Source organism: Micromonospora sp. NPDC050795 (genome assembly GCF_044456785.1).
Lineage (GTDB): Bacteria > Actinomycetota > Actinomycetes > Mycobacteriales > Micromonosporaceae > Micromonospora.
In genome coordinates, this window is record NZ_JBITGE010000025.1 from 56,309 (window position 1) to 112,673 (window position 56,365).

Here is a 56,365-nt window from a genome sequence, read left to right on the forward strand (position 1 = left end):
CGACCGGTTCGCCGACATCGAGTGGGCGCTCGGGCTGCTGAGCAGCCGGTTCGCCCGGGTGGTCTGGGCGCCGGGCAACCACGAGCTGTGGACGCCACCTTGCGACCCGGTCACGTTGCGCGGCGAGGAGCGCTACCGCGAGCTGGTGCGGATGTGCCAGCGGTTGGGGGTGATCACCCCGGAGGATCCGTACCCGGTGTGGGACGGTGACGGCGGCCCGGCCACCATCGCCCCGCTCTTCGTGCTCTACGACTACACGTTCCGGGTGCCGCAGGCGCGCACCCAGCAGGAGTCACTGGCCCTGGCGTACCAGGCCGGGGTGGTGTGCACCGACGAGGCGCTGCTGCACCCCGACCCGTACCCGAGCCGGGAGGCGTGGTGCGCAGCGAGGGTCGCCGAGACCGAACGCCGGCTGGCCGAACGCGACCCGGCGCTGCCGACGGTGCTCGTCAACCACTACCCGCTGGTGCGGGACCCCACCGACGTGCTGCGCTTCCCGGTCTTCGCCCAGTGGTGCGGCACCGTCCGCACCAGCGACTGGCACCTGCGCTTCGGCGCGTCCACCGTCGTGTACGGGCACCTGCACATCCCCCGCACCACGTTCCACGACGGGGTGCGTTTCGAGGAGGTCTCCCTCGGCTACCCCCGCGAGTGGCAGCCCCGGGGGTCGGTGCCCGACCCGGTGCGCACCATCAACCCGGCGGACGACGTGCGCCGGCGCTCGTCCGTCAGCGGGTGAGAGGGCGTCAGGATTTCCGCAGTGGCCGGAACGCGACCCGCACCTCGGCGGAGAAGAGTTCCGGCTCCTCCCAGGCGGCGAAGTGCCCGCCGCGTCAGACCCGTGAGATGATCAACCGGTGAGCCAACCGGACGACTTCGACGACAACTGGCTCAACGGTGAGGAGATCACCTGTCCGGAGTGCCACGAACGGCTCTACCGCCTTGACCACTCACCGCTGCTGGACTGCCACTTCCTCTACTGCGACAGCTGCCCGATGCGTGTCGACATCAGCTACTACGACAGCACGTGCATGACTGTCGCGAAGGCGCTGCCGTCCCGGGAGGACGCCTACCTCACGCTGATGGCGGCACTGGAGGCGCGACTACGGCCCTGCGACTGCGGCGGACGGTTCCGGGACTCAGCACCGCGGCGCTGCCACCGGTGCTCCACCGTCTTGACGACCATCAGCGCGCCCTCCGGTGTCGACGTCTGGCCGGGCTGGTGGACAGATGAGACGGACACCGGATCCCTGGAAGAGCAGTTCACCGCCAGGTACTTCCGCACCGAGAACCTCTGGAAGCACTGACACTGCCCCCACTCCCCCTGGCGCACCCTCGCTTCGTTGATCATGAGGTTGACGGGCGGTTCGATCTCCCCGAAGCCCGCCAACTCCATGATCAACCAGCCAGCCAGGGTCGGCCTCGCGACGCCGCAGACCGTGGCGCGACGCTCGGGCAACGACCCGTCCGCGCCGATCTTGCAGTTTCGGATGTTGAATTACGAGGGATGCCCCTTTTGCTGGGACAGAATCTGCAAGATCGCGGGCGATCCCGGTCGATCATGGAGTTGTGGTGCCTGGTTTGGGGCTATAGAAGGACTTTGTGGCCCACCACAACTCCATGATCGACGCGGCAGTGCGGGTTGACGAGCAACGCGCACGGTCAGCTGGCGTAGGCCTCCACTGTCGACAACTGACCGGCGGGCCAGCCGGTGTTGCCGGTGACGGTGATCCGCACGTAGCGCGTCTGCGCGGCGGTGAAAATCAGCGTCACCTGGTTGCCGCTGGCCGGGTCGAAGACCCGCCCCGCTGATCCGACGAGCGTGCCGAAGCTGCTCCCGTCGGTGCTGCCCTGAACGGACAGTGTCTGCGTCCGAGCACCCCACGCCGACGACGGCGGCAGCTTCAGCACCACCCGCCCGACCGTGCGCGTCGCGCCCAGGTCGACCTGCACCCACTGCGGGAACGCGTTGTTGTTGCTCTCCCAGTAGCTGTTGGCGTCACCATCGACCACGTTGCCCGACCCGTAACTCTGGACGTGGCTGCTCTCGCTGGTGGATCGACCCCGGGCTAGGTCCGAGTTGGCCGCGGCGTCCGTGGTGACGGTGACCGCGTTGGACGCGCTGGAGGTGTTGCCGGCGGCGTCGCGGGCGACGACCGTGAAGGTGTACGCGGTGGACGAGCTGAGCCCGCTCACCGTCGCCGTGGTGCCCGTGACGGTGGCGACGACGGTGCCGCCCTGGCGCACCTGGTAACCGGTGACCCCGGTGTCGTCGGTGGAGGCCGTCCAGGCCAGGGACACACTCGACGACGTCTTGCCGGTGACAGTGAGGCCGCCCGGGGCGGTCGGCGGGTTGTCCGGGGTGGTGCTGCCCGCGTACACCTCGACCTTGGCGAGCTGGCCCGCCGGCCAGCCGGTGTTGCCGGCGATGCTCAGCCGGACGTAGCGGGCCGTGGTGGTCGTCAGCGTGCGGGTGACGGTGTTGCCGGTCGCCGGGTCGAAGGCGAACGCGGAGGCCGCGGCGATGGTCGAGAAGGTGCTGCCGTTGACGCTGCCCTGCACGGTGATGGTCTGAGTGCGGGCGCCCCAGCCGGCGGGCAGCCGTACCACGAGCTTGTTGACCTGGTGGCTGGCGCCGAGGTCGACCTGCCACCAGTGTGGGAAAGCCCCGCCGCCGCTCTCCCAGTAGCTGCCGGCGTCGGAGTCCACCGCATTCGATGCCGGGAACGGGCCGTTCTGGCTGCTGGCCGAGGTGGACCGTCCGGCCGCGAGGTCGCCGCTGGTCGGGGGCGGGGTGCCGACCATCGGTGGGGTGGGGCGGACCGCGGTGAGGGCGAGCTGCCCCTTGAGCATCCGGCCGCCGTCGGCGGTGATCCGTAGGTAGTAGTCGGAGGAGCAGGCCACGCCGTCCTCGTCCAGGGCGCGGATGTTCGCGCCGGCCGGGGTGGTGGCCTGGGTCTCGGACGTCTTGGCGATCTGGTTGCCCTCGTTGTACTCGTCGAACATGGACACGTAGAGGCCCTGGGAGCCGAGCCGGACCATGTTGTAGATGTGCCGCCAGTAGAAGTCGCCGTGTTTGCGGTGGCCCCCGGCGAGGTCGCCGGGCATCACGCAGGGCAGGTAGTCGATGCCGCGCGCGGCGCAGTCGGCCATGTCGCCGACGTTGACGTTGTTGTAGTAGGAGTCCAGCTCCTCCACCGTCCTGGCCCGGTAGACCATCCACGGCGAGATCGCGTGGAACGCGTGGTAGACGTCGAGGAAGCCGGGGCGGGAGTCCTCGATGCCCTGCCGCCACCAGGTGGGCACGCCACCGATGACGTAGCAGCCCTGGGCCTTGAACCAGTTGATGACCTCGAGGCAGGGCCCGGGGGTGAAGGGGCGGCTGGGCTCGCTGAAGCCGAAGCCCCAGATGCAGACGACCGGCTTGCCGTTCTGTCGGGCGTACGCCGACGACGCGGTGTACGCGGCCATCTTCGTCGTCCAGTCGGTCTTGATCTCCGATTGGAAGGTCAGCCAGTCGGTGACGTCGTACATGATGTAGAACTTGCGGTTGTAACGTTCGGCGGCGGAGCGCACCTTCTGGGTCATCGCGTCGCGGGTCGGGCCCTCGTCGCCCATCGGGTTGAAGCGTTGCAGCGCTGCGGTGTCGCAGCCGTTCTCCTGCATCCAGCGGAAGTGGGTGTCCACCGTCTGCTGGTCGTAGGAGGAGAAGAGGGTGGCCGGCTGGCCGTTGCCCAGGTTGGGGTACGCGGTGGGGTAGGTGCGGGTGTACTCGCGCATGTCCGGCCAGGACACGATCGTGGTGTTGGCGGGTGAGGGCGGCTGGAACCGGTCGCGGCCCCAGTGCCACCAGCCGCCGATCGGTGCCCCGTCGCCGGGTGCGCTGAACCAGCCCTGGTAGCCGACGGTCACCTTGCCGACCACGTCCCCGGGGGGACTGGCGGCGTGGGCGGGGCTGGACAGGCTGGTGAGCAGCTCGGTGGTGGAGGCGGTGGCGAGGGCGGACCCGGCCAGCACCGATGTGACGAACCTACGGCGGGAGACCGCCATGACGACCACTCCTTCGGGACGGAAGGCATTGACGGCCATCGTGGCAGCAGTGGATGCCGACCCGCAAGAGTCAGACTGATCAATGAAAATATCGATCAGATGACGGGAATTACGCGCTGAGTCTTCAGTGGCTGACGGCGCGCTCCAGCGCCCGGACCGGGGACAGGATCTGGCTGCCAGCCTGGCGGCGACGGGCGTCACGCACTGTCATCCGTACGCCCTCGGTGAAGCCGATCTTCGGGTACCACCCCAGCAGCTCGCGCGCCTTCCTGGTGTCCAGCGCCATGTTGCGCACCTCGCCCGGCCAGGGCAGCGGCTCGTACCGGGCCGCGTTGCCGACGCCGGACGCCTCCCGGACCGTGTCGTAGACCTCGTTGACACTCGTCTGCCGACCCGAGGCGATGTTGACCAGACCTATCCCGGGGTGGTGACAGGCGACGGCGATCGCCTCGGCGACGTCGCTGACATGGATGAAGTCCCGGGTCTGCGTACCGTCGTCATAGATCACCACCTGCCGGCCGCCGAGCAGCGCGTCGGCCATCAGGGACACCACGCCGCAGTCGCTGCCCTCCTGCCGGGGTCCGTAGACATTGCCGAACACCATCGAGGTGTACGGCAGGCCGTGCTGACGCCCGTACCAGTCGAGGTAGTGCACGCCGGCGGCCTTGCTGACGCCGTACGGGCTCACCGGGGCGATCGGATGGTCCTCCCGGACCGGCAGGTCGTGGGCGGCGACGCTGCCGAAGATGGCGCTGCTGGCCGCGTTGATCACCAGCCGTACGCCGCCACGGGCGCAGGCGTCCAGCACGTTGACGGTGCCGAAGACGTTCACGTCGGCGTCGTACAGGGGCGACCGACGGGCCGCGGGAACGCTGGGCTGCGCGGCGAGGTGCACCACCACGTCCGGCTGCCACTGGTGGATGGCCTCGACACCCTCCGGCGTACGGATGTCTCCCGAGACGACGTCGGCCTCGGTCAGTCCGCCGTACGCGGCATCGGCCAGGTTCTCGATCCGACCGGTGGAGAAGTTGTCGAGCACCCGGACCTGACTGCCCATCAGCATCAGCCGGGCGACCACGTGGCTGCCGATGAAGCCGGCGCCTCCGGTCACCAGCACACGTCCGGGGATCAGGTCCTTCGGCGGGTCGACACCGACGGCAACAGCTGGCTGGTCCATGTGGAACTCCTTGGAACGACGGGGTTGTCGGCCCTCAGCGGCAACCGGACGGCCGGCACGACCGTAACCCACCGATTACCCACCAAAGGGATGTTTCGCCCAATGATTTGGGCAGTTATGCGCCACTAAAGACGAGAAGTCCCGTTTTTGCCTATCCGGGACTAATGGGGCATTTGTGACTAGTAGCTTACTTCCGGGGTGCTCGTCCGCATGCCCTCGAACCACCTGACGGAGAAGGAGGTCGGCGCGTTGAGAAAGACCCCGGGACCCGTGACCGCGGACTCAGCTCCGTTGCCGGGCAACGACAGCGCGACCTCCCACGACCTCGCCGGGGCAACAGAGTCCGAGACGCGACAACGCCCGGAGATCCCGCTGCAGCTTCAGGAGCTGTTCACCCGCTACGAGCAGGCCATCCGCTCCGACCAGCACAGACGGCGGGCCCGCGTGGTGGTGCTCGAGGCGAACGACGCGGCCACCACGCCCGACCGCCTCGACGAGGAGTTCGACGTGGCCGTCCGACTCCCGGTGCCGGTCTGCGCCGAGGAACTCGCCAGGGTGCTGGCCGGCGTCCGCCCTCGACTCCTGCTGCTCAAGCACTCCCTGGAGAGCATCGACGACCGCATCATCACCAGTTGCATGAGTGCCGGCGTCGAGATCCTGGTGCTGGCCCGTCCCGTCTACGGTCTGCTGCGGGCACCCGCGATGGCGCGCTTCGGTGGGCTGCCCTGGATCCGGCTGGGATCGGGCGGCGCCGGCCGACCCCGAGGCGAGCGGCTCAAGCGGTTCTTCGACCTCGGCGTGATCCTGCTCAGTGCCGCCGTGGTGATCCCACTGATCGCGGTGATCGCCGCCGTGGTGTCGTTCACCGGCCCACCGTTCTACCTCCAGCAACGCGTCGGCACGGGTGGCCGCCTGTTCCGGGTGGTCAAGTTCCGGACCATGCGGGTCGGTGCCGAGCAGACCACCGGCCCGGTCCTGGCCCTGCCGGACGACGTCCGGATCACCCGGCTGGGCCGCTGGCTACGACGGTCCCGGCTGGACGAGTTACCCCAGCTCTGGAACGTGCTGCGCGGCGAGATGAGCCTCGTCGGGCCTCGCCCGGAACGACCGGAGTTCATCGCCGGCTTCGCCCGGTTGCCCGACTACGACCTGCGGCACCTGATCCGGCCGGGGCTGACCGGCATCGCGCAGCTCACCGGCGGATACGCGGCCACAGTGGAGGAAAAGCTCCGGTGTGACCTGCTCTACCTCAACTGCCGCTCCATGCGGGTCGACCTCACCCTGCTCCTGCTGACAGTGGTCGAGCTGTTCCGGGGGTTCCCCCGTGGCTGACACGACCCACGCCGTCGAGACCCGGGTCACCCGCAACACAGCGAGCATGCTGGCCGCGCGGGTGATCATGGCGGCGTCCGGGCTGGTCTCGGTGCCCGTCATCTATCAGCGGCTCGGGCCGCGGGAGTTCGGGATCTGGGTCGTGCTCGCCGGTCTGCTGGCGATGGCCGCAATGATCGACCTCGGCCTCGGCTCCGCGCTGGTCCGCGAGGTCGCCCGAGCCGAGAGCGCGGCCGACCGGGACCTGGTACGTCGGCTGCTCGGGCTGGGGCTGGGCTGGGCCCTGCTGCTGGGCCTGCTCACCCTCGGGGCGCTCGGTGCCGGCTGGCCGTGGCTCGCCGGGCTGCTGCGCCTCGGTGACCTGGCGGACGAGGCGTGGCAGGCCACCCTCTGGCTGGTCGTCGGCCTGGTGGCCGGCGCCGTGGAGCTGCCGTGGCGGGCCGTCCTCGAAGGCGGCCAACGGTACGGGTCACTCGCCGCGATCAGCGCCGGCACCGCGATCCTCGGGGCAGCCCTCGCCATCCTGGTGGTACGCCTCGGCGGCGGCCTGGTGGCGTTGGCCGCCTCGGCCGCCGCGACCGGGGCGGTCCGTACCGTCCTGCTCGCCGCGACGACCCACCGCCAGTGCCCGGACCTGTCTCCACTGTGGGGGCGAACGGACCTGGCCGACATCCGTCGCGTCGGCGGCTACGGCCTGCGGGTGCAGGTCTCCAGTGGCGCCGGCATGGTCAACGTGGAGCTGGACCGCCTCGTCCTCGGTGGCGCCTTCGGCCCCGCCGTGGCCGGCGGTTTCGACCTGGGCAGTCGCCTGCTCAACCTGCTCCGTCTGCCCCCGGGGTTCGCCCTCATCGTGCTGTTCCCCGCGGCGGTCGCCCGCACGGTGTCCCGGGGCACCGGCTGGCTGGACCGGTTCTACCTGGCCACTACCCGGTACCTCGCGCTGTTCCTGGCCCCGGCCACCGCCGCGCTGATGGTCAGCGCCGATCCGCTGGTCCGGCTCTGGCTGGGCCACCAGGTCCCGTGGGCCGCGGCGAACATCATGATCCTCGCGCCCGCGTACGCCCTCAACCTGATCACCGGGGCGGCGACGATCGCGGCCCGCGCCGAGGGCCGGCCCGGATTGGAGACGCGGTACGTACTGCTCTCCGTCGTCCTCAACCTGGTCCTGACCGTGCCGCTGCTGCTGTTGTGCGGGCCGCTCGGCGTACCGCTGTCGACAGCGCTGGCGGTGGTGCTCAGCACCGGGTACTTCCTGGTCTACTTCCACAGTGCCACGGCCCGGCCGCTGGCCCCGCTGGCGCGGGCGATCTGGCCGCCGCTCGCCGCGGCTGTCGCGGCCGGATTGGTCACGGCGGCGGCCAGCCAGTTCCTGCCGGACGGTCCGGGACGCCTCGACGCCGCCCTCGCCGTGTCGTCCCGGGCGGGTCTGACAGTGCTCGTCGCCGGCGCGCTGCTGATCGCCGGCGGGCACCTGGGCGCGAGCGACCGGATGCGACTGCACCGGCTGCTGCGCGCGCCGACGGCAGTGCTGTCGCCGAGCACGGGCGGTCCGCGATGAGCGTCGACCACCGCACCGCGCGGTGCGTGCTGTGTGGGCCACGGCAGGCCCATTTGCCCCGACTCGGCGGGCTGCTACGCCGCTGCGAAGGCTGCGGCTTCAGCTGGACCGCGCAGGAACAGGCCACCGAGGACGGGCGATACGACGAGGACTACTTCGCCGAGGGTGGTTACGACGACTACTTCCGGGCCGCGCCACGCCGGTTCGAGGCACGGCGGCGGCTGCGCTGGCTGCTCTCCACCGTCCGCCCCACAGTCCTTCTCGAAGCCGGTCCGGCCGGCGGCTACTTCCTCGAAGCCGCCCACCAGGCCGGAATCACCGCCAGCGGCATCGAAGTCAGCCACGCCGCCGCCAGCTTCGCCCGCGACCACCTCCACATGCCCGTACGCCAGGGCTACTTCGAAACCATCGCACCCACCCTCACCGCCGACGTCGTCTGCGCCTTCCACGTCCTCGAACACGTCGAAGACCCCCGCGCCTTCCTGCACGCCGCACACACCGCCCTCACCCCCGGCGGCTGGCTCGCCCTCGAAGTACCCAACATCGCCTCCGCCGCCGCCAACCGACTCGGCACCGACTGGCCGGGCCTGCAACCGCGCTACCACCGCTGGCACTTCACCCCCGACACCCTGGTCCGGCTGGTGACCGACCTCGGCTTCGAAGTGGTCCGGCAGGACACCACCGTCTTCCGCTACTACATGCCGCTCGCCTACCGGCTGCGGCACGCCCGACATCTACTCCCCGCCGACGTGCTCGGGCTCCGCTCACCGCGGTTGACCCACCCACGCCTCGGCGATCTGCTCCGGGTGATCGCCCGGGCGCCACGAACCGGACGGAGCACCTGATGAAACTCGATGGGATCGAGCTGGTCCGCTGCCAGCTCTGCGGCCGCGCCGGTGGGCACTCGCCGACCCTCGGCGAGCTGCTGTGGAGCTGCCCGGACTGCGGCTTCGTGTGGACCGCGGGCAGCGCCCCGGCCCCCGAGGAGCTGTACGACGAGGCCTACTACACGACGGACGGGTACCAGGACTACTTCGCCTCCGCCGGTCAGCGCCGGTTCGAGGCGAGCCGACGGTTGCGCTGGCTGCTCTCCACCGTCCGCCCCACAGTCCTTCTCGAAGCCGGTTGCGCGGGGGGTTACTTCCTCGAAGCCGCCCACCAGGCCGGAATCACCGCCAGCGGCATCGAAGTCAGCCACGCCGCCGCCAGCTTCGCCCGCGACCACCTCCACATGCCCGTACGCCAGGGCTACTTCGAAACCATCGCACCCACCCTCACCGCCGACGTCGTCTGCGCCTTCCACGTCCTCGAACACGTCGAAGACCCCCGCGCCTTCCTGCACGCCGCACACACCGCCCTCACCCCCGGCGGCTGGCTCGCCCTCGAAGTACCCAACATCGCCTCCGCCGCCGCCAACCGACTCGGCACCGACTGGCCCGCCATCGCTCCCGAATACCACCGCTGGCACTTCACCCCGGACACGCTTAGCCGGATGCTCGTGGAGTCCGGGTTCCGGGTGATCTCCCACGACACGGTCTTCTCCCGGTTCTACTGGCAACCGGCGGCACGGCTGCGCAACGCCCGCGATCTGCTGGTCGCCGACGTCGCCGCCAGCAGGTCGCCCCGGGTGACGCACCCACAACTCGGCGACCTGCTACGGATCTTCGCCCGCCGCGACGACCGGGCGGTGTCCTGATGGCCGCCCCGCTGCTGTCGGTGCTCCTGATCAGCTGGAACACCCGCGAGCAGACCCGGCAGTGCCTGGAGTCGCTGGCCTCGACCGTCGACCCCGACCTGGACTACGAGGTGGTGGCCGTCGACAACGGCTCGTCCGACGGCTCCGCCGAGATGCTCACCGACCAACCCCGGGTCCGGCTGATCCGCAACAACCACAACACCGGGTTCGCCGCCGCCGTCAACCAGGCGTACCGCCGGGCGAACGGGCAGTTGATCCTGCTGCTCAACAGCGACATCCGGTTCCACCCCGGCGCGCTGTCGCGGATGGTCGACCACCTGCGGGAGCGGCCGGACGTGGCGGGGGTCAGCCCGCTGTACCTCAACCCGGACGGCACCTTCCAGCAGCACTACGTCCAACAGCCCAGCTTCACCGCCACCATCGCGCTGGTGACCGCGCTGCGCCGGCTGCCCGGGTTCCGCCAGGCGCTGCACCGGTTCCAGATGCGCGGCGAGGACTTCAGCCGTCCCCGGCAGCTCGCGTCGGGCAGCTGCATGCTGCTGCGCCGCTCGGTGCTCGGACAACAGACCATCTTCGACGAGGCGTTCCCCGTCTACTGGAATGACGCGGTCCTCGCGCGGCAGCTCGACCAGGCCGGACACCAGCTGTGGATGCTCCCGGACGCCGTGGTGACGCACAGCCGGGGCGCGTCCTGCCGGCTGCTCGGGCCGACCATCCGCTTCCGACACCTGCTGGGCAGCCTGGTCGGGTATCTGCGGCTGACCCAGCCCCGGTACCGGTTGCCGGTGTTCCGGGCCGTGCTGCTCGCCGACCACCTGGTCAAGCGGCTCTTCGGTCGATCCGTTCAGCTGGGCCTGGGCGACCTGCTCGCCGCGCTGCGCGGCGACGTTGGTCCGCTGCCCGACGGTGACACCCGCGACTGGGTGGTGCTGTTCAGCCGGACCCGATGGTCCGTCGACCGGCATTCCGCGGTGCTGGGGCAGTTGGCGCCCGGACAACGGTTGCTCTTCGTCGACCCGCCGGGACGCCGGCCGCGCTGGCGGTGCGAGGTGACCCCGATCGGTGCGGCGGCCTGGCACGCCGTCGCACCGACAGCGCTGCCGCTGGGTGATTCGGTGCCGCTTCTCAACTGGATCAACCGGCGGATCGCGGCGGGCGCGCTGCGTGGCTGGCTGGACCGGCACGCAGGCGCCCGACTGCTGCGACTCGACGACGAGCGCGCCCGCCCGGTGCTCGGCCGCCTCGGCGAGGACGAGTTGCTGCCCGCCGGGGCGCCACGGCCGATGGAACGGTCGGGCCGTGGCTGAGCACACCAGCACCCTGCAATCGGCGACCGAGGCGGTCGTGCCGCCCGCCGACGGCGACCGCGACTGGGTGGTCATCTTCAGCGGCACGCCGTGGGCGAACGGCGCCCACCGGCAGCACGCGCTGGCCCGCGAGCTGGCCGTCGACCACCGGGTCCTCTTCGTCGACCCGGCCGGGCACCTCCCGCGCTGGCGGGTCCAGGCCCGGGAGGTGGCCGACGGCCTCTGGCAGTGCGCCGGGCCAGCGCTGCTGCCGTTCGGTAGGCACCTGCCTCCGGTCAACCGGGTCAACCGCTGGCTCGCTGCGCGGGTGCTGCGCCGCTGGTTCCGGCGGCGGGAGGCATCCGTACGACTGCTCTGGCTGGACGAGGATCTGGCCGCACCGGTCGCCGCCCGGCTGGACGCGTCCGCCGTCGTCTACGACGCCACCGACCTGGACTGGACGTTCACCCGCCCCTGGAACCGTTGGCATCTGCGCCGCGCGCTGCGCTCCGCCGTCGGCGCCGCCGACCTCGTCCTCGCCTCGTCCACCGCGCTACCCGACCGGATGCCCACCTCCGACCCGGCACCGGTCGTCCTGGCGAACGGATGCGACCCGGACCGCTTCTCGCCGGACGGCCCGGTCGCACCCTGGTTGCTCAGCCTGCGCCGACCACTGATCGGCTACAGCGGGGCCGTCGACACCCGGGCCTTCGACGCGGACCTGGTCGCCTCGGTGGCGCGCGCCCACCCGGAGTGGACGTTCGTGTTGGTCGGCCCGTCCACCCGGGCCGGCCGTGCCCCGCTCGCCGGACTGTCCAACGTGGTGCTTGTCGACGCCGTCCGCTTCGCGGACGTGCCGGGCATCCTGCGGGCCTGCGACGTCACCATGATCCCCTACCGGGTTGGTGGGCTGATCGACTACGTGCACCCGAAGAAGTGCTACGAATACCTGGCCCTCGGCAAGCCCGTCGTCGCGACGCCGCTGCCGGCACTGCGGTCCCTGGGCGACACCATCGCCCTCGCCAGCGACCCGGCGAGCTTCGCCGCGGCGCTGGCCGACGCGCTGGACCGCGCCGGCACGCCCGACGCCGCCGCCCGACGCCGAGAGGTCGCCACCCGCAACAGCTGGTCGGCGCGCGGCGTCCAGCTGCGGTCCCTGTTGGCGGGGTTGCCGCGATGAGAGTGCCGATCGTCGCGCCCGGTGTGGTGCTCGCCGGCGCCGCGCTGGGCGGTGTGGTGACAGTGGTAACCCTGCTGCCCGGGCCGGTCGGCCTGGCCGCCGCCGTCGGAGTGCTGTGTTTCGGCGCGTTCCTGCTCTGGCCCTGGGCCGTGCTGCCGGTCGGCATCATCGGCGGCGCCGTGGTGGGTGCTGTGCTCAGCGGCGGCGACGTGCGCGGCTACATCGCGGTGAAGGTGCTGCTGCTGGCCGCCGGCGGCGCCGCGCTGGCCACCCGCCACTGGCTCGGGGCGGAGCGGGGCATCCGGCGTACCGCCGCCGACGTGGGGATGCTGGTCCTGGTCGGGTTGACCGTGGTGGCGGCCACCTACGGCCTGGCCGTCGGCAACCTCCCGGCGGAGGTGCTGGTCGCCGCGTACCAGGTGGCCACGATCCCGGTGTACTTCTTCGTCGCCACCCACACCCTCACCACTCCCCGTCGGATCCTGGCCGCCGGCATCCTGTACGTGGTGCTGGCGGGGGCCTTCACCGCCATCTCGGTGACGGCACCGGGGCGTCACGGCGGGCTCATCACCCTCATGGCCATCCCCGCGATGATCTGGATCGCCGGTCGGGTGCGGGGTTGGCGTCGGGCGGGAGCCCTCCTGCTCGGCGGGTTCTTCGCCGTCGACGTGCTCCTCGCGTCGTACCGGGGGATCTGGCTCGCCGCGGCACTGACCGGGCTGATCATGCTGGTTCGCGGTGGTCGCACGGTTCGCACCGGCCTGGCCGCCACCGCCGCGGCAGCGGTCGCCGTGGCCGCGATCCTGGCCCTGCAACCAGGGGTACAAGAGCGTGCCACGGAGATCACCAAGGGGTTCGAGCAGTCCGCCGGTTACCGGGGGGTGGAGTCCGAGGTCGGCCTGGGCGTCTTCGCCGACCAGCCGTTGGTCGGTGCCGGCCTCGGACAGACCACGCCGGACATCTACCTGTCCGGCTTCACCTTCACCGACGTCGGTCCGGTGTACCACGCCTTCTACGTCACGGTGCTGGCCAACCTCGGGCTGGTCGGCCTCCTGCTGGTCCTCTGGCCGATCCTGCGCAGCATCCGCGTCGGCCTGCGCAGTCGGGACGGGATCGCGCTGCCGTTCGCGGCGCTGTGCTGCGGTTTCCTGGCCGCCGCCCTGTTCGCGGCGCCGACCGACGGGCACTGGGAGCTGGGCCTGTTGCCGGCGCTGACCCTCCTCACGGCACACCACGAGGGGGCGCGGCTGCGGCGAACCGCCCGACCGCCGCTGCTGCGCGGCGTCCTGAGCCGAACGGGTGTGGCGGCATGAGCGCGGCCGACGCCACCGCGGTGGTGGTCACCCACAACTCGGCGGGACAGATCGTCGCCGCCCTGAGTGCGCTGCGGCAGGCGCAGGTGCCGGTGCGGTTGGTGGACAACGCCTCCACCGACGGCACTGTCGACCTTGTCCGACGCCGCTTCCCCGAGGTGACGGTCCTCGCCAGCCCCACCAACACCGGGTTCGCCACCGCCGTGAACCGGGCCGCCGCCGGGGTCGAGACCGACGTCGTACTCCTGGTCAACCCGGACTGCGTGGTCACCCCCGGCGCGGTGGCGGAACTGGTCCGGGTGCTGCGCGACCGACCGTCGGTGGGCATCGCGGGGCCACGGCTCACCGACGCGCACGGCCGGGTCGCGATCAGCGCCCACCGGTTCGAATCCCTCGGCACGGTGCTGGCCAGCCGGTTCGGTGGGTCGCTGGTGCCGGTCTCCCTGCGCCGGTTGCTCAGCGGTCGGCAGCGCCGGGCCGCGTACGACGCCTGTGTACGCGGGGCGCAGCCGGTGGCCGTTGACTGGCTCTCCGGTGCCTGCCTGGCGGTGCGTCGCGACCTGTTCGTGGCGATCGGCGGCCTCGACGAGGGCTACTTCCTGTACTACGAGGACGAGGAGTTGTGCCTCCAGGCGGCCCGGCACGGCGTCCAGGTGCTGTACGTGCCCTCGGTGACCGCCGTGCACACCGGCGGAGCGAGCAGCTCCGACCCGGCCTGGATCTGGCCCCACCTGTACCGCAGCATGCTGCGGTTCTTCGCCCGCCACCGCGCCGGCACCCTGCGCGCGGTACGCGGCGTGGTGCTGCTGCGCGCGCTGATCGGCATCGGACTGGCCGGGGCGCGGATGCCAGTGCAACCCCGGGCCGGTACGGCCCGGCTGCGCGCCTGGACCCGCGTCGGCCGAATCGCTGTCACCCGACCTGAAACGAGAGGAGGAGCGTGATGCACGTCCTGACAACGGTCGTCGGCAAGCGCACCGAACACTGGACGGACCTGTTCGACATCCTGTGCGAACAGCCGGACCTCACCCTCACGGTGCTCGCCGCGGACGTGTCCCCGGCGACCCGACGCGAACTGGCCCGGCTGGCCCGTCGACACCACCGGCTGCGGTACCACGTCGTTCCGCACCTGCTCGGCGAGTCGCTGACCGGGCACATGGCCTCGGTGCTGTTCCGGCTGCCCGGTCAGCACGACGTGACCACCGCCCGCCCGGACATCCTGCACGTCATCGGCGAGGCCGCGTACCTCACCACCTGGCAGGCGCTGCGGCTGCGTCAACGCTGCTGGGCCGGGGTGCCCACCACGTTGTATGCCGCGCAGAACGTGGTCACCCGCTTTCCGGTGCCCTTCCCCCGGATCGAGCGACAGTCCTACCTCTCCGTCGACCACGCCTTCCCCATCACACCCGCGGCGCTGAACGTGCTGCGGATCAAGGGTTACCGGGGCCCGGCCACGATCGTGCCGCTCGGAGTGGACACCCGGATGTTCCGGCCGCTGCCCACCGATCCGGTCGCGCGCGGGTTCACTGTCGGGTTCGTCGGGCGGTTCGAGCCGCACAAGGGCGTGGTCGACCTGCTGCGAGCCGCAGAGCTGATCGACTGCGACGTGTCGCTGGTCGGTGAGGGCAGCCTCGGCGCCGAGATCGAACGGGCCGCCGCGCGCCGACCGGGCCGGGTGCACCGACACGGCTGGGCCGGGCACGCCGAGCTGCCCACGCTGCTGAACGACATGGACGTGTTGGCGATGCCATCGGTCGAGGTGGTGCAGCGCAACACTTTGCCGTGGATCGGTATCCCGCTGCGCGAGCAGTTCGGCCGGGTGCTGGTCGAGGCGATGGCCTGTGGCGTACCCGTCGTGGGCAGCGACGTCGGCGAGATCCCCTACGTGGTGGGCGACGCCGGTCTCGTCTTTCCCGCCGGCGACGTCTCCGCGCTCGCCGCCCGCCTCGCGCGGCTGCGCGACGACCCGGCGCTCTCCGGCCAGTTGGCCAACCTTGGGTTGGCCCGCGCCGGCGCCGAGTTCGGCTGGGACCGGATCGCCGAGACACTCTGCACGACCTGGCGCGGACTGCGGTCCCCGGCCCGGTCGCTGCGCACATCGCCCGCCGAGGCCGGGCAATCAACCAGAGAGGCGATCGCCTGATGAGCGCGTCGATAGATGTCAAAGGTCTGCTCGGTGCCTCCTGGTGCCGGGTGGGCGTACCGCTGCTCGGCCTGTGCGCGGGCCTTGCCGCCGCCCAGGGAGTGACCCAGCTCCTCCCGGCGCGCTACGAGGCGGAGGCCTCGGTGCTGGTCAGCGCCGAGCAGACCGACGCGGACAGACCGGCGGATCTGGCCCTGGCGCAGAACCTCACGCCCACCATCGCCCGACTGGTCGGGTCCCGGGAGGTCGCGCTGGAAGCGGCGCGTTCACTGCAACTTCCCGAGCGGGCCGTGCTCGGTCACGTCAGCGGCGAGTACGAACTGGGCCTCCAGATCATCACCGTGCACGCGAGCGCCGGCACCGGCACGCAGGCCGCCGCGATCGCGAACGCGGCCTCCCGCGCCGTCAGTCAGCAGCTGGGCCGGCTGGACATGGGCGGTTCCACCAGCATCAACGCACGGGTTCTCGACACCGCCAGCCCGCCGGCCCGGCCGGCCTTCCCGAGGCCGCTGCTGAACGGCGTGCTCGGAGCCCTGGCCGGGCTGCTGGCCGGTTGGGGCGCGACCATGCTGCGCGACCGGTTCGACAGCCGGCTGCGCGACATCGGCCAGATCGAGGCGCGTCTGGGCCTGCCGGTGGTCGGGGTGCTGCCGAAGCTGCCGCGCCGCTTCGCCCGCCATCACGCCGCCGCGCTGTACGCCCGCACCAACGTCGCCGACGCGGTGCGCGCCACGATCTCGACGCTCAGTGTGCTCACCGCTCCCCTGCCCCGTCGTCGGCTGCTGGTGACCAGCGCGCACGACGACGACGGCAAGGCGTTGGTGACCGCCCTGCTCGGTCTCGGCATGGCCGATGAGCACTGTCGGGCGACGCTGGTGGACGGGGCGGTACGGGACCCGGTGCTGTCGGGACACTTCCCGGAGGCGCCGCACACCTGGCAGCAGGTGCTGGCCCAGAAGTGCCCGCCGGTGCGCCTGGTCGACTTCCCCACCCTGACCGTGCTACCGGCCGAGCCCCGCGAGGGCGCCGACACGGAGGCCCTGCACGAGCTAGGCGGCCTGCTCAACGCGCTGGGCGAAGACGAGGACTGCGTGATCGTCCACGCGCCGCCGATCCTGGCCGGACGGGAGATCTCGGCGTTCGCTCAGCACGCGGACGGCGTGCTGCTGGTCGTCCGTGCCGGCCGGACGAACCTGGACGACAGCACCCGGGCGGCCCGGCTCGTGCAACAGCTCGGGCTGCCGCTGGCGGGTGTCGTGGTGATCGGGGCGGTGCCCCGACCGGACCACCGCTCGAGCAGCGAGCAACCGGCCCTGGTGCCGGGCGCGACACAGGATGCCCTGGCGCTGCCGGCGACGAGGGCGGGCGCTCAGGGCGCGGTCATCCGTGAGCTGGTCAGCGCCCTGGTCGAGGACAAGTCCGGGCCGCCCGGACGGCACCGCCGACAGAGCTCGGGTGAGTCGGCCCCGGCCGGCAGGACCGTCGAGGGTAGGACGGTCGAGGGCACGACTGTCGACCGCACGCCCGTCGACCGCAAGCCGGTCGGTCGTGAGCCGGTCGGTCGTGAGCCGGTCGGTCGTGAGCCGGTCGAGCGTCAACCGGTCGAGCGTCAACCGGTCGAGCGTCAACCGGTCGAGCGTCAACCGGTCGAGCGTCAACCGGTCGAGAGTGCCGGGGGCGGCGTCGTGGCACCCCCGGAGCCGCAGGCCGAGCCGACCCGGATCGAGGATGCCATCACCCAGCCGAACCCGGTGGTGACGGATGCCCCGGACCGGCCCGAGCAGGTGCCGACGCCCACCGCCCAGCCCGAGCCCGCGACTCCGGCCTGGGGTGGCTCCCCCGCCGCGGCGGGTGTTCTCGGCCGACCGTTGGCCCGGCCCGAGACGGTCTGGCGGTCACCGGTGGTGGAGGCAGCGCTGCCGAAGCCTTCCCCGAGCGCCCCGATGGCCAACCGGACGGACCACTGGCCGGCCTTCGGGCAGGAGTTGCTGGCCGCCGGGCGGCCGAGCGCGGAACGACCCTCCACCGGGCCCATCGTGCTGCGACGGGCGGTAGCCGTCGGCGACGCCGATCGCCGTGGCTGACGACGGCCGGCGGCCCGCCCACGACAGGCGGCCCGCCCAGCTGGCTACAAACGACACTGAGAAGGAGACAGGCCGATGAGTGAGATGTTGATACCCACACAGGCGTCCGAGCCGTCGCTGGACGACCCCCGCGCCCTCTACTGCGATCTGCTCAAGAAGGCGTTGACCCGCTACGTCTTCCGCGAGACGTGGATGCCCTACCACCCACGTCAGGGCTCCCTGCACGGCCGGATCCTTCAGCACGGCCGGCACCTGCTGCGACGTAAGGGTCTGGAGCTGGTGCTCCAGTTCCCGTTCGACGCGGAGGCGCGGGCCACCGGCCGGGACTGGCCGCCGGAGGCCGAGACCATGATCGGGCTGCGGCGGCTGGACAACCTGGAGCGATGCGTCAAGGACGTGTTGGAGCGGGGCGTGCCTGGTGACCTGATCGAGACCGGTGTGTGGCGGGGCGGGGCGGTCATCTTCATGCGCGGGATGCTGCGCGCCTACGGCGACCGGGACCGGACGGTGTGGGTCGCGGATTCGTTCCGCGGCCTGCCGAAGCCGGCTCCCCACCGGGTCGAGGACGTTGAGGACGCGCTCTGGCAGGTGCCCTTCCTGGCGGTGTCGTTGGAGCAGGTGAAGGCGAACTTCGAGCGGTACGGGCTACTCGACGGCCAGGTCCGGTTCCTCAAGGGCTGGTTCTCGGACACCCTGCCGACCGCGCCGGTGAAGCAGATCTCGGTGATGCGTCTCGACGGGGACCTCTACGACTCCACGATGGTGGCGCTGCGCTCGCTCTACCCGAAGCTCTCCGTCGGAGGCTACGTGATCATCGACGACTACCACGCGGTACGCGGCTGCAAGCAGGCCGTCGACGACTTCCGCGCCGAACACGGCATCGAGGACGAGCTGCACCAGGTGGACTGGACCTGCCGCTACTGGCGGCGGTCGCGCTAGACCTGGCCAAACAGAAGTCGGCGGGTGGGAAGTCCTCGGACCTCCCACCCGCCGACTTCTCCTCGTGCTCAGTTGGCCGGCGGCGTCTGCGGGTTCGCCGCGACCCACTGCGCCACCCGGTCCTCGCGCAGGGCGGCGAAGAGCGCCGGGGCCCGGACCTCGTCCAGCCGCACCGCAGACCCGGCCGGGGTCTGCAGGTTCGCGTCGCTGAACGGGACGGTGACGAACTGGACGGTCTCCGGCCTCACCTTACGCAGCACGAGGGCGAGGTCGGTGAGGTTCAGGTCGCGGTCGACGACAAGCGATTCGGCCGCGGTGGTGAGCACCCGGTCGAGTCGGGTCGGGCTGGTGAGCAGATCTGTCGCGGTGACCCGCTCGGCCAGGGCGCGTACCACGAGCTGCTGGTCGTGGATGCGGCCGAAGTCTCCGCCGGGCACGCCGTGCCGCTGCCGCATCAGGTCGTCGGCCGCCTTGCCGTCCAGGTCGTGGCAACCGGCGGGCCAGGTGGCGCCGGTGTCCGAGGACTTGACGGTGTACGGCAAGCACACGTTGATCCCCTCCACCGCGTCCACCAGTTTGCGGACGGCGGCGAAGTTGGCCACCAGCACGCCGTCGAGTGGCAGCCCGGTGAGCTTGGCGACCGTCTCGGCGGCCAGGGCGGCCCCGCCGAACGCGAACGCGGCGTTGATCTTGTTGGGGCCGCCGGCCCAGGTATGCCCCGCCGCGGGCACGTCGACGTAACTGTCCCGGGGGATGGAGACGACGGTGGCCGCCTCTCGCGCGGCGTTGACGTGCACCAGCATGATGGTGTCCGACCGCTGCCCGGGGTAGAGGGCCTGGTCCGGCTCGCCGTCGCGGGAGTCCGACCCGAGCAGCAGGAGATTGAGCGGCCCCGACTCCCACCGGCGGTCGTCGTGGGTGCCCTGGCCGAGGATGTCCTCGCGCTGGACCCGGCCCTCGTACCGGTGCTTCAAACCGAAGCCGACGGTGACGAGGCCCGCGCAGAGCACGCCGAACATCAGGAGCAGGGCGAGGCCCGCCTTCTTCCACCCGGCCATCGCCCGCCACCTCGACGGCGCCGGCGTGGCCGTGCGTCCGGGGATACCGGTCACCATCTTGACCACCTCTGCACGAACTATCGGGACGCTGAACCTGTTGTGTGGCAAGGGATACAGCCGCTTGGGACACGTGCCTGCCACACTCATGAAGCATTTAATCACTCTTTAGGGTCTCTATGCCGCTTTATCCTCTTTGACCGATTTTGTGATGCCATTCTGACCTTCGAGTTAGCGAGGGAGTTGGCATGTACGGAGTACCCACCAAGGGGCCACACATCGGAGGTGGCCTTGCCGCCACCGGGGTTGCCGTTCAGTCCTGGCTGCTGGTCGGCGTCGGGCTGGTAGTGCTGGGTCTGGCACTGTGGCTCGTCGCCATGTTGGGCCGCGAGCGATGACAGGTTCCCGACGCGGGTCGTGGCTGCGCGCCAGCGCAGGTGGCCTGATCGGAGTCGCCGCCGCCGTCGCCATGCTCTGGCGGTGGCACGACATCGCCAGCGCGGAGGCGTGGCTGAACGCCCATCTCGTCAACGCCGTCGGGTTGGCGGACACCAAATCCATCGGCGCGGCCGTGATCTTTCCACTGGACGAGCGCTGGGTCGGCTTCATGGTCTCCAGCGGCTGCTCGGTCGCGATGTTGCTGATCCCGCCGATCGTGCTCGCGTCCACGTTGATCGGGTTCCGCCGCATCTCCCTGACGCGTGGACTCAACGCCCTGGCGATGGCCGTCGCGCTGCTGGTCACGGTGAACCAGATCCGACTCGGCGCGGTGGTGGTCTCGATGCAGACCTGGGGCTTCAAACTGGGCTACGAACGCAGCCACGTGCTGATCGGCTCAGTGATCACGACCGCCGGTCTGATCGCCGTCACGATCCTCTTCGTGGTCCTGGTCGGCCGGACCAAGCGGATCTCCGGGACGGTCGCCGGTGTCCACTGAGACGCAGTCGCTCGCCCTGCTCAACACCGCGGCGTTCCTGCTGTGTGTCAGCTTCTGCGCGTACGTGCTGAGCATTCTGGTGTTCCACCTGAAGAGCGGACGTAGTCGGGGCGGCAGCCCGGACGGCTTGGACTGGCACATCATCGTGCCGTGCCGCAACGAGGCGTCGGTCATCGGCGACACCGTGCGGCGTCTGCTCTGCGACTTCCCGCAGGCGACCGTCTGGTGCGTCGACGACGCCTCCGACGACGGCACGCTGGCCGAACTGGCGGCCTTCACCGACCAACCGCGGGTGCACGTGGTCCAGCGTCAGCTACCGGACGCGCGACAGGGCAAGGGCGCCGCGCTCAACGCCGCCTGGCGACGCATCGAGCAGTCGTTGCCCGCCAACGCGGACCGTAGTCGGGTGATCGTCGGGGTCCTGGACGCGGACAGCCGACTCGACCCCCAGGGTCCGGTGGCCCTCTCCGGCCGTCAGTACTTCGGCTCGGCGCAGGTCGGGGCGGTACAGGTGGAGGTGCGGATGCTCCAGTGCGCGCCGCGCCGGTACGCGGAGCCGACCGAGGTCAGTCGCTGGGGACGGCTGCTGATCCGGCTCCAGGACATGGAGTTCCGCGCCCCGATCGCCGCCATGCAGTCGCTGCGGCGACGCACCGGCAGCGTGGCGATGGGCGGCAACGGGCAGTTCACCCGGCTGTCCCTGCTCAACGAGATCGCCGACCAGCACGGCACACCGTGGCACGGCGCCCTCCTGGAGGACTTCGAGCTGGGCCTGCACATCCTGCTGGCCGGGGGTCGCACCGAGTACTGCCCGGAGAGCTGGGTGGCCCAGGAGGCGCTGACCCGGATCCGCCCGCTGGTGCGGCAGCGCACCCGCTGGGCCCAGGGGTCGATGCAGTGTGGCCGCTACCTCGGCAGGGTGCTGCGCTCGCCACGAATCCGCAACTCGGCCACCCTGGAGATCGCCCACTTCCTGGCCGCACCGTGGACACAACTGCTCGGCACGCCGATCTACATCGCCTGCCTGGTGGTGATGTCCTACTACATCGACAACACAATGGGTGGACTGCGCGGCTGGTGGAGCAGTGGCGGCTGGGGCGTACCCCCGTTGGTGCTCGTCTTCGGCATCGGACCCTTCGCCCTGTGGGGCATCGTCTACCGGATCCGTTGTGAGCCGCAGCTGTCGATTCCCAAGGCCCTGCTGCTCGGCGTCTGCCACTGGCTGTACAGCTACGCCCAGTCAATGGCGGTCTGGCTGGCCTTCGCCCGCATGGTGACGGCCCGCACGGACTGGCAGAAGACCGCCCGCGCCTCCGATCCGCAGCCGGCCCCGGCTCGGGCCGTGGGTCGGGTGGCCGTCGGCCAGACGGCGGCCGTGGGCCGGGCCGCCGTGCCGGCCCAGCCGCGCCGGGCTCAACCGGCACGTCGCTCGGGCCGCAACGAAGGGCCACGGTCGATCCGACCGCCCCGGCACCTCAGCCACCTCACGCACCTCACGACCACCCCCACCACAGACCGCCCCGCAATCGCCCACATCAGAAAGTAGACATCTATGCCACGAGTTAGATCCGGTCTCGCCCGCACCGCCGCGGTGCTGGCCGGTGGTCTCGCCATGGCCGTCCTGGCAGCCTCTCCGGCGATGGCCGACACCTCCCAGTCCTCCGCCTCGGCGCTTCAGATCAGCCTGCTCGGTGGTGGCCTCGCCAGCTCCGGCACGGCGTCGGCCACCAACGACGGCACCACCGAGTCGATCTCCGGCAACCAGAATCCCCCGCTGGCGGTACTCGGCGCGCAGACCGTCATCACCGCCGGGGTGCTCGCCCAGAACGTCCGGGCCTTCAACGACGGAACCTCGGCGGCCTGCGCCGGCGTGCTCGGCGTCGGCGGCTCGATCACCATCGGTCCCGGCGGGTCGTGCCTCGTCACGCCCGGCGCGGCGGTGACGCTGACCCTCGGCACCAGTGGCCTCGCCACGATCTCGCTCGTCGCCGACGCCATCTACTCGTCGTGCACCGCCACCAGCAGCCCGTCGGCGACCGGCACCGCGACCCTGGCCAACGCCCGGATCGTCTCGACGCTGCTGGGTATCGAGACGACACTGCTCAACCTTCCGATCAACCCGGCGCCGAACACCGGGCTGAGCATCCCGGGGCTGATCGACCTGACCCTCAACGGCCAGTCCAGCTCGGGCGTGGGTCAGCTCACCGTCACAGCGCTGAACCTGACCGCGCTCGGTGGGGCGCTGGCCGGCGTCACCATCGGCACGTCGAGCTGCGGGGCCAACGCGGTCGCTCCCCCCATTCCGGTGATCCCGCTCGCCGGGGCACCGCTCGCGCTCGGTCTCGGCGCGCTCGTGGCCGGCACCACCGGCGGGTTCTCGCTCTACCGGCGTCGCCGCGCGGCTGCCAGGAGCTGACCGACATGTGTGCGAGCAGCTCGACACCGCGAGAGGTCCTGATCCTCGCCGGCACCAGGCCGGAAGGAGTGAAGACCGCGCCTCTGATCCACCGTCTCCTCGATGATCCGAGGTTCACGGTACGGGTGGCGGATACCGGTCAACAGCCGGGACGCGTCGCCGAGGCACTCGCCCCGTTCGGTCTCCGCCCGGAGGTGAGCCTGCGCCCGCAACGGCGTAGCGGCTCGCTCGCCGAACTGGCGGCGGCACTGATCACGGGCATCGACGAGCTGCTCACACACCACCGTCCAGCGGCGGTCGTGGTGCAGGGGGACACCACGACCGCCCTGGCCGGCGGGACTGCCGCGTTCTGGCGGCATGTCCCGGTCGTCCACCTGGAGGCCGGACTGCGGACCAACGACCTGGACCGGCCGTTCCCGGAGGAGGCCAACCGGGCCATGCTCGCCCGTATCGCCGCACTGCACCTGGCGCCGACACAGGCGGCCCGGGCGAACCTCATCGGTGAGGGCATTCGCTCCAGCGCGATCGTGGTGACCGGCAACACCGTCGTGGACGCCCTGCACGACCTGGTCGAGCGCGGCATGGCCCAGGCACCGGACTGGGTCGACCCGGCCCGCAAGCTCGTCGTGGCCACCGTGCACCGACGGGAGAACTGGGGCCACGGGGTAGCGGCCACTGTGGACGGCCTCCGCCGCCTGGCGCAGGCGTGCCCGGACGCCCAGATCGTGATGGTCACCCACCCGAACCCGCAACTCAGCGCAGAGGTCACCACGGGCTTCGCGGGCGTGACCAACGCCCGGGTCACGCCACCACTGCCCTATCCACAGATGGTCGGGCTGCTGCGGGCGGCCGACCTGGTCGTCACCGACTCGGGCGGGCTCCAGGAGGAGGCCGCCACCCTGGGGGTGCCGTTGTTGGTCACCAGGGAGACCACGGAACGCCCGGAGGCCCTGACACCGGGCCGTGGCGAGTTGGTGGGCACCGATCCCGAACGGCTCCTGTCGGCCGGGCTCCGTCACCTCGCCAGCGGGCGGACCGCCGTCGTGGGGTCGCCGTTCGGTGACGGGCGGGCGAGTGACCGCTCCGTCGTTGCCCTGGCAGGGCTGCTGAACGTACCGGCCCGTCGGGTCGTGCAGCGTCGCCGCACCGCCGCTGCCGTCGGTTGACCCCGGCCGATACGGACAATCATCCAAATTTGCGGACAAACCTCCTTTGCCCACTGATAATTGGCACATCGATCGGCTGCGCTCCGATCCGTCGGTCCAACACTTCAGTGATCAGAGGAGTCGTCAGGTGCAGGCGAAGTTGAACGGGCAGCGTTCCGCGACGCTGCAGGGCAGATACTCCGCCCAGCACAACGCCTTCGGCGTCCTACGCCTGGCGATGGCGTGTGGCGTGATCATCGCGCACGCCGGCCCGCTCGGCTTCGGTCAGCACAACCTCGGCGCGGCCACCTTCGGCCGGCAGAGCGACCTCGGCACCCTGTGCCTGTACGGATTCTTCCTGATCTCGGGGTTCCTCATCACCGACAGCGCGCTGCGCTCCACACTGCGCCAGTACGTCCGCGCCCGCCTGCTGCGGGTCTTCCCCGGGCTGTGGGCCTGCCTGCTGGTCACCGCGTTCGTCTTCGCGCCGCTGGCCGCGCTGTACGAGAACGGCAACCTCGACGGGTTCTGGGGGCACCCGGAAGGGCCCTTCGACTACGTCACGACGAACGTCCTCGCCTCGATGGAGCAGTTCCCCATCTCCGGGTTGCTCGCCGACACCCCGTACGGCCTGATCGTCGGCGGGCCGAGCGCGTTCGACGGCTCACTGTGGACACTGCGGTACGACCTGGCCTTCTACGGGATCGTCGGCATCCTGGTGGTGACCTCGGTGCTGCACCGGGCACCTCGCGCGGTGCTCGTCCTCACCGCCGTCTGTTACGCCCTGGTCCTGCGCGACTTCTTCACGGCGCCGACCTGGAGCTCGCGTCCGCCGCAACACGGCGCGATCGGGCCGTTCCCACTGCTCGGCGCGTTCGCCGCCGACTGGACGCTGATGCTCGGCTTCCTGTTCCTGCTCGGTGCCGCCGCCCGCCTGTACGCGCACCGGATCCCGATGACCAGCGAGCTGGCCGTGCTGGCCGGCGTCGCGTTGGTCGGCTCGCTGTGGCTGGGCGGGTTCTTCGCGGTGGGCCTGCCGGCGTTCGCCTACCTGGTGCTCTTCGCCGCCGTCGCGCTGCCGAAGCGGCTGTCCGGGATCAGCCGCCGGCACGACTACACCTACGGCATCTACATCTACGGCTTTCCGGTGCAGCAGATGATCGCCCTGCTCGGCGGGGCCCGCTTCGGGATGCTCGGCTACATCGTGCTGAGCCTGCTCGGTGCCCTCCTGTTCGCCGTCCTCTCCTGGCACCTGGTGGAACGGCCCGCCCTCGGCTTCAAGACCGGCAGCGGACGCGCACGGCACCGGCGCGCGGGCCGCACCGCCAGCCCTCGCGCCGTGCTGATCCCCAGCCCGGTGACCGTCAAGGGCGCCGAGGCGCGCGCCGGCCGGCACAAGGCGGGTGCCCGGCACAGCCGGTCGTCGAAGAACGCCCCCGCCACGGATGCCACCCCGCAGCGCGCCAAGCGGCTCACCGGAACGGCGGCGTCGTTCCTGGCGGTGCCCGTACGGACCAGGAAGGACCTTCCGTTCGACCCGGTGATGACGCCCACCTCGCACGCCCGGTCGGGTCGGTCACACCGCGCGCCGACCACCTCGACGACACCGCCCCGCTGATCAGGATGGGGCCGGAGCCAGGCTGGCTCCGGCCCCAGCACCGTCCGCAGGGGCGGCCGGCTGGCTCAGACCGAGAAGTTGCGGAACAGCAGGGACGCCAGGGCGAGCGCCAACGCGAGGTTGAACACTGTGGCACTGGCGAACACCGCCACTGGCCGCCAACCGGCCTCCCGCAGCGACGCGACCCGCACCTCCAGGCCGATGCTGACGAAGGCCAGGATCAGGAACCACACGCGCAGGTCGTTGACGATGGCGATGGTGGCCTTGCCGTCCGCGCCAGCGGCGTCGAGGTACCAGGTGGCGATGACCGAGGCCGCGATGAAGCCGAGGACGAACTTCGGAAACCGCGTCCACAGCTCACCGAGGCCCGGTCGGGCCGCGCCGGGCCGTCGTTCCACCCGCAGTGTGAAGTACGCGGTGAGCGCGACCGCCACCACACCCATCAGGGCATTCTGGGTGACCTTGACGATGCTGGCGATCTGGAGCGCCTCCTCACCGGCGAGCGCTCCCGCCGCGGTGACCGCAGCCGTGGTGTCGATGTTGCCACCGATCCAGGCGCCGGCCACCGCGTCGGAAAGCCCGAACACGTCGGCCAACCAGGGCAGGACGAAGATGGACGGCAACGCGAAGACGATGACCAGACTCGCCGTGTAGGCCAACTGCTCGCGGCGCGCCCGCACGGCACCGGCGGCGGCGATCGCCGCGCTGACTCCGCAGATCGACACGGCCGACGCGAGTAGCGCCCGTAGCTTGTCGTCGAGGCCGAACCTGCCGGCCAGCCACCAGGTGAACAGGAACACCCCGCTGATCAGCAGAATCGCCTGGGCTATCGCCGGGCCGGCGGCGCTGGCGATGACGGCCAGGTTGATCGACGCCCCGAGCAGCACCAGACCGGTCTTGATGAAGAACTCGGTCCGGAACGCGGCGGCGATCCGGTCCCGCCACCCGAGCAGCGTGACGGCGACGTTGCCGAGCAGGCCGAGCAGGATCGCGTACACCGGGTACTCGATCGCCGCTCCGATGTCCTCGACGGCGGTGCCGTCGGCCCAGGCCGGGACGTTCTGCTCCAGGTAGCGGGTGAGCGCGGCGAGACCGACCACGATCAGCAGGCCGAGCACTGTCCACGCCCAGAACGCGCCGTCACGCGCCACCTTGGTCGGCCCGACGGGATCGGCTGTGGTCGACGACGTGTCGCGTTCGCTCTCGGTGGGCGGGTCGTCCGCGGAGGTGCCGGGCTCATTGCCGGTGCGGGTCACGTCGGCGGTCATCAGGGCACCAGCCCGGCGGGGATGGCACCGAGCAGGACCAGGGCGAGCAGGGCCAGGCCGAGGATGGTCGCCGCCCAGTCCTCGTTGAACGCGAGCCGGGACTCTCCGGCGGTCTCCGGAGTGGGCGGTGACGGATCGGTGGTCATGACGTACCTCCAGGAATAGCCCGATCCGGCCGTGGCGGGATCGGTTGAGGGGCGAGCAAGACAGACGGGGCCTCGGTGACAACGCGAAGGCCGCCGGGCCGGTTGGACCACGGGACGGCGCGTGATTCGGCAGCGGGGCCGGAGGAAGGGTGCGGGTGGTGCTAGCCGGTCGGTGGTCAGCGACCCGGACAGAGCTCGGAGGCGACCCGCATCAGGTCAACGGCCCGACGCGAGGTGAGGAACGGACCATCCGGCATTGGCCCATTTTCCTATCGACTCAATAGGAATTCAAGACCGTGAGCGAGATTCCCCGCCAGCCGTCGACGGCAGGCGGAGGTGACCCTGCGGCTCAAGCCGTGTCAGAGGTTCCCCTGAGCAGGCGGGATCAGGCCCTGTGCGGGCCTTCGTCGCCGCCAGCCCGCGTTGGCGATTGCGGCCGCGGCATGGACCGGCCGCCGGGTCTCAGCCGAGCTGGGCAACCACCCGCAGCAGGCCGGGGCCCAACCAAGCCAGCCCAAAGGGGCCGGAGCCATCGCCGGCTCCGGCCCCGTCGGTACGCCCGATCCCCGCTACGGGGTCGGGTACTGGGCCAGATAGATCGGAGCGCCGACCTTCGTCATGTCGGCGGCGTCCCCGACGCCGTTGACCACATGGTCGATCGTGCCGGCGCTGAGGTTGACGGTCATGATGTGGTGCAGCCGCACCCCGGGCCGGTTCGGGACCTCGAAGCCGTTCTCGGTGTGGATCGACGGGTTGTTCTGGTTGAACACGTACACCCCGCCGCCGTACAGGGTGTGGTGACGCACCCGGTCACCGACCTTGTACCCGGCCCAGCCCTCGACCGCGCCGTTCATCCAGTCGGCCTGCGTCGGCGGGTCGTACGGCAGCTCGTTCTGGTAGAGGATCGTGGTGCCGTGCTCGCCGTTCCAGACCGTGTTGTAGCGCTGGAAGTGCTCGACGAAGAGGCCCGTCGCTGTCACGTGGTCGCCGTTGATGACGGCCCCGTAGCGGCCGGTGTTCGTACGCCAGCGGTCGGTGTCACCGTTGACGCCCTCGGTGAAGCCCTCGACGCCGTGATCACCGCGCCACACCCAGGTGTGGTCGATGAGCACGTTGTCGCTGTTGACCTCCAGCGCGGTGTTCGTCCGCCCGATGTGCGGGCCGCCGACCCGGAAGTACACGTCGGAGAGCGTGGTCGGGTTGTGCGGGCTGCTCGCGTCGCGGCCGTGCTCACGTCCGACCCGCAGCAGTACCGGCGACTCGACGAGGCCGGCGTCGATCGTGACACCGGCGACGATCACCCCGGGAACACCGGCCACGTCCAGCGGGATCGCGCCGTTCACGGCGGTCAGCGTGGCGTGCCCGATCCCCAACACCACGGTGTTCGGACGCCGAACCTCGATGCTGCGCGCGATGTCGTACGTGCCGGGCGTGAGCAGCAGGTGCTTGCCCCGCGCCAGCTGGCTGTTGATGACGCGTACCGAGTCCGACGGCTTGGCGATGAAGAAGTCGCCGATCCCGATGGTGCGCCCCGGCGTGATGCCGTCAGCCCAGGAGACGCCCCGGCTGTCGCGCTGCGCGGCGGGCACCCGCACCTGGTAGCGACCCTTGCCGTCGACGAAGAGGTAGGGCTTCTCCCGGCTCAGCGGAGTGGTCTCCAGGGTGGTGTACGGCGGGTCGGGGAACGTGGCGTCGTCCGGCGCGCCCTCGACCCCCGCGAACACCTGGTTCCACACCGCGTTGGACCAACTGCCGACCTCGCTGTTGCGGGTCAGCCACTGTTGCTGTGAACCGTTCGTCGTGGCCGGCAGCCGGGAGTCCGCGATGAACCCGCCGCTGGCGTACTGCGGGCCGGCCGTGCAGTAGTCCATCAGCGACAGACCGCCGCCCCCGATGTTCAGGCGGCGCATCGACACCGCCTGGGAGACCGCCCAGAAGTTCGCCGACGACCGGCAGCCGTCCTGGCCGGCCGCGTTGATGGTGAGCGAGAGGTTGGACAGGGTGCGCCAGAAGTTGACCAGCGCGAGGCAGTTGCCGGTGCCGCCGTCGGCGAGGCAGCGGTTGTAGACCTCCAACTTGCCGTTGACGGTGACGTCGGTGGGCGAGGCGCCCAGGCCGGACACCTCGGTGTAGTAGCCGACCTTGGCCTGCAACGGCTGCGCGGCCGTGCCGTACGTGCCGGGCTTGAAGAGGTAGGCGTGCCGCTCGGTGCCCATCTCGTTGTCGACCTGCCGGGCGTGCGCCGCGTCGAGGGTCTGCTGGATCTCGCCGACCGGCATGGACGGGTCGAAGATCGTCACGTTCGGGCCGAAATCGGGTGCGCCGTGCGTCGGGCGGCCGGCGCTGGCCACCGTGCTGGTCATCGTGGTGGCGGTGGTCAACACCAGGGCGAGCAGGAGGGTACGACCGGATCTCCGGCGTACGCGGCGGGACAGGGTTGTCACGTGGTTCGTCCTCTCCGCTGGCCGGCGTACGTCCGGCGCAGCTGGGGGCGGTGAGAGCGCTCTCTGAGCCCGACGGCCGAAGGTGGGGTCGCACCGAAGGGTTGACATGTTTCTACCCCCTGAGCCGGCCGCGCGCCATCACCGGGGACGGGCGAACTTCGTCATGCGGTGATTGTGGGCCGGCTCGTTGTCAGCGAGGCAGCACCGCCGCAAGCATGCCGGGAGGGCCTCGTGGTGGCGGCCGGTGCTGAGCGGCGCAGGTCCGTCCCCTGGGAACGTGCATCAGGCCGGGGCGCATTCTTCAGCGCTTGCAGACGGGTCGCCGCCCTCCCATCCGAACCCGGACGCAGCGCCGGCCCACCCTCCTGCGGAGGGCGGGCCGGCGCGATGGCGCGAAGGGCGCGATGGCGCGAAGGGCGCGATAGTGCGAAGGGCGCGATAGTGCGAGAGGCGCGACGGTGTGGGAGGTCAGCGCACCCGGCGGCGGCCGTGGGTACCGGCGACGATCGCCACGCCGACAGCGGCGAAAGCGACCTGCAGCATCAGCTCGATCCAGTCGATTCCGCCGGTCTCGGCGACGCCGAGGGCACCGGCGACGAGTGTGCCGAGGATCGCCGCGACCACACCGATGAGCAGTGTCAGCCAGATGGGGATGTTCTGCTTGCCTGGGATGACCAGCCGGCCCAGCGCGCCGATGACCAGGCCGATGATGATGGCGGCGAAAAAGCCGGAAATTTCCACGGGAAGCCGTCCTTCAAGAGAGAGATGCAGTCGACGGCTTAATTGCCCCAAGCAACCAACCCCAAAACATCTCCACCCCAGCCCACGCGATCTTGCACTTTGTGCTGCCGTAATGCCGGCTTACGCCACGTATGTCACCGCAGAAAGTGCAAGATCGCGGGAGAGTGGGGTCTCCCGGGCCGCGGCAACCCCACGCGCCGTCGATCATGGAGTTGTGGTGGTGCACATAACGGGTTTTCGCGGCTAGAGCGGCCACCATAAGTCCATGATCGACGGACTGGGGGGTGGGGTGCGGGGTGCGGGGTGCAGGGCGGGGAGGGCAGGGGCGGGGCGGGGCGGGCAAGGGCGGGGCGGGGCGGGCAAGGGCGGGGCGGGCAGGGCGGGGCGGGGGATCGGCGCTGGTGGGTCTCTCTGTGGTGCGGGGACGCGTTGGTGGTTCCCGCCCGTCGCGGTGTGCTTTGGGTCGCCTGACCGGCGCTAGGATGACCGCCGTGCAGTTCGGGGTGCTCGGGCCGCTCGCCGTGACCACGGACGTCGGCGAGCCGGTGGTGGTGCCCGGCACCAAGGTGCGGGCGTTGCTGGCCGATCTGTTGGCCAACCGCAACCAGGTGGTCTCGGCGGACCGCCTCATCGACGACCTGTGGGGTGAGGACGCCCCCGCCAATCCGACCGGGGCCCTCCAGGTGCGGGTGTCGCAGCTGCGCAAGGCGCTCAACGACGCTGAGCCCGGCGCCCGCGAGCTGGTCGAGTCCCGGCCACCCGGCTACCTGCTGCGGGTCGAAGCGGTCGACGTCGACCGCTTCGACGAGCTGGCCCGCTGCGCCGACGTCGACCGGCTGACCGAGGCCCTCGCCTTGTGGCGCGGCGAGGCGTACGCCGACGTGGCCGACGCCGAGTTCGTGCGGGCCGAGGCGGCCCGCCTCGCCGAGCAGCGCCTCGTCGTTCAGGAGCGGTTGGCGCAGGCCCGGCTGGCCCGGGGTGAGCATGACCTGGTGGCCGCTGACCTGGTTGAGCTGGTCGCGAGGCATCCGCTGCGCGAGGGCCTGCGGGCGGTGCAGCTACGCGCGTTGTACGCGGCCGGCCGCCAGTCCGAGGCGTTGGAGAGCTACGCCGAGCTGCGGGCCCGCCTCGCCGAGGAGCTGGGCCTCGATCCCGGCCCGGAGCTGGTCGACCTGCACCGCAGGATCCTCGAACAGGACGCCGGCCTGAACGCCCCGCCGAAGGCCGCGATCGTCCGGGGCAACCTGCCGGCCCCGCTCGACGAGTTGATCGGGCGGGACGAGGCGCTGGCCGAACTGCGGGCGCTGCTGCCCCGGCAGCGGCTCGTCACGCTGGTCGGCCCGGGCGGCGTCGGCAAGACCCGACTGGCCACCGAGACGGCCCGCGCGGCGTCCTACCCGGACGGCGTCCGACTGGTCGAGCTGGCCCCGCTCCCGGCCGGTGACGCCCGCGTCGCCGAACAGGTTCTCGCCGCTCTGGGCGCACACGAGGCCGCCGGAACAACCCAGTCCCCCGCCGACCGGTTGGTCACCGCGCTGCGGCACCGGCAGGTGCTGCTCGTGCTGGACAACTGCGAACACGTCATCGAACCGGTCGCCGAGCTGGTCGCCCGGCTGCTGCGCGACGTGCCCGGGGTGAGCGTGCTGGCCACCAGCCGGGAGCCACTCGGGCTGACCGGTGAGCTGCTCTGGGAGGTACCCCCACTGCCGGTACCCGACAACGGTGACCTGGACGCGGTCCGGCGCTCGGCGGCGGCCCGGTTGTTCGTCGCCCGCGCCGCCGCACAGCAGCGCGGTTTCCGCCTCGACGGGCCGACCGCGACGGCGGTGGCCCAGCTGTGCCGCCGCCTCGACGGGCTGCCGCTGGCGTTGGAGCTGGCCGCGACCCGGGTCCGCGCGCTGGGCGTACGCGGGGTGGTGGAGCGGCTCGACGACCGGTTCCGGCTGCTCACCTCCGCGCAGCGGGACGTGCCACCCCGGCAGCGGACGCTCACCGCGGTGATCGGTTGGAGCTGGGACCTCCTGGACGAGTCCGACCGGGTGGTGCTCGCCCAACTGGCGGTGTTCCCGGACGGCTGCACCCCGGAGGCCGCGGAAGAGGTCTGCCGAACCGACCTGGACGCCCTCGCCCGGCTGGTGGACCGATCGCTGGTGGTGCTCGACGACTCCGGCGCGGCCCCCCGCTACCGGCTGCTCGAATCGGTGGCCGCGTTCTGCCTGGACCGTCTCAGCGACCCCGACGAGGTACGCGGGCGGCACGCCTCCTACTACACCGAGCTGGCCGAACGCGCCGACCCCGGGCTGCGCGGGGCCGACCAGCAGCGGTGGCTGGCGCTGCTCGACACCGAGCTGGCGAACCTGCGGTCGGCGCTGGCGCACGGTGGCGGGCTGCGCCTGGCGGTCGCACTGAGCTGGTACTGGTTCCTGCGCGGCCGGCTCACCGAGGCACGGCGGGCGCTGGCCGTGCCCGGCGACGCGGAGCAGGAGGCCCGCGCCGCACCCTGGCGGGTCGGCTTCGCCCTGTCGCAGGGCGAGGTGATCGCACCGGACGACGTGCGCGCCGCCGTGGCCGCCGACCCGGGCAGCCACGCCGCGTGGTTCGCGGCCAACGCGGTGATCGAACACGGCGACCTGGCCCTGGTCGCGGAGCTGCTGCCCACCGCCGCCACCGATAAGTGGACCGAGGCGGCGGTGCTCACCACCCTGGCCCACATCGCCCACGCCAACGGTGACCAGGCCACCCTGGAGCGCACCGCGACCCGCAGCGCCATGCTCTTCGCCGACCTCGGCGACCGGTGGGGTCGGCTCCGGGCGACGGAGTGGGTGGGTGGGCTGGCGGACATGCGTGGCGAGCACGAGCGCGCCGCCGCGCTGCACCGGGAGGGGCTGCGCTGGGCCGAGGAGTTGGCGCTGTGGCCGCAGGTCTGCGCCGAGCTGTCCTGGCTGGCCTGGCTCGCCGTGCAGACCCGCGACTACGCCCAGGGTCGGGAACTGGCCGAACGCGCCTACGACCTGGCGGTGGAGCAGGGCTCGCCCGGCGCGCTGATCTTCGCGGAGATGAGCCTCGGGCTGGCCGCCCGCCGCGACGGCAAGCTCGACCTGGCCGTCACCCACCTCAGCCGCCTCGCCGACCTGGGCCGGGAAGAGAGCCAACCCGCGCTCTACCTGCCGATGGTGCTGGTGGAGCTGGGCTACGCGGTCGAGCAGGGCGGCGACCCGGACGCCGCGTTGGCCCTGCACGTCGAGGCGTTCGAGGTCGCCGAGGCGATGGCGACGATGCGCGACGCGGTCGGCCCGCTGGAGGGGATGGCGGCGGCGGTGCGCTCCCCCGAGGTCGCCGCCCGGCTGCTGGGCGCCGCGGCCGCCGCCCGGATCGCCACGCAGTCCCCCGCCGCGCCGGCCGAACGCGACGACACCGACCGGGTGACCGCACGCCTGCGGGCCGAACTCGGGCCGGAACGCTTCGACGCACTGCTCGCCGAGGGCGCGCGGCTGAGCCCGGGCGAGGCCCGGGCCCAGCTCTGACCGGTGCTCAGGAGGTCACCTTCGGCTGGTACGAGGCGACGATCACGCCGCTCTTGTGCACCCGGGTGTCGACCAGGTCGAACGACGCCTTGACGTCGGCCAGGGGCGCGGTGAGGCTGGGGCCGCCCTCCAGCACCGGGTGGATCCAGAACCGGACCTCGTCCACCAGGCCCGCCCGGATCAACTGGGCGGTGACCGAGCCGAAGCCGTACTGGATGATGTTCCTGCCCGGCTGGGCCTTGAGCGCGGTGACCGCCTCGACCAGGTCGCCCTGGAGCACGTCGGTGTTGTTCCAGGTGGGGTTGGTCAGGGTGGTCGAGGCGACGTACTTCTTGACGTTGTTGAAGTACGCGGCGCCCGTGCTCGGGTCGCTCTCGTCCCTGGTCGGCCAGGCGGCGGACATGCCGTCGTAGGTGGCCCGGCCCATCAGCATCGCGTCGGCTTCCTCGGTCTGCGCCCCGGCGAGGCTGGCGGCCTCCTCGTCGAAGTACGGCATGGTCCACATCGGGTTCTCGATGACGCCGTCGAGGGTGATGTAGGTCGAGTTGACGAGCTTGCGCATCGGGATCTCCTGGGTGTCTGTCGTGCTCTCCGGTGACACCCAGAACTCTGGCGGAGCCCGCTTACGATTCGCTTCAGGTGCGCTTACCGGCGTCGCCGACCGGGCCCGGCGCCCGTTCGGTCAAGGGGATCGGCAGCGCCTGCGGGGTCACCGTACCGCCGCCGCTCGAGTGGGCCGGGGCAGGGCGGTCACCGCCGCGGCTGTGCAGCCGTCCGCGCCCGGCCGGACCGGCCCGCCGGGTCACCTCGACGGTCACCATCCGCACCGGCGGTGGCGGCGCGGTGAAACGCCCGACGCCCCACCGCACCCAGAGCGGGATCCGGCCGGCGTCCGCCTCCGCGCGCAGCTTCTGCACCGTACGGGCCCGGTCGGTGTGGTCGACCTCCACCACGACGGGCGGACCGTCCGGACGGGCACACGCCACGTCGAGCACCGAGTGCCGCTGCTCCAGCGGCGGTGGCAGCGGCAGCACGCTGGGCGCGCGCCGGTAGACCCGCCAGCCCTGGGCCTCGGCCCACCGCACCACCGAGTCGATCACCCGCGCGGTGACCTCGTCGGTGTCCAGGTCGACGAAGGTGACCTCGGCCAGCCAGCGACCCAGGTCCGCGGCCAACCGCTCGTCCTGCGCCGCGACCTCCACTGGCGCAGGATAACGCCTCAGCCGACGACGGTCGCGGTCGCGGCGAGGTGCCGGGTCAGCCAGCCGGTGGTGGCTGTCCGGGCCGCCTCGGCGTTGGCCCGCGACAGGAAGTCGTGCCCCTCCCCGGCGAGCACCAGGTGCCCGTGCGGCACACCCCGGTCGGCGAGGGCCTGGGCGACCTGGGCTGACTCGCCCGCCGGCACGTTGGTGTCGTTGGCGCCGTGGATCAGCAGCACCGGCACGTCCAGCCGGTCGATGTGGGTCAGCGGGGAGAGGTCGCGCAGCAGGTCGGCGTCCCGGTGCGGGTCGCCGTACTTGCTGACCGCGGCGGCGGCGATCCACGGCTCGGTGCCGGCGAAGAAGGTCCGGAAGTCGGAGATGCCGCACTCGGCTACCCCGGCGGCGAACAGGCCGGGGAAGTTCACCAGCACCGCGAGGACCAGGTAACCGCCGTAGGAGCGGCCCAGCACGCCGAGCTGGCCGGGCCGGGCGACGCCGGCGTCGACGAGGAAGTCGGCGCAGGCCGCCACGTCGGCGATCGCCCCGTAGCGGCCGGCGAGGTTGTCGGCGGCGACGAACGAACGGCCGAACCCGGACGACCCACGGACGTTGGGCGCGAAGACTGCGATGCCCTGCGCCACCAGAGCCTGGAACAGCGCGTTGTAGCCGGGACGTTCCTGCGCCTCCGGGCCACCGTGCAGGCTGATCGCGGTCGGCCAGGGGCCCGGCCCGGCCGGGCGGTAGAGCCAGCCGGACAGCGGCAACCCGTCGCGGGAGCGCAGGTCGAGAAGGTGCGGTGCGACACCGGCGTTGTCCGTACGCGAAACGCCGGTGTCCGGCCGCAGCGGGCGCGGCGCCCCGGTCGACGGGTCGACCAGCCACACCTCCCGGGGCTGCACCGGCCCCTGCGCGGTGAGGCAGAGCAGGCCGCCGTCGGCGGCGAAGACGGCGTCGCCGAGCACCTCGCCGGGGGCGGCGACGGCCCGCTGCACACCGCTGGCGAAGTCGAGCAGGGTCAGCTCGCTGCGCCCGCCGTAGGTGTTCCACAGCAACGCGCCGCGCTGACCGTCCGCGCTGGGTGTGACGTGTTCCAGCTCGGCGTCCGGTCGTCCGGCGAGCCGGGTCGGCGGCTGCTCCGGTTGGGTCAGGTCGACCCGTACCAGCGCGGCGAGTTCGGAGTACGCGTCGGTGCGGGCCAGCACGCTCGTTCCGTCCGGGCCGAACCAACCCTGGTCGGTGCTGCCCCGCCCGGTGTCCGGGAAGAGCCGCCGCAGGACACCGGTGGCCACGTCGAGCACCTCCAGCCAGCGGGCGTTACGGGGGCCGCGGCGCAGCAACGCGGTGCCCGCGTCCGGGGTCACGTCCAGGAGGGTGAGCAGGTCGCCCTGGGCGAGCACCCGCCGGTGCCCGGTGGACGCGTCGACAAGCAGGGCCTGCCCGTGCTCGTCGGTCTCGGTGACCGCCAGCACGGCGCCGTGCGGCAGCCAGCCGGCCAGCGCGGCGCTGCGGCGGCCGAACCCGGCAACCTGGTGGCGTCGCGTGCCGTCCGGGCGCAGCACCCACAGCTCGGTGCGGGGCGCGCCGCCGGGGGCGACGACACAGGCCAGCCACTGGCCGTCCGGAGACCAGCTCAGGGCGAGAACCGGTTCGTCGCCGACGGGCAGCGCGACGGGCGCCCCCGCGTCGACCTCGCAGACCCAGACACCGGGCGTGCCGGCCCGGTCGGAGAGGAATGCCACCCGCTGGCCGTCGGGGGACGGTGCGGGGGCGAAGTCCTCGGTGATCGGCACCGGCGGCGACACCGGCCGGTGGGTCGCGGGTCGGGGCCGCCGGGTGGTGCGCGGCGGCTCAATCCGTACGCTCATCTAAACCCCGATCCGCTGCAACCAGAGCTCCAGCAGCCCCAGCTGCCAGAGCGCGTTGGAGCCCAGCGTGGTCCGCTGGGTGTTCGGCGCGTCCAGCAACTCCTCCAGGTAGTCCTTGCGGAACAGGCCCCGCTCGCGCGCCGGGCGGGCGGTCAGCGCGTCCCGCACGTCATCGAGCAGTGGACCCGAGAGGTGCCGGATGGCGGGCACCGGGAAGTAGCCCTTCGGCCGGTCGATCACCTCGTCCGGCACGATGCCCCGGCTCGCGGCCTTCAGCACCCCCTTGCCGCCCTGCGCCAGCTTCAAGGTCGGTGGGCAGGCGGCGGCCAGCTCGACCACCTCGTGGTCGAGGAACGGCACGCGGGCCTCCAGCCCCCAGGCCATCGTCATGTTGTCGACCCGCTTGACCGGGTCGTCGACGAGCATCACCAGGCTGTCCAGGCGCAGCGCCGCGTCCAGCGCGGTGTCCGCGCCGGGCGCGCCGAAGTGCGTGGCGACGAACTCCAGGCTGGCGTCGTGGTCGAGCATCCACTCGGGCGCCAGGTGCCCGCCGAGCGCCTCGTGGCGACGATCGAAGAACACCCGGGCGTACGCCTCGACGGCGTCCGCGCGGGCCACGTTGGCCATCGGCGGGTACCAGTCGTAGCCGGCGAGGATCTCGTCGGCGCCCTGTCCGGACTGCACCACGGTGATGCGCTGCGAGACCTCCTCGGAGAGCAGGTGGAACGCGACGCAGTCGTGGCTGACCATCGGCTCGCTCATCGCCGCGATGGCCTGGTGCACGGCGGGCACGAACCGCTTCGCGCCGATGCGGATCTGCTGGTGGTCGGTGTCGAAGTGGCGGGCCATCAGGTCGGAGTAGTGGAACTCGTCGCCGCTCTCCCCCGCTGCCGCCTCGAAGCCGATGCTGAAGGTGGCCAGGCCGGTCTGGCCCTGCTCGGCCAGCAGGGCGACGATGAGACTGGAGTCGAGACCGCCGGAGAGCAGCACGCCGACCGGCACGTCGGCGACCATCCGCCGTCGTACGGCGGTGCGCAACGCCGCCATGAGCCGTTCCTGCCACTCGTCGGCGGACATGGTGGGGGCGGCGGCCCGGTTGAACTCCGGCCGCCAGTAGGTGGTGTCGGTGCTCCGGCCGTCCGCGGTGATCACCCGGACGGTGGCCGGCGGCAGCTTGCGGACCCCGGCGAGGATCGTGCGCGGTGGCGGCACCACCGAGTGGAAGCTCATGTAGTGGTGCAGCGCCACCGGGTCGAGGTCGGTGTCCACGTCACCGGCGGCGAGCAACGCCGGCAGGGTCGAGGCGAAGCGCAGCCGGCCCGGCCCCTCGGCCAGGTAGAGCGGTTTGATGCCGAGCCGGTCCCGGGCCAGCACCAGGGTGTGCGTGGCCAGCTCGACCAGGGCGAACGCGAACATCCCGTAGAACCGTTCGACGCAGGCCGTCCCCCACCGGTGGTACGCCTTGAGGATCACCTCGGTGTCCGAGGTGGACCGGAAGGAGTAGCCGGCGGCGGTCAGCTCGTCGCGCAGCTCCCGGTAGTTGTAGACGCAGCCGTTGAAGACCACTGCCAGACCCAGCTCGTGGTCGACCATCGGCTGGGCGCCCGCGTCGGACAGGTCGATGATGCGCAGTCGGCGGTGAACCAGGGCCACCGACCCCTGCTGCCACCGACCCTCGCCGTCCGGGCCCCGGGAGGCCAGGGCGGGGAGCATCCGCTCGACGGCGGCCAGGTCCGGTGGCGCCCCGTCGAGGCGGAACTCGCCTCCGATACCGCACATGGCTCACACCTCTCATCGGCTGGATCCGCTGGGGGCGCTGACCGGTCCAGGCTTGGCGGACCGGGTTGCGTCCCGATGACGGGTGGGTCAAGCGTCGGTTACGCCGACGGTTCGTCGGCTCCACCGAGCAGCCAGGTGTCCTTGGAACCGCCGCCGCGCGACGAGTTGACGATCATGCTGCCGGCCGGCGCCACCCGGGTCAGCGCCACCGGCGCGACCTCGGCGGTGTCGCCGAGGAACACGAACGCCCGCAGGTCGACGTGGCGGGGAGCCAGCGCGGTGCCGTCGAAGACCGGGTGGGTGGTCAGCGCGATCATCTCCTGGGCGATCCACCGGTGCGGGGCCGCGAGGATCTGCTCCCGGACGGCGTCCAACTCCTCCGCCTCGGCGCGGGGGCCGATCACCACCCGGTCACCGCCGTACCCGTCGACCGGCTTGAGGACCAGCTCGTCGAGCCGGCCCAGCACCTCGGCCCGCTGCTCGGGCAGCCCACACAGGTAGGTCGGCACGTCCCCGAGCAGCGGCTTCTCGCCCAGGTAGTACTCGATCAGCCGGGGCACGTACGCGTACAGCGCCTTGTCGTCACCGACGCCGTTGCCCAGCGCATTGGCCAGTGTGAGCCGCCCGGCGTGCACGGCGGCGAGCAGCGGCCAGCCCAGCGGCACCCCGTCCGCGCCGGGCGCGTGCAGCAGCGCCTCCTCGTCCATCCGCAGGTAGATCACGTCGACCTCGCGGCGGCAGCCCTCGCGGACCAGCCGGACCCGCCCCTCCTCCACCAGCAGGTCGCTGGTCTCGGTCAGCGGCACGCCCATCTCGTCGGCGAGCAGCCGGTGCTCGAACCACGCCGGATCACCGGGGCCGCTGCTGAGCACCACCACGGCGGGGTCGTCGGCCGCGGCGGGCGCGGCGGCGACCAGCGCCCGGTACAGCATCGCCGGCGTCTCGTCGGCGGGCAGCAGATCCGCCGGCACCGGCAGCTCCGGCAGCACCGCCTGGGTCAGCCGACGGTTCTGCACCGCGTAACCGATCCCGGAGGGCACCCGCAGGTTGTCCTCCAGCACATACCAGCCGCCGTCCGGGTCCCGGACGAGGTCGGTGCCGGACACCTGGGCGCGGGTGCCCCGCCGGCCCATCAGCGCCCCGGTCGGGCGCAGGCCGGGTGAGGACTCCACCACCCACGCCGGCACCACGCCGTCGGCCACCACTGCCCGATCGGCGTAGACGTCGCGCAGGAAGGCGTCGAGGGCGCGGGCGCGTTGCACCAGGCCGGTACGCAGGGTCCGCCAGTCTGCGGCGGGCACCACCCGGGGCACCAGGTCGACCGGGAAGAGCCGGGTGCTCGCCTCGCCGGCCACGCTGAACGTCACGCCCCGGGCCCGCTGCTCCTCATCCCGGTCGTGTTCGCGTCGACGCAGGGCCCCGGCGCCGAGTTGGCGCAGGGCCGCGAGCATCGGGGCGTACGCCGGTTGCGGTCCGGCCGGTCCGAAGACCTCGTCGCCGGCGTCGGCGTACGTGGGCAGCGCGGGCGGTGTCGGCGTACCCGGCAGCGGGCCGCGGACCCGGCCCCGGGTCTCGTCGAGCAGCAGGTCGACCACGTCGGCCAACCGGCCCCGTCGTTCGTACGCCCGCCGCTGCCGGGCTGCGGAGCTGCCGCGTTCCAGCGCGTACCGGGTCAGCTCGCTGACCTGCTCCCAGTCCCCGGTCGCCTCCAACTGTGGGCGCAGGTCGCTCACCAGGCGGCGGACCGCCTGGGCGGCCGGCACCGGTCGGGCCGACCGGGGCAGGTCGAGCAGGTCACCTTCCAACCCGGAGCGGGCCGCCCGCCACACGGCGGCGCGCAGCACCGGTGGTCGGACGGCCGTACGCTCCACCCCGGCGCGCAGGGCGGCGACCTCCCGTCGGACGAGCGCCCGGAACAGACCGGTGAGCAGGACGATGGTCTCCACGTCGGCGTTGGCGTCGGTGATCCGCAGCTCCACTGTGGGCACGTGCGCCGACGGCCGGACGTCGAAATAGATCATGGCGGGGTCGGTGATGGTCTCGGAGGAGATCAGCTCGGCGACCAGCGCCTCGTGGTCCGCGGCGCTGGTCACCTCGCCCGGGTCACCGGCGGTGGGCCACCGCTGCCAGACCAGGGACCGCACGCTGGCGTAGCCGCTGTCCTGACCCATCCAGTACGGCGAGCTGGTGGAGAGGGCCAGCAGCACCGGCAGCCACGGCTGGACCCGGCGGGTGACCGCCACCGCCAGGTCCCGGTCGGAGACGCCGACGTGCACCTGCGCTCCGCAGATCAACTGCTCCCGGGCGAGCATCTGGTACTCGTCGAGCATCCGCCGGTAGCGGGAGGTGGGGGTGACGCTGGGGTCGCCGTCGGCGCGCAGCGGCACCGTACCGGCCGCCACGATGCCCAGACCGGCCCGGTCGGCGACGTGGACGGCCGCCTGACGCAGCCCGGTCAGCTCGGCGCGGATCTCGTCCAGGGTGCGGCAGACCGCGGTGTTGGTCTCCACCACGCTGCGGTGCAACTCGGCGGTGAACGAGGCCGCCGGCAACCGGTCGAGCAACTCCCCGGCGCGGGGCACCAACTCCCGGGTGTGCAGGTCGACGACGTGGAACTCCTCCTCCACCCCGATCGTGGCCAGGTCCGCCGGGTCACCGTCGTCCAGCGACAGGACCGGATTGGTACGGGGGGCGGGCAGCGTCCGGCCGTTGCCGGACCGGCTGACCGGCTCGTCGTACGTCGGCGCGTTCGTGGTGTTGTCGGCCATGGTCACCCCGGTTCGCATGTCGGTGGTCTGGCTGTCCGACGAGCGTTCCCAGGGTTGGTACCGGGGGTGTTTCCGGCGCGTTAAGGTGACGCGCCCGTTCTACCCGCCCTGCTCAGCGCTGGGCGCACGCCGACGCGCTCGCCCAGGAGCATCCAGGGATCACCATCGACGAGGTCGCCCGACGTACCGGCCTGGGCACGGCGACCAACCTCCGCGCGCATTTCCAGCGGGCTTTCGCCACCACCCCTACCGCGTACCGGCGGGCCTTCACACAGTGACCCTCCCACGGCGGCCGTGACGCGCGGTGGTGGTGGTAGTGACCGCAGGTGATGTCGGGGTGTCCCACCGGCCTGGACACCCCGACATCAGCCGTCTCGATTCGATCACTCACTGTCAAGGAGCGGCCTGGGTCACCTCATGCTGGCCACCACGAACGGCGCGTGGCCGTGCAGGTAGTTGGTCCACCCGCCGGTCACCGGCGCTCCCGGGCTGAGCAGATTGGTGGTGTCGGTGCCGACGTCGAGCTTCCAGGCCGTCCAGGAGATGCCGTTCGTCTTCATCCAGTCGATCCAGGACTGCGCCTCCGGCAGGCAGGCCCGGCCGTCGAGGCCGCCATCGGCGTTGCTGGCACCCCACTCCGTGACGAACAGCGCCAGACCCGCGCGGATCGCCGCGTCGCCCTTTGCGCGCAGTGAAGCCCCGTGCGTGCAGGAGTAGAAGTGCAGGGTGTACATCAGGTTGGTGCCGGTGACCGGGCTGGCCGCCGCGACGTCCACGTCCTGTGACCAGGTCGGGGTGCCGAGCACGACGATGTTGTCCGGGTCGGCGGCGCGGATCGCGGACACCACCGCCTGGTGGTACGGCTTGATGACGTTGGTCCAGCTGACCTGGAGTGGCTCGTTGTAGGGCTCCCAGATGACGTTGGGCAGGTGGCCGTACCGGCGGGCCAGGTCACCGAAGAACGCCACCGCCTGGGACTGGTTGTTCTGCGCCTCGTGCGCGTGCCAGTCGACGATCACGTAGACCCCGGCGGTGACCGCGTTGTTGATGATGGTCTCCACCTGCGCGCGGGCCTTGTTCGGGTCGCTGAGGTACGCCCCCGCCGGCTCTACCCCCATGGCCGCGCGGATCACCTGGAGGTTCCAGTTGTCCCGCATCCAGCGCAGCGCGGAGAGGTTCTCGGCGTACGGGGCGGTTTCCCAGTTGAGCCACATGCTGCTGATGCCCCGTAGCTGCACCCGCGCGCCGGATTTGTCGCACATGGTGGTGCCGCAGACCCGCAGCTGCCCGTGCCGCTCGACCGGCGTGCCGGTGCTCGGCGGCGGGGTGGTCGGCGGCGGCGTGGTGGGTGGCGGGGTGGTCGGGGGCGGACCGCCGGCGCAGCTCGCGCCGTTCACCGTGCAGTTGAGCGGGGTGCCGGTGCCGTTGGCAAGGAAGCCGAACGACGTCGACGCGCCGGCGGCGAGGGTGCCGTTCCAGGACATGTTGGCGAACGTGTAGTGGCTGCCCGAGGTCGTCTGCTGCGCGTTCCACGACTGGCTGACGGTCGAGGAGGACGGCAGGTCGAACTCGACCCGCCAACTGGTGATCTGGGCGGAGGTGTTGTTGGTGACGGTGACCTGCCCCTGGTAGCCGTTGCCCCAGTTGTTGGTCACGGAGAACACAGCGCTCGCCGCGCTGGCCGGTATGGGGGCGGCCAGGGCCGCCCCGCCGGCGAGCAGGCCGATGACGGCCAGGGTCGTGACAAGTCTCGGTGTGCGCATGCGGAACCCGCTTCGGATCGACGGTGGTGGTCTGAGGCGGGGCGGCGCCTGGGCGCACAATATCGATCGTCGCCTATGGGGGCAAGGTGGAGGCTCTGGCCGGAGGGCTCAGCACCGGCGCCCGGCCCCGATCAGGCCGGTCCCCGCGGGCGCTCAGGACGCTCGGCGTACCCGGTAGGCCAGGTGGGTGACGCCGTCGCCCTCGACGACGCTGAACGGGCCGTCCAGCTGAAGTGGGGCGATCTTCAGGTCGGCGAAGAGCGGAACGCCGGCACCGAGCAGGACCGGGACGAGGTCGACGTGCACCTCGTCGAGCAGGCCGGCCTCGACGACCTGGGCGGCGATGGTGCCCCCGTTGACACCGACCTCCTTGTCGCCGGCGATCGCCTTGGCCCGGGCGATCGCGCTCTCGATGCCGTCGCTGACGAAGACGAAGGAGTCGTTCTCGGCTGCCCAACCCTCCGGCACGCTGTGAGTGACCACGACGACGGGCACGTCCAACGGATGCCGACCACCCCACCCGCTGGTGATGTCGAAGAGCCGCCGGCCGACGACGAGCGCGCCGGTCCGCTCGGTGAGGGCCCGCAGGTGCCGGGCGCTCGCAGCGGAGGTCCGAAAGGTCAGCTCGGGGTCGGCCGTCGGCGTCTCGACGTCGCCGTTCTCGTACCACTGGAAGAGGTACTCGAAGCCACCGTGGGACGCGTCCGCGATGTAGCCGTCCAACGACATCGTCGCCCCGGTCGTCACCTTCGTCATCGATCCACTCCTCGGTCCGTGCCGTGTCGGCTCGTCGGCGATGCCGGCTGCTCCGGCCCTCAACCCAAGGTCGAAACCGGCGCACCGTCCTCGACACGTCGGCCGAGCTTTCTCCCCATTGTCGACCGAGGCCGTCAGGGGCGCAGCGCGTTGAGCACGAGGTCGGCGTACCGGCGCCACACCGCCGGGTCGCGCTCGTCGAGCACGATGAGCTGCCGGACCGCTCCGCAGAGGATCACCCGGATGTCCTGCTCGCCGGCGTCCGGGCGGATCCTGCCGGACGCTCGGGCTGCCGCCACCAGCTGCCCGATCAGGGCCAGGATGCGCGCGGCGGGCACCAGCCTGCCCTCGAAGAACGCGTCGGCGAGGACCCGGTCGCGGGCGAGGCGTCCGAACAGGTCGGGCACGAAGGAACACCACTCCCGGTACGCGTCGGCGAGTCCACTTCTGGTGAGTGTCGTCACGTACCCCCGGGAGCGGCTGTGCCCGCCACGGCGGGTGCGGGTCCGCCAATCCGGTCGTAGCGTGGGGCGCATGCGAACCACCACGCTGGGCAGCACCGGACCCGAGGTCGGCGTCATCGGCCTCGGCTGCATGGGCATGAGCCACGGCTACGACATCACCGGCCCCCGCGACGACGACACGTCGATCTCCGTCATCCGTCAGGCACTGGACCTGGGCGCGACGCTGATCGACACGTCCGACGTGTACGGGCCGTACACCAATGAGGAGCTGGTCGGGCGAGCGCTGGCCGGCGGGCACCGGGAGCGGGCCGTGCTGGCCACGAAGGTCGGCCTGGTAGCCACCTCCCCCACCGGTGGTCCCGGCAACTCACCGAAGATCGGCAACAACGGCCGCCCGGAGCACATCCGGGCGGCGATCGACGAGAGCCTGCGCCGGCTCGGCACCGACCACGTCGACCTCTACCAGCTGCACCGGGTCGATCCGGAGGTGCCCATTGAGGAGTCCTGGGGCGCGATGGCCGAGATCGTGGCAGCGGGCAAGGCCCGGCAGCTCGGGTTGTCAGAGGTGAGTGTCGCGCAGATCGCGCGGGCCCAGGCGGTGCACCCGGTGGCGTCGGTGCAGTCCGAGCTGTCGCTGTGGACCCGCGACCCGTTGACCGAGGTGTTGCCGTACTGCGGCGAGCAGGGCATCGCCTTCCTGCCGTTCTCCCCGCTCGGTCGGGGTTTCCTCGCCGGCCGGTTCACCTCGTTCGACGACCTGCCCGCCGACGACTTCCGGCGTGGCCTGCCGCGCTTCCAGCAGGACGCGCTGCGCGCCAACCTCGCCATCGTCGCCCGCGTCCGGGAGATCGCCGACCGGGCCGGCGTGAGCCCCGTGCAGGTCGCCCTCGCGTGGGTGGTCGCCCAGGGTGACCGGGTCGTTCCGATCCCCGGCACCAAGACCCCGAAGTACCTGGTGGACAACTGCGCTGCCGCCGACGTGCGGCTCAGCGCCGAGGACCTGGCGGACCTGGACGCGCTGCCCGCACCCGAGGGTGGCCGCTACTAGTCCTACCGCTCCGGCGGCCCGGCACCCTGCGGCCGGGCCGCCACCGGCGGGCCGAACCGGACCCCGACACCTGGCGAGTAGAGCACGCTCACCGGTGGCCCGACCGGTGCCGGCAGTCCGGCGGCGACGACCAACTCGTCATCGAGGTGCAACACCTCGGCCCGGTGCAGTGGCCAGCTCGGATGCCAGTTCGGCAGGTGCAGCGTGCGCCCGTAGGCCCGGGTGTGCAGCCCCCAGCGGGCGGTGACGAAGTGTTCGAGCGGGGTCGGCTCGACGATCCGCTCCCCTACCCGCACCACCATCCGGCTCGACGCGCCCGCCGGCCCCGGCCACCGTCGCCGGCAGCGGTAGGTGCGACGGTCGCCGTCACGATCCAACCGCATCGACGACCAGAGGTACGGCAGGCGCAGCGTCGCCCGCGCCACCAGCACCGGCAGCAGACGGGACGCGTCGAGCGACCGGAACACGACCGCTCGCCGGCCGGCGTCGTCGACGGAGTAGAGCCGGACGTTGGTCTCTGGGAAGGTGCCGAAGTACGGCACCCCCGGGCCACGGCCGAAGCCCAGCCCGACCATCCGAAAACCGATCAGGCCCACGTAGCTGACCCCCCGCACCGTGTCCGGACGAGTGCCGGCGGGCAGCAACGGCGCGACCACCTCCGGAGCGACTGCCCAGTGCAGGAAGGTGAGGTCCTCCCAGCGCTGGCGCAGGAGCGTCCAGGGAAACGCCTGCCGGGGTGCGTGGTCGACCGGTTCGGGGTGCACGCTCCCATCGTGGCCCAGGCGGTGAGCCGGCGCGGCCTCAGGCGTGCGGACCGACACTGACGGTGCCGATGGTCAGCGACGCCTCGCCCTCCAGGATCTCGCCGATCCGCTCGACCGCATCCCCCAACGCCCGTCGCTGGGCGGCACCGAGCGTCCGCAGCGGCTCGACGGTGACTCGGATCGAGCGGCCGGAGCGGCGTTGGTGCCACACGCCCGCGACCACCCCGTCGGCCAGCAGCACCGGATAGTTGCCGGCCTGGCCACCGGCCAGCGCCCGCTCGGCGGCGGCACCGGGGAAGAGCCGTTCGCGGGGGTGGCAGCCGACCTGGTACGCGTCGAAGTACGGCAGCAGCCGCAACCCGGACGGCCGGTCGTCGGGGAATTCGGTGTCGTCGGCGGTCACCCAGGCCCGGGTGCCCTCGACTGTCACCTCGGTCAGATCGAGCGAGTCGAACAGCAACGTCGCCCACGCCGGGGACACCGCCATCCACCGGGCGAACTGTGCCGGGGTGGCCGGCCCGTACGCGTGCAGGTAGCCGCGGACGAGGGCGGCCAGGGCGGCGGGACCGGGCATCGGCGCGAAGTCGGGCAGCCACCGGGTCGGGCTGGTGTACGTGCTGGCCCGGCCGCGATTCGGGCCGAAGCAGACCACCCCACCCCGGGTGGCGGCGGTCATCGCCGCGACCCACCGGGGCCATTTGTCCTGGAACGCCTCCATGACCAGGTCACCCGCCCACGGGCCGGTACGGGCGACGACCTCCTCGGTCAGCTCGCCGGTGGTCAGGTCGGCCTCGGCGACCGCGTCGGCGATGGCCGCGAGGACCTGCTCGGTCTGCCGGGGCGTCAGCAGGGACGAATTCTGATCCCGGGACGGTGCCGGCAACGCGGTCAGCGCCCCGACCCACATCGGCAGGTCCGCCGCGGCGAGCAGGTGCACGGTCCCGCGTGGCCCACGGGTCTTGACCAGGGTGCGGTCGGTCCACAGTGCCCGGCGTACCAGGGCACGGGTCGCGCCCGGCACCCGCAGTCCGATGGACAGCTCGGCGGCCGACGCGATCTGGGCGTGCGCGCCGCTGATCGCCGACGCCACGTCGGCGACGCCTCCGGCGTCCGCCGCGCTCGACGTCGACCCCAAGAGCCTGTGCCGCACGAGACGCCGAGCGGACACCTGGGCCCAGCTCAGGTCGGTCATCGCCGGTTCCCGTCGAACGCGCGGCCGCCGACCGCGCACGATCGGAGGGCTTCGACAGCGCAGGTTGTCATGGCGGCCACGCTACGACTGACGTGTGTCACTTTCCGGCGACCGTCGTCGGCCCCGGGGCAGTCGGCCCGGGGTCGACTGAGCGAGCACACGCGGCGGGTGATCTCCGCGCCGACGTAACCTGGCAGGACGTCCTGCTCTGCTCACGCGCCGCGCTGGACACCGACCACTGCCTCGGCGTCGACGCTGGGCCCGACGGGTGGCGTCGAGTCATCACGGTCCTGCTATACGGCATGCGCGCCCCCGGACGCACTCCGCTCCAAGGGCCGGCACCGCAGGTCCGCCCGCAAGGGGCATGATCCACTCACATGCCCGGGCACCTACAGGGGGACGTACACGTGACGCAGAGCGACGCGGAGCTGGTGGTGCTCGCGCAGGCCGGAGACCCGGCCGCGCTGGGGGCGCTGCTGGCCCGGCACGAGGCCGGGATGCGGGCCGTCGCGCTGAGCGTCCTCGGTTACGGGCCGGACGCCGAGGACGCGGTGCAGGACACCATGGTCGTCGCCCTGCGTCGCATCGGCGAGGTCCGCGACCCGAGCGCTGTCGGCCCCTGGTTGCGAGCCATCGTCCGCAACAACAGCCGGATGGCGTTGCGCGGGCCCAGAGCCGTCCCGGTCGCCGAACCCGAGTGGTTCACCCGCCCCGCCGACACACCCACCCCGGAGGAGGCGCTGGACCGGGCCGCGACGCGCGACTGGTTGTGGCACTCCATCGGGCAACTGTCCGAACCTGACCGGCTCGTCACCCTGCTGCGGTACTTCAGCGACGCGTCCTCGTACGAGCAGATCGCGACCGTGTGTGGCGTGCCGGTCGGCACCGTCCGCAGCCGCCTCAGCCATGCCCGCCGTGCGCTCGCGGGTGGCCTGCGGACGGCGGCGGACGCGGCGCACCCGGATGTCGCCGCCTCGAACGACTCGCGGTGGCGGGAGGGCCGCGACATGATCGCCACGGCGATGGGCGGCGATTTCGACCGGGTGGTCCGCGAGAGCTGGTGGCCCGACGCCGAGATGATCGTGCCGGGTGGTCCGCGCGGCGGCCCCGACCTGGCGGTCACCGGCATGAACCACGACCTGACCGCCGGGGTACGTCAGCGGCTGCGCAACGTGGTGGCCAGCGGCGACGTGCTGATCTGGGAAACCGACCTGGTCAGCCCACCCGACGACCCGGAGCACTGGCCACCCGCGGCGCTGTGGTTGCAGGTGCTGCGCCAGGGCCGGGTACGCCAACTCACCCTCTTCCACCCCGTCCCCGCGCTGGTCTGAAAAAACTTTCCCGACCGAGCGAACTTTCCCCGCGACCCGCGCATCTGGTCCGCGTCATGCACCAGTTGCCGTGTCGGCGGACGCCGCGCGGGTCTCGGATCGGGAGATAGTTCATGGGTTCCACGAGCCACGACGTCAGCGCCCTCGCACCCGGTGCCCACACGTTCACAGTGCACGGCGTTCGGCAGGTCTACCACGTCGCCGGCACCGGTCCGGTCTGCGTGGCGCACTCGGGTGGCCCAGGCATCGAGTGGACGTATCTGCGCACGCCCAGCCTTGAGACGCACTTCACGATGGTCTACGTCGAGCCGGTGGGCACGGGCGCGTCGGGGCAGCTCGACAACGCCGACGATTACCGTCTCGACACGTACGTCCGGTTCCTGCACGCCGTCGTCGAGCACCTCGGCGAACCCCGCGTGTACCTCCTCGGGCACTCGTACGGCGGTTTCGTCGCCCAGCGGTACGCCCTCGACCACCCGGACCGGGTCGCCGGACTGGCCCTGTACGACACCTCACCCGTCACCGGGGCCGAGTTCTGGGCCGAGGCGATGGCCGGCGTCGCCGCGTACCCGCAGCGGCACCCGGACCGACCGGAGGCGGCGGCGATTCCGGCGGCCTTCGAGCAGCTCCACGCGGCGAGGGATGACGAGTCGTTGGGCGCTGCCCTGCGCGCCGTCCTGCCGGTCTACTTCGCGGACTTCTGGGGCCGACAGCACGAGTTCGCCCCACTTCAGGCTGGCGTCCGGATCTGGGCGGAGCCGGCCAACGCCCAGGATCCAGCCCCATTCGACGTCCGGGACAGGCTCGGCGAGATCACCGCGCCTGTCGTGGTGATCGTCGGGGCGTACGACTTCATCTGCGGCCCCCGCTGGGCGGAGCAGTTGCACGCGGGGCTTCCGGACTCGCGGCTGGTGCTGCTGGAGCAGAGCGGACACTTCGCCCATATCGAGCAGCCGGCGGAGTTCACCGACGCCGTGGCGGAGCTGCTGAAGCGTTGACCCACCGCGGTGCCGCCCGTCCCGAGGTCCGTTCGTCACAGCGGGCAGACCTCGGGGTGCGGGCGCGTTGCACGGTCATAAGCTGATCGCTCTGCTGCACCGTGACGAAGAGGAGACCGCCGTGAGCCAGACCGAACGGATGGATTCCGTCGACGAGTGGAACGTGGCCGAGGACGACGGGGTCCTGGACGCCTCCGACACCCTCGACGACGACCGGGTCGGCGACCCCCTCGACACCGGCATCATCGCCGAGGACCACTGGACGGCGGCAAACCGGTTCGGCACCACGCCGGCCGAGGAGCGGGCGGGCGAGTCCCTGGAGCAGCACCTCGCCCAGGAGGTGCCGGATGTGGACCCGTACGCCGAGGGTGGCGACGACGAGGACGAGTTGACCCGTCGGGGGTACGAGGCGGAGGCACGCGCCGGCCGTCTCGTCGCCTACGACGAGGGCGTCCGCGAGGACGACGAGGCCGAGTCGGTGGCATGGGACGCCGGCATCGACGCGGGTGCCGCCAGCGCGGAGGAAGCGGCGATCCACCTGGTCGAGGACCCGGACGGGCCCGGCGACGGCCCGTTGCGCTGACACCGCACCCGCCGCGCTCGGCACCCGGTGGGGTGACGAGCGCGGCGGGGTCGGTCAGTGGATGACGACGGGCGTCCTGGCCTGCTCGCCCTGCGGGTCGTCGAGCTGCGCCGGTTGACGTCGGCGCGGCAGGAACGCCGCCGGGATGAGCGTGAGCACGACCAGCGCGAACGCGACCCAGAACGTGCTCGCGAACGACTTGGCGGCGAAGTCCAACCCGCGCTCGATGATCGACGGGTCCACCGGCATCTGCTGGAGCAGCTCCGGCCGCTGCTGGGAGGCGATCGCCAGCCCGGCTTCGGTGATCGGCTTGCCGCTCTCGTCCACCAGCCCGGGGATCGGCCGGGAGCCGTTGAGCTCGTTGGTGAGGATCACCGACATCACGGCGGCGCCGACCGAACCGCCGATCTGCTGGAGGATGTTGACCAGCGTCGAGCCGCGGGCCACCTCCTGTGCCTGCAACGTCCGCAGCGCCGACGTCATGATCGGCATCATCGTGCCGCCCATTCCCAGACCCATCACGAACAGCGAACCGCCGAGCAGCCAGTACGAGGTCTGCGGGTCGACCTGGGTGAAGCCGAAGAACCCGACGACGATGAGCCCCAGCGCGAACGGGACGGTACGCCCGATCGGCACCCGGTCGGCCAACGTGCCGGCGATCGGCATGGTGATCATCGCGCCGATGCCCTGCGGGGCCATCAGCAGGCCGGCGGCCAGCGTCGACTCACCGCGCACCTGCAGGAAGTAGCTCGGGAACAGCAGGCCGGCGCCCATGAACGCGATGATGAACACGAACATCGTCACCGACGCGATGGTCAGACTGCGGTTGCGGAACAGCCGCAGGTCGAGCAGCGGGTGCCGGGGCTTGAACGAGTAGAGCACGAATGCCACCACCAGCGCGCCGCCGACCAGCATCGGGGCCCAGACCTTGGCCTCGGCGAAGGTGCCCGCCTCCGGCAGGGACGAGACGCCGTAGAGGAACAGTGCGAGACCCGGCGAGAGCATGAGCATGCCGACGAAGTCGAACGACTCGGACGGCTCGGGCGCGTCCTTCGGCAGCGCGACCTGCGCGTAGATCAGGGCGATCAGGCCGATCGGCAGGTTGATCAAGAAGATCCAGTGCCAGCTCGCGGTGTCGATCAGCCAACCACCGAGGATCGGGCCGCCGATCGGCCCCAGAAGCATCGGGATGCCGAGGACGGCCATCAACCGACCGATCCGGTGCGGACCGGCCGCCCGGGTCATGATGGTCATGCCCAGCGGCATGAGCATGCCGCCGCCGAGGCCCTGCAGGACCCGGTAACCGATCAGCTCGCCGATCGTGTCGGCCATGGCGCAGAGCCCCGACCCGATCGTGAACAGGGCCAGCGCCACCATGTAGAGCCGCTTGGTGCCGAACCGGTCCGCCGCCCACCCGCTGAGCGGGATCACGGTGGCGAGCGCAAGGGTGTAGGCGGTCATGGTCCAGGCGACGCGGGCGTAGGACGCGTCGAACTCACTCTGGAATTTGGGCAGCGCCACGCTGACCACCGTCACGTCGAGGATCGACATGATCGCGCCAAGGACGACGACGCCCGCCACCTTGAGCACCGCGCCGTCGAGTTTGTCCGATGTCGCGAGAGATTGCTGTGTCACTAACTCTCCTGAAGTCGATTGAGCCGGCCGACGGTGGGCGGTGGCGGCGATGCCGCGCCAACCGGGCGCGGGGCGCGACGTGCCAGGACGACGACGCGCGGAGGAAGACTAACCGCCCTCTGTGACGATCCGCCGCCGGATTTCGTGACGGACCGGCCGCGTATCCGATCGGCCGTGCGAACTGTGGCCGGACGTCGGGGTGGCAATCAGCCGGCACAGCCGCGAGCTGATGCCCCCTGCGTTGCCGGCGACGCCGCCCTCTTCGCGTCGGTGGCCGCGCGGGATCGGGGCGGCGGGCGGCCCAGATGCTGAGGCGTCACCGATGGTCAGCAGAGAGCTAGCTGCTGCCCCGGCTGGCGTCGAGCGCAGCCTGCTCCACTCGCCGGCGGTGGTCCCGCCACCATGACGCGTCCACGGGGGGCAGGTTGTCGTGCCTGGGCAGCAGCCCGGCCGTGCCGTCGATGAGTTCGCGCACGATGTCAGCGTGGCCGGCGTGCCGCTGGGTTTCCGCGATGACGTGGACCAGGACGTGGTGCAACGTGACCGCCGCATCGCCCCACCACGGGACGTGGCCTACGTCGTGCAGTTCGAGGGCTTCGATGGTGGTGTCGGCGTGGGCGATCACGCGCCCGTACAACGCCACGATCTCCTCGCGGGTCTCATCCGCACTCGCCCACATGTCGGCATTGGTCTCCGCCCCGTCACCGACAAACGGCAGCTCCTGCTCGAACGGTCGGCCGAACACGACGCCGAAGTAGAGGATCTCCATGGCCGCCGAGTGCTTCACCAGACCGAGCAGGTTGGTAGCGGTCGGGGTCAACGGACGCCGAATATCGTATTCGCCGAGGCCGTCGAGCTTCCACAGCAGCGACTCACGGCCGCCCTTCAAGTAACTGTGCAGGTCCGCCTTCATCGCGGCACTATGACATCCGGTCGGGTGTCGGCGTTGCCCCGAGCAGTCCGCGAAGCTCATGACCGGCAGGACACGCCACCCAGCCACGCCGGTGCTGGGGACACGGCCAACCCGAGGTGCCGGGCCCCAGCCAGGGATCGCGGAACCCTGGATGAACCGCACCTGGTTGGGGTTCGGCAGCGGTGCGACGGTCGGTCCATGACACCTTCCACCTGCACCGTTGCCGGCCACTGGATCGGTGGCGAGACCGTCACCGGCTCCGCCGGCACCCTTCCCGTCGTGAACCCGGCCACCGGCGAGGTCATCGCCGAGACCCCGGCCGGCACCGCCGCCGACGTCGACCGCGCCGTCGCTGCCGCCCGAGCCGCCTTCCCGGCCTGGTCGGCGACCACCCCGCGGCACCGGGCGGACGTGCTGCGCCGCCTCGGCGTCGGCCTCGCCGCTCGCACGGAGGAGATCGCCCAGGCGATCACCGCCGAGATGGGCTCTCCGATCGGCATGTCCCGGACCGCCCAGGTCGCGTTTCCGGCCGCCGTGGTCGAGTCCATCGCCGGCCTGGCCGACGACTTCGCCTGGACCGAGGAGGTCGGCAACTCGCTCATCGTCCGCGAGCCGATCGGCGTGGTCGGCGCGATCACGCCGTGGAACTTTCCGCTTCAGCAGATCGTCTCCAAGTTGGCACCGGCTCTGCTCGCCGGCAACACGATGGTCTTCAAGCCATCCGAGAACGCCCCGCTGACCGCGCGCATCCTCGCCGAGGTCGCCGCCCAGGCCGGCGTACCGGCGGGTGTCTTCAAGGTGGTCTACGGCACCGGCGCGACCGTCGGCGAGGCGATCTCCGGCCACCCGGACATCGACATGATCTCCTTCACCGGCTCCACCCGGGCGGGACAGCGGATCTCCGCGGTGGCCGCGACGACTGTGAAGCGGGTCGCACTGGAGCTGGGCGGCAAGGGTGCGAACATCATCCTCGACGACGCCGACCTGCCCACCGCTGTCGAGCGGGGCCTGATGATGGCGTTCAGCAACGGCGGTCAGGTCTGCGGCGCGTGGCCACGGATGCTGGTGCCCGCCTCCCGTCAGGACGAGGTCGTGGCGTTGGCCGTCGAGGCCGCGAAGCAGTACACCGTCGGCGACCCGGGCGACGAGGCCACCCGGATCGGCCCGATGGCGTCCGAGGCCCACCGGCAGAAGGTCGTCGGCTACATCGAGCGGGGCACCACCGACGGCGCCCGGCTCGTGTTCGGCGGCCCACAGCGGCCCGCGGGGCTGACCGTCGGGGCCTACGTCCAGCCGACGATCTTCGCTGACGTCGACCCGGCCTCCGCGATCGCCCAGGAGGAGATCTTCGGCCCGGTGCTGACGATCATCCCCTACGCCGACGAGGAGGAGGCCGTTGCCATCGCCAACGGCACGCTGTACGGCCTGACCAGCGGCGTCTTCGGTGAGCCGGAGCACGCGCTGGCGATCGCCCGGCGGCTGCGCGTGGGCCAGGTCGACGTGAACGCCGGCCACTGGAACCCGCTCGCCCCCTTCGGTGGCTACAAGCAATCCGGCAACGGCCGCGAGTTCGGCCGCTTTGGGCTGGAGGAGTTCCTGGAGACCAAGTCCATCCAACGCTGACCACCCCAGACCGCCCCGACCCACACCTGTCGGTCGAAATCGGGACCCGGACACCCGCCCCGCCCCGCCTGCCCGCCCGCCTGCCCGCCCGACCGCCCGACCGCCCGACCGCCCGACCGCCCGACCGCCCGACCGCCCGACCGCCCGACCGCCCCAAGATCGTGCTGGATCGTGGATGTAGTGGCCTCGATCGCCCCGCACACCACTACAACCAGGATTTAGTGCGATCTTGGGGCGGGCGGGCGGGCGGGCGCAGGGCGCACGGCGCGGGCGCGGGGGCAAAGGGCGCGGGCGGGAATGCGATCTTGGGGTGGGTGGAACAGCGGGGCGGGGCTGGTCTGTTGCACTCGATGTGCCGGTCGATCCGCCGGCACCCACCGATCGGAGACACCCGTGGACCGCGCCCAACTCGCGAGCTTCCTGCGTACCCGCCGGGAGGCCCTGCAGCCCGAGGACGTCGGGTTGCCCCGGGGCCCCCGTCGGCGCACCGGAGGGCTGCGTCGTGAGGAAGTCGCCACGTTGAGCGGGATGTCCACCGACTACTACAGCCGGTTGGAGCAGCAGCGCGGGCCGCACCCCTCGGAGCAGATGCTCGCCGCCCTGGCCCGGGGCCTGCGGCTCTCCCTCGCCGAACGGGATCACCTGTTCCAGGTCGCCGGTCACGCCGTTCCGCGCCGCGCGGTGCGGGCCGACCACGTGAACCCGGGCATGCTGCGCATCCTCGACCGGATGCACGACACCCCGGCCCAGGTGGTGAACCACCTCGGCGAGACCCTGGCGCAGACCGCGCCGGCCGTCGCCCTGCTCGGTGACCAGACCCGGTACACCGGCTTGGCGCGCAGCGCGCACCACCGCTGGTTCACCGACCCGACGGCGCGGCAGCTGCACCCGGCGCAGGATCACCAGACACAGAGTCGCCTGCTCGTGGCGCATCTGCACGCGGCGTACACCCGTGACGGGCGCGGCTCACGGGCCGCCGCGCTCGTCGACGACCTGCTGGCCAGGAGCCAGGAGTTCGCGCAGCTCTGGCGGGAGCACCCGGTGCCCGCCGGCTACTGCCCGCCCAAGCACTTCGTGCACCCGGAGGTCGGGGCGTTGGAGCTGCACTGCCAGACGCTCGTGGATCCCGACCAGTCACAGACACTGTTGGTCTTCACCGCCGTACCCGGGTCGCCGAGCGACGAGAAGCTGCGCCTGCTCGCCGTCATCGGCGGCCAGCTCGTCTGAACGCGATCAGCTCGGGCGGGGGTAGCGGGCCGGGCTGACCCCCAGGTAACGCCGAAAGTGGCGGGTCAGGTGCGCCTGGTCGAAGAACCCGGCCGCGACGGCGGTCTCGACGGGCCGCTGCCCGGCGAGGAGCAGGCGACGGGCCAGCTCGACCCGACGGCCGGTCAGATAGGTGTGCGGTGGCACGCCGTGCGCCTGGGTGAACGCCCGGACCAGGTGGGTCGGGTGGGCGTGCAGCAGCTCCGCGGCTTCCCGAAGGGTGACGCCCTCGACGGTCCGGGCGTCCAGCAGCTCCCGTAGGCGCACCGCTAGACGAGTAAGTCCTAACGACCCCGGGGTGTGGGCATAGACGAAGGGTGTTGAAGATCTGTTTGTGACGACAGACCTCAACACCCTTCTGAC

47 protein-coding genes and 1 pseudogene (1 of these 48 only partly in view) are annotated in these 56,365 nt (G+C 71.6%); 27 read left to right on the forward strand and 21 right to left on the reverse strand.

Features of this window, described 5'->3' with window-relative positions; genetic code table 11:
• Together ACIBEF_RS21835 and ACIBEF_RS21840 are read left to right on the forward strand one after the other, a co-directional pair.
• Positions 1–739: the 3' portion of a metallophosphoesterase family protein gene (locus ACIBEF_RS21835; protein ID WP_396795020.1), read on the forward strand. 128 nt of this gene lie to the left of the window's left edge; only the last 739 of its 867 coding nucleotides appear in the window; its start codon lies off the left edge, out of view; it ends in the stop codon at positions 737–739.
• Between the two features lie 118 nt (positions 740–857).
• Positions 858–1,307 (forward strand): hypothetical protein, encoded by a 450-nt coding sequence (locus ACIBEF_RS21840; protein ID WP_396795021.1) that lies wholly within the window; start codon positions 858–860, stop codon positions 1,305–1,307.
• 355 nt (positions 1,308–1,662) lie between these two features.
• On the opposite strand, the gene ACIBEF_RS21845 is transcribed toward ACIBEF_RS21840, so the two are convergent.
• Entirely contained in the window at positions 1,663–4,050 is a 2,388-nt protein-coding gene (locus tag ACIBEF_RS21845) for a discoidin domain-containing protein (RefSeq protein WP_396795023.1), read from the reverse strand.
• A 124-nt stretch (positions 4,051–4,174) separates the two neighbouring features.
• Complete coding sequence (locus ACIBEF_RS21850) at positions 4,175–5,227, reverse strand: GDP-mannose 4,6-dehydratase (protein ID WP_396795024.1); 1,053 nt, start codon at positions 5,225–5,227, stop codon at positions 4,175–4,177.
• A 270-nt stretch (positions 5,228–5,497) separates the two neighbouring features.
• Here ACIBEF_RS21850 and ACIBEF_RS21855 point away from each other — a divergent pair, with 270 nt between their 5' ends.
• From ACIBEF_RS21855 to ACIBEF_RS21905, 11 genes are all read left to right on the forward strand, one after another.
• Positions 5,498–6,559, forward strand: coding sequence for a sugar transferase (locus ACIBEF_RS21855; protein WP_396795025.1), 1,062 nt, complete (start codon positions 5,498–5,500; stop codon positions 6,557–6,559).
• On the forward strand, positions 6,552–8,117 hold the full coding sequence (locus ACIBEF_RS21860) for a lipopolysaccharide biosynthesis protein (protein WP_396795026.1): 1,566 nt from the start codon (positions 6,552–6,554) through the stop codon (positions 8,115–8,117). The genes ACIBEF_RS21855 and ACIBEF_RS21860 overlap by 8 nt, the downstream gene beginning before the upstream one ends.
• Complete coding sequence (locus ACIBEF_RS21865; protein ID WP_387349637.1) at positions 8,114–8,962, forward strand: class I SAM-dependent methyltransferase; 849 nt, start codon at positions 8,114–8,116, stop codon at positions 8,960–8,962. Before ACIBEF_RS21860 ends, ACIBEF_RS21865 begins: the two co-directional genes overlap by 4 nt.
• Complete coding sequence (locus ACIBEF_RS21870) at positions 8,962–9,813, forward strand: class I SAM-dependent methyltransferase (protein WP_396795027.1); 852 nt, start codon at positions 8,962–8,964, stop codon at positions 9,811–9,813. Before ACIBEF_RS21865 ends, ACIBEF_RS21870 begins: the two co-directional genes overlap by 1 nt.
• Positions 9,813–11,120 carry a glycosyltransferase family 2 protein gene (locus ACIBEF_RS21875; protein WP_396795028.1) on the forward strand — a complete coding sequence of 436 codons (1,308 nt, stop codon included), beginning with the start codon at positions 9,813–9,815 and terminating at the stop codon, positions 11,118–11,120. The genes ACIBEF_RS21870 and ACIBEF_RS21875 overlap by 1 nt, the downstream gene beginning before the upstream one ends.
• Complete coding sequence (locus tag ACIBEF_RS21880; RefSeq protein ID WP_396795029.1) at positions 11,113–12,279, forward strand: glycosyltransferase; 1,167 nt, start codon at positions 11,113–11,115, stop codon at positions 12,277–12,279. The genes ACIBEF_RS21875 and ACIBEF_RS21880 overlap by 8 nt, the downstream gene beginning before the upstream one ends.
• Positions 12,276–13,592: an O-antigen ligase family protein gene (locus ACIBEF_RS21885; RefSeq protein WP_396795030.1), complete on the forward strand. Its 1,317-nt coding sequence runs from the start codon at positions 12,276–12,278 to the stop codon at positions 13,590–13,592. Before ACIBEF_RS21880 ends, ACIBEF_RS21885 begins: the two co-directional genes overlap by 4 nt.
• A complete protein-coding gene (locus ACIBEF_RS21890; protein WP_396795031.1) occupies positions 13,589–14,536 on the forward strand; it encodes a glycosyltransferase family 2 protein in 948 nt (315 codons plus the stop codon). Before ACIBEF_RS21885 ends, ACIBEF_RS21890 begins: the two co-directional genes overlap by 4 nt.
• Positions 14,536–15,735, forward strand: a complete 1,200-nt coding sequence (locus ACIBEF_RS21895) for a glycosyltransferase family 4 protein (protein ID WP_396795032.1) — start codon at positions 14,536–14,538, stop codon at positions 15,733–15,735. Before ACIBEF_RS21890 ends, ACIBEF_RS21895 begins: the two co-directional genes overlap by 1 nt.
• Positions 15,735–17,819: a hypothetical protein gene (locus ACIBEF_RS21900; protein ID WP_396795033.1), complete on the forward strand. Its 2,085-nt coding sequence runs from the start codon at positions 15,735–15,737 to the stop codon at positions 17,817–17,819. The genes ACIBEF_RS21895 and ACIBEF_RS21900 overlap by 1 nt, the downstream gene beginning before the upstream one ends.
• Before the next feature lie 75 nt (positions 17,820–17,894).
• A complete protein-coding gene (locus ACIBEF_RS21905; protein WP_396795034.1) occupies positions 17,895–18,758 on the forward strand; it encodes a TylF/MycF family methyltransferase in 864 nt (287 codons plus the stop codon).
• Between the two features lie 68 nt (positions 18,759–18,826).
• Here the strand turns inward: ACIBEF_RS21905 and ACIBEF_RS21910 are convergent, their stop codons facing one another.
• Complete coding sequence (locus ACIBEF_RS21910; RefSeq protein WP_396795036.1) at positions 18,827–19,873, reverse strand: LCP family protein; 1,047 nt, start codon at positions 19,871–19,873, stop codon at positions 18,827–18,829.
• Between the two features lie 188 nt (positions 19,874–20,061).
• Here ACIBEF_RS21910 and ACIBEF_RS21915 point away from each other — a divergent pair, with 188 nt between their 5' ends.
• The 6 genes from ACIBEF_RS21915 to ACIBEF_RS21940 all read left to right on the forward strand — a co-directional run bounded on the left by ACIBEF_RS21915 (position 20,062) and on the right by ACIBEF_RS21940 (position 25,929).
• Positions 20,062–20,211: a peptidase gene (locus ACIBEF_RS21915; RefSeq protein ID WP_088989215.1), complete on the forward strand. Its 150-nt coding sequence runs from the start codon at positions 20,062–20,064 to the stop codon at positions 20,209–20,211.
• Positions 20,208–20,750: a hypothetical protein gene (locus ACIBEF_RS21920; protein WP_396795038.1), complete on the forward strand. Its 543-nt coding sequence runs from the start codon at positions 20,208–20,210 to the stop codon at positions 20,748–20,750. The genes ACIBEF_RS21915 and ACIBEF_RS21920 overlap by 4 nt, the downstream gene beginning before the upstream one ends.
• Positions 20,740–22,296: a glycosyltransferase gene (locus ACIBEF_RS21925; protein WP_396795039.1), complete on the forward strand. Its 1,557-nt coding sequence runs from the start codon at positions 20,740–20,742 to the stop codon at positions 22,294–22,296. The genes ACIBEF_RS21920 and ACIBEF_RS21925 overlap by 11 nt, the downstream gene beginning before the upstream one ends.
• 6 nt (positions 22,297–22,302) lie before the next feature.
• Positions 22,303–23,166: a choice-of-anchor P family protein gene (locus ACIBEF_RS21930; RefSeq protein ID WP_396795040.1), complete on the forward strand. Its 864-nt coding sequence runs from the start codon at positions 22,303–22,305 to the stop codon at positions 23,164–23,166.
• Between the two features lie 5 nt (positions 23,167–23,171).
• Positions 23,172–24,332 (forward strand): non-hydrolyzing UDP-N-acetylglucosamine 2-epimerase, encoded by a 1,161-nt coding sequence (gene wecB, locus ACIBEF_RS21935; RefSeq protein ID WP_396795041.1) that lies wholly within the window; start codon positions 23,172–23,174, stop codon positions 24,330–24,332.
• Between the two features lie 127 nt (positions 24,333–24,459).
• Positions 24,460–25,929, forward strand: coding sequence for an acyltransferase family protein (locus ACIBEF_RS21940; protein WP_396795042.1), 1,470 nt, complete (start codon positions 24,460–24,462; stop codon positions 25,927–25,929).
• Between the two features lie 65 nt (positions 25,930–25,994).
• On the opposite strand, the gene ACIBEF_RS21945 is transcribed toward ACIBEF_RS21940, so the two are convergent.
• The 5 genes from ACIBEF_RS21945 to ACIBEF_RS21965 all read right to left on the reverse strand — a co-directional run bounded on the left by ACIBEF_RS21945 (position 25,995) and on the right by ACIBEF_RS21965 (position 30,528).
• The gene (locus ACIBEF_RS21945; RefSeq protein ID WP_396795043.1) at positions 25,995–27,197 is read right to left on the reverse strand and encodes a YeiH family protein; all 1,203 of its coding nucleotides are present in this window, start codon (positions 27,195–27,197) and stop codon (positions 25,995–25,997) included.
• Positions 27,197–27,343: a hypothetical protein gene (locus ACIBEF_RS21950; RefSeq protein WP_396795044.1), complete on the reverse strand. Its 147-nt coding sequence runs from the start codon at positions 27,341–27,343 to the stop codon at positions 27,197–27,199. The genes ACIBEF_RS21945 and ACIBEF_RS21950 overlap by 1 nt, the downstream gene beginning before the upstream one ends.
• A gap of 176 nt (positions 27,344–27,519) precedes the next feature.
• A complete protein-coding gene (locus ACIBEF_RS21955) occupies positions 27,520–27,600 on the reverse strand; it encodes a putative leader peptide (RefSeq protein WP_355006783.1) in 81 nt (26 codons plus the stop codon).
• A gap of 312 nt (positions 27,601–27,912) precedes the next feature.
• A complete protein-coding gene (locus tag ACIBEF_RS21960) occupies positions 27,913–29,706 on the reverse strand; it encodes an adenylyl cyclase (RefSeq protein WP_396795068.1) in 1,794 nt (597 codons plus the stop codon).
• A gap of 549 nt (positions 29,707–30,255) precedes the next feature.
• Positions 30,256–30,528, reverse strand: coding sequence for a GlsB/YeaQ/YmgE family stress response membrane protein (locus ACIBEF_RS21965; protein WP_396795069.1), 273 nt, complete (start codon positions 30,526–30,528; stop codon positions 30,256–30,258).
• A 482-nt stretch (positions 30,529–31,010) separates the two neighbouring features.
• On the opposite strand from ACIBEF_RS21965, the gene ACIBEF_RS21970 reads away from it, so the two are divergent.
• Positions 31,011–34,052, forward strand: a complete 3,042-nt coding sequence (locus tag ACIBEF_RS21970; protein ID WP_396795045.1) for a BTAD domain-containing putative transcriptional regulator — start codon at positions 31,011–31,013, stop codon at positions 34,050–34,052.
• A 7-nt stretch (positions 34,053–34,059) separates the two neighbouring features.
• Here the strand turns inward: ACIBEF_RS21970 and ACIBEF_RS21975 are convergent, their stop codons facing one another.
• The 5 genes from ACIBEF_RS21975 to ACIBEF_RS21995 form a co-directional block, all read right to left on the reverse strand.
• Entirely contained in the window at positions 34,060–34,614 is a 555-nt protein-coding gene (locus tag ACIBEF_RS21975) for a dihydrofolate reductase family protein (protein WP_396795046.1), read from the reverse strand.
• A gap of 73 nt (positions 34,615–34,687) precedes the next feature.
• Positions 34,688–35,254 carry a hypothetical protein gene (locus ACIBEF_RS21980; RefSeq protein ID WP_396795047.1) on the reverse strand — a complete coding sequence of 189 codons (567 nt, stop codon included), beginning with the start codon at positions 35,252–35,254 and terminating at the stop codon, positions 34,688–34,690.
• Between the two features lie 17 nt (positions 35,255–35,271).
• The gene (locus ACIBEF_RS21985) at positions 35,272–37,119 is read right to left on the reverse strand and encodes a S9 family peptidase (protein ID WP_396795048.1); all 1,848 of its coding nucleotides are present in this window, start codon (positions 37,117–37,119) and stop codon (positions 35,272–35,274) included.
• Positions 37,120–38,898 (reverse strand): N-acetylglutaminylglutamine amidotransferase, encoded by a 1,779-nt coding sequence (locus ACIBEF_RS21990; protein WP_396795050.1) that lies wholly within the window; start codon positions 38,896–38,898, stop codon positions 37,120–37,122. It abuts the gene before it with no gap.
• A 98-nt stretch (positions 38,899–38,996) separates the two neighbouring features.
• A complete protein-coding gene (locus tag ACIBEF_RS21995) occupies positions 38,997–41,684 on the reverse strand; it encodes a glutamate--cysteine ligase (protein ID WP_396795051.1) in 2,688 nt (895 codons plus the stop codon).
• Positions 41,685–41,788: 104 nt separating this feature from the next.
• Between ACIBEF_RS21995 and ACIBEF_RS22000 the strand changes: the two are divergent.
• Positions 41,789–41,944: pseudogene (locus ACIBEF_RS22000) on the forward strand (AraC family transcriptional regulator); the annotation flags it as partial.
• A 132-nt stretch (positions 41,945–42,076) separates the two neighbouring features.
• Here ACIBEF_RS22000 and ACIBEF_RS22005 read toward each other — a convergent pair.
• The 3 genes from ACIBEF_RS22005 to ACIBEF_RS22015 all read right to left on the reverse strand — a co-directional run bounded on the left by ACIBEF_RS22005 (position 42,077) and on the right by ACIBEF_RS22015 (position 44,721).
• Positions 42,077–43,429, reverse strand: a complete 1,353-nt coding sequence (locus ACIBEF_RS22005; protein ID WP_396795052.1) for a cellulase family glycosylhydrolase — start codon at positions 43,427–43,429, stop codon at positions 42,077–42,079.
• 153 nt (positions 43,430–43,582) lie between these two features.
• Entirely contained in the window at positions 43,583–44,185 is a 603-nt protein-coding gene (locus ACIBEF_RS22010; RefSeq protein ID WP_396795053.1) for a dihydrofolate reductase family protein, read from the reverse strand.
• Positions 44,186–44,319: 134 nt separating this feature from the next.
• Positions 44,320–44,721, reverse strand: a complete 402-nt coding sequence (locus ACIBEF_RS22015; protein WP_396795054.1) for a hypothetical protein — start codon at positions 44,719–44,721, stop codon at positions 44,320–44,322.
• Between ACIBEF_RS22015 and ACIBEF_RS22020 the strand changes: the two genes are divergently transcribed.
• On the forward strand, positions 44,720–45,697 hold the full coding sequence (locus ACIBEF_RS22020) for an aldo/keto reductase (RefSeq protein ID WP_396795055.1): 978 nt from the start codon (positions 44,720–44,722) through the stop codon (positions 45,695–45,697). The genes ACIBEF_RS22015 and ACIBEF_RS22020 overlap by 2 nt on opposite strands.
• Positions 45,698–45,699: 2 nt before the next feature.
• On the opposite strand, the gene ACIBEF_RS22025 is transcribed toward ACIBEF_RS22020, so the two are convergent.
• The gene (locus ACIBEF_RS22025; RefSeq protein ID WP_396795056.1) at positions 45,700–46,461 is read right to left on the reverse strand and encodes a YqjF family protein; all 762 of its coding nucleotides are present in this window, start codon (positions 46,459–46,461) and stop codon (positions 45,700–45,702) included.
• A gap of 37 nt (positions 46,462–46,498) precedes the next feature.
• A complete protein-coding gene (locus ACIBEF_RS22030; protein WP_396795057.1) occupies positions 46,499–47,653 on the reverse strand; it encodes a winged helix DNA-binding domain-containing protein in 1,155 nt (384 codons plus the stop codon).
• A gap of 407 nt (positions 47,654–48,060) precedes the next feature.
• Between ACIBEF_RS22030 and ACIBEF_RS22035 the strand changes: the two genes are divergently transcribed.
• From ACIBEF_RS22035 to ACIBEF_RS22045, 3 genes are all read left to right on the forward strand, one after another.
• Positions 48,061–48,984, forward strand: a complete 924-nt coding sequence (locus ACIBEF_RS22035) for an RNA polymerase sigma factor (protein ID WP_396795058.1) — start codon at positions 48,061–48,063, stop codon at positions 48,982–48,984.
• 113 nt (positions 48,985–49,097) lie between these two features.
• Positions 49,098–49,982, forward strand: coding sequence for an alpha/beta fold hydrolase (locus tag ACIBEF_RS22040; protein WP_396795059.1), 885 nt, complete (start codon positions 49,098–49,100; stop codon positions 49,980–49,982).
• A gap of 121 nt (positions 49,983–50,103) precedes the next feature.
• Positions 50,104–50,565 carry a DUF5709 domain-containing protein gene (locus ACIBEF_RS22045; RefSeq protein ID WP_355423851.1) on the forward strand — a complete coding sequence of 154 codons (462 nt, stop codon included), beginning with the start codon at positions 50,104–50,106 and terminating at the stop codon, positions 50,563–50,565.
• A gap of 54 nt (positions 50,566–50,619) precedes the next feature.
• Here ACIBEF_RS22045 and ACIBEF_RS22050 read toward each other — a convergent pair whose 3' ends face one another.
• Positions 50,620–52,200 carry a DHA2 family efflux MFS transporter permease subunit gene (locus ACIBEF_RS22050; RefSeq protein WP_396795060.1) on the reverse strand — a complete coding sequence of 527 codons (1,581 nt, stop codon included), beginning with the start codon at positions 52,198–52,200 and terminating at the stop codon, positions 50,620–50,622.
• A 337-nt stretch (positions 52,201–52,537) separates the two neighbouring features.
• Entirely contained in the window at positions 52,538–53,113 is a 576-nt protein-coding gene (locus ACIBEF_RS22055; RefSeq protein WP_396795061.1) for a DinB family protein, read from the reverse strand.
• Positions 53,114–53,311: 198 nt separating this feature from the next.
• On the opposite strand from ACIBEF_RS22055, the gene ACIBEF_RS22060 reads away from it, so the two are divergent.
• Both ACIBEF_RS22060 and ACIBEF_RS22065 read left to right on the forward strand, forming a co-directional pair.
• Positions 53,312–54,736: an aldehyde dehydrogenase family protein gene (locus ACIBEF_RS22060; protein WP_396795062.1), complete on the forward strand. Its 1,425-nt coding sequence runs from the start codon at positions 53,312–53,314 to the stop codon at positions 54,734–54,736.
• Between the two features lie 393 nt (positions 54,737–55,129).
• Entirely contained in the window at positions 55,130–55,963 is an 834-nt protein-coding gene (locus tag ACIBEF_RS22065) for a helix-turn-helix transcriptional regulator (RefSeq protein WP_396795063.1), read from the forward strand.
• 6 nt (positions 55,964–55,969) lie between these two features.
• Here the strand turns inward: ACIBEF_RS22065 and ACIBEF_RS22070 are convergent, their stop codons facing one another.
• Entirely contained in the window at positions 55,970–56,269 is a 300-nt protein-coding gene (locus ACIBEF_RS22070; RefSeq protein ID WP_396795064.1) for a helix-turn-helix transcriptional regulator, read from the reverse strand.
• Between the last annotated feature and the right edge of the window lie 96 nt (positions 56,270–56,365).

Bases quoted from the DNA above. Each gene is read 5' to 3' on its own strand.
- ACIBEF_RS21845 (WP_396795023.1), bottom strand. From the start codon at position 4,050: ATGGCGGTCTCCCGCCGTAGGTTCGTCACATCGGTGCTGGCCGGGTCC.
- ACIBEF_RS21850 (WP_396795024.1), bottom strand. From the start codon at position 5,227: ATGGACCAGCCAGCTGTTGCCGTCGGTGTCGACCCGCCGAAGGACCTG.
- ACIBEF_RS21865 (WP_387349637.1), top strand. From the start codon at position 8,114: ATGAGCGTCGACCACCGCACCGCGCGGTGCGTGCTGTGTGGGCCACGG.
- ACIBEF_RS21870 (WP_396795027.1), top strand. From the start codon at position 8,962: ATGAAACTCGATGGGATCGAGCTGGTCCGCTGCCAGCTCTGCGGCCGC.
- ACIBEF_RS21875 (WP_396795028.1), top strand. From the start codon at position 9,813: ATGGCCGCCCCGCTGCTGTCGGTGCTCCTGATCAGCTGGAACACCCGC.
- ACIBEF_RS21885 (WP_396795030.1), top strand. From the start codon at position 12,276: ATGAGAGTGCCGATCGTCGCGCCCGGTGTGGTGCTCGCCGGCGCCGCG.
- ACIBEF_RS21890 (WP_396795031.1), top strand. From the start codon at position 13,589: ATGAGCGCGGCCGACGCCACCGCGGTGGTGGTCACCCACAACTCGGCG.
- ACIBEF_RS21895 (WP_396795032.1), top strand. From the start codon at position 14,536: ATGCACGTCCTGACAACGGTCGTCGGCAAGCGCACCGAACACTGGACG.
- ACIBEF_RS21900 (WP_396795033.1), top strand. From the start codon at position 15,735: ATGAGCGCGTCGATAGATGTCAAAGGTCTGCTCGGTGCCTCCTGGTGC.
- ACIBEF_RS21905 (WP_396795034.1), top strand. From the start codon at position 17,895: ATGAGTGAGATGTTGATACCCACACAGGCGTCCGAGCCGTCGCTGGAC.
- ACIBEF_RS21910 (WP_396795036.1), bottom strand. From the start codon at position 19,873: ATGGTGACCGGTATCCCCGGACGCACGGCCACGCCGGCGCCGTCGAGG.
- ACIBEF_RS21915 (WP_088989215.1), top strand. From the start codon at position 20,062: ATGTACGGAGTACCCACCAAGGGGCCACACATCGGAGGTGGCCTTGCC.
- ACIBEF_RS21920 (WP_396795038.1), top strand. From the start codon at position 20,208: ATGACAGGTTCCCGACGCGGGTCGTGGCTGCGCGCCAGCGCAGGTGGC.
- ACIBEF_RS21930 (WP_396795040.1), top strand. From the start codon at position 22,303: ATGCCACGAGTTAGATCCGGTCTCGCCCGCACCGCCGCGGTGCTGGCC.
- wecB (WP_396795041.1), top strand. From the start codon at position 23,172: ATGTGTGCGAGCAGCTCGACACCGCGAGAGGTCCTGATCCTCGCCGGC.
- ACIBEF_RS21945 (WP_396795043.1), bottom strand. From the start codon at position 27,197: ATGACCGCCGACGTGACCCGCACCGGCAATGAGCCCGGCACCTCCGCG.
- ACIBEF_RS21950 (WP_396795044.1), bottom strand. From the start codon at position 27,343: ATGACCACCGATCCGTCACCGCCCACTCCGGAGACCGCCGGAGAGTCC.
- ACIBEF_RS21955 (WP_355006783.1), bottom strand. From the start codon at position 27,600: ATGCCGGATGGTCCGTTCCTCACCTCGCGTCGGGCCGTTGACCTGATG.
- ACIBEF_RS21960 (WP_396795068.1), bottom strand. From the start codon at position 29,706: ATGACCAGCACGGTGGCCAGCGCCGGCCGCCCGACGCACGGCGCACCC.
- ACIBEF_RS21970 (WP_396795045.1), top strand. From the start codon at position 31,011: ATGACCGCCGTGCAGTTCGGGGTGCTCGGGCCGCTCGCCGTGACCACG.
- ACIBEF_RS21975 (WP_396795046.1), bottom strand. From the start codon at position 34,614: ATGCGCAAGCTCGTCAACTCGACCTACATCACCCTCGACGGCGTCATC.
- ACIBEF_RS21985 (WP_396795048.1), bottom strand. From the start codon at position 37,119: ATGAGCGTACGGATTGAGCCGCCGCGCACCACCCGGCGGCCCCGACCC.
- ACIBEF_RS21990 (WP_396795050.1), bottom strand. From the start codon at position 38,898: ATGTGCGGTATCGGAGGCGAGTTCCGCCTCGACGGGGCGCCACCGGAC.
- ACIBEF_RS21995 (WP_396795051.1), bottom strand. From the start codon at position 41,684: ATGCGAACCGGGGTGACCATGGCCGACAACACCACGAACGCGCCGACG.
- ACIBEF_RS22005 (WP_396795052.1), bottom strand. From the start codon at position 43,429: ATGCGCACACCGAGACTTGTCACGACCCTGGCCGTCATCGGCCTGCTC.
- ACIBEF_RS22010 (WP_396795053.1), bottom strand. From the start codon at position 44,185: ATGACGAAGGTGACGACCGGGGCGACGATGTCGTTGGACGGCTACATC.
- ACIBEF_RS22020 (WP_396795055.1), top strand. From the start codon at position 44,720: ATGCGAACCACCACGCTGGGCAGCACCGGACCCGAGGTCGGCGTCATC.
- ACIBEF_RS22015 (WP_396795054.1), bottom strand. From the start codon at position 44,721: ATGCGCCCCACGCTACGACCGGATTGGCGGACCCGCACCCGCCGTGGC.
- ACIBEF_RS22030 (WP_396795057.1), bottom strand. From the start codon at position 47,653: ATGACCGACCTGAGCTGGGCCCAGGTGTCCGCTCGGCGTCTCGTGCGG.
- ACIBEF_RS22040 (WP_396795059.1), top strand. From the start codon at position 49,098: ATGGGTTCCACGAGCCACGACGTCAGCGCCCTCGCACCCGGTGCCCAC.
- ACIBEF_RS22055 (WP_396795061.1), bottom strand. From the start codon at position 53,113: ATGAAGGCGGACCTGCACAGTTACTTGAAGGGCGGCCGTGAGTCGCTG.
- ACIBEF_RS22060 (WP_396795062.1), top strand. From the start codon at position 53,312: ATGACACCTTCCACCTGCACCGTTGCCGGCCACTGGATCGGTGGCGAG.